General features: G+C 70.6%; 43 protein-coding genes (1 of these 43 running past the window's edge). 29 read left to right on the top strand and 14 right to left on the bottom strand.

The window, feature by feature from the left end; genetic code table 11:
- The 4 genes from ACFWGJ_RS05360 to ACFWGJ_RS05345 form a co-directional block, all read right to left on the bottom strand.
- On the bottom strand, window positions 1–142 hold the beginning of the coding sequence (locus tag ACFWGJ_RS05360) for a hypothetical protein (RefSeq protein WP_387321210.1). It extends 1,193 nt beyond the left edge of the window; only the first 142 of its 1,335 coding nucleotides appear in the window; the start codon lies at window positions 140–142; its stop codon lies off the left edge, out of view.
- The gene (locus ACFWGJ_RS05355; RefSeq protein WP_387321208.1) at window positions 124–900 is read right to left on the bottom strand and encodes an ABC transporter ATP-binding protein; all 777 of its coding nucleotides are present in this window, start codon (window positions 898–900) and stop codon (window positions 124–126) included. Before ACFWGJ_RS05355 ends, ACFWGJ_RS05360 begins: the two co-directional genes overlap by 19 nt.
- A 221-nt stretch (window positions 901–1,121) precedes the next feature.
- The gene (locus tag ACFWGJ_RS05350; protein ID WP_387321206.1) at window positions 1,122–2,519 is read right to left on the bottom strand and encodes an aspartate aminotransferase family protein; all 1,398 of its coding nucleotides are present in this window, start codon (window positions 2,517–2,519) and stop codon (window positions 1,122–1,124) included.
- Window positions 2,504–3,028, bottom strand: a complete 525-nt coding sequence (locus tag ACFWGJ_RS05345; protein WP_248777189.1) for an Lrp/AsnC family transcriptional regulator — start codon at window positions 3,026–3,028, stop codon at window positions 2,504–2,506. The genes ACFWGJ_RS05350 and ACFWGJ_RS05345 overlap by 16 nt, the downstream gene beginning before the upstream one ends.
- A 223-nt stretch (window positions 3,029–3,251) precedes the next feature.
- Between ACFWGJ_RS05345 and ACFWGJ_RS05340 the strand changes: the two genes are divergently transcribed.
- Complete coding sequence (locus ACFWGJ_RS05340; RefSeq protein WP_387321204.1) at window positions 3,252–4,688, top strand: gamma-aminobutyraldehyde dehydrogenase; 1,437 nt, start codon at window positions 3,252–3,254, stop codon at window positions 4,686–4,688.
- 87 nt (window positions 4,689–4,775) lie between these two features.
- On the opposite strand, the gene ACFWGJ_RS05335 is transcribed toward ACFWGJ_RS05340, so the two are convergent.
- Window positions 4,776–5,375 carry a hypothetical protein gene (locus ACFWGJ_RS05335; protein ID WP_387321202.1) on the bottom strand — a complete coding sequence of 200 codons (600 nt, stop codon included), beginning with the start codon at window positions 5,373–5,375 and terminating at the stop codon, window positions 4,776–4,778.
- Between the two features lie 182 nt (window positions 5,376–5,557).
- Between ACFWGJ_RS05335 and ACFWGJ_RS05330 the strand changes: the two genes are divergently transcribed.
- From ACFWGJ_RS05330 to ACFWGJ_RS05310, 5 genes are all read left to right on the top strand, one after another.
- Entirely contained in the window at window positions 5,558–6,211 is a 654-nt protein-coding gene (locus tag ACFWGJ_RS05330) for a response regulator transcription factor (RefSeq protein WP_387321200.1), read from the top strand.
- A gap of 14 nt (window positions 6,212–6,225) precedes the next feature.
- Window positions 6,226–7,515, top strand: a complete 1,290-nt coding sequence (locus ACFWGJ_RS05325; protein ID WP_387321198.1) for a sensor histidine kinase — start codon at window positions 6,226–6,228, stop codon at window positions 7,513–7,515.
- A 303-nt stretch (window positions 7,516–7,818) separates the two neighbouring features.
- Window positions 7,819–9,036, top strand: a complete 1,218-nt coding sequence (locus ACFWGJ_RS05320) for a spermidine/putrescine ABC transporter substrate-binding protein (protein WP_387321195.1) — start codon at window positions 7,819–7,821, stop codon at window positions 9,034–9,036.
- A gap of 115 nt (window positions 9,037–9,151) precedes the next feature.
- Entirely contained in the window at window positions 9,152–9,958 is an 807-nt protein-coding gene (locus ACFWGJ_RS05315) for an SGNH/GDSL hydrolase family protein (protein WP_387321193.1), read from the top strand.
- A gap of 35 nt (window positions 9,959–9,993) precedes the next feature.
- Complete coding sequence (locus ACFWGJ_RS05310) at window positions 9,994–10,608, top strand: PadR family transcriptional regulator (protein ID WP_387321191.1); 615 nt, start codon at window positions 9,994–9,996, stop codon at window positions 10,606–10,608.
- A 6-nt stretch (window positions 10,609–10,614) separates the two neighbouring features.
- Here the strand turns inward: ACFWGJ_RS05310 and ACFWGJ_RS05305 are convergent, their stop codons facing one another.
- The 3 genes from ACFWGJ_RS05305 to ACFWGJ_RS05295 form a co-directional block, all read right to left on the bottom strand.
- Entirely contained in the window at window positions 10,615–11,781 is a 1,167-nt protein-coding gene (locus tag ACFWGJ_RS05305) for a serine hydrolase domain-containing protein (protein ID WP_387321189.1), read from the bottom strand.
- A gap of 175 nt (window positions 11,782–11,956) precedes the next feature.
- Entirely contained in the window at window positions 11,957–12,640 is a 684-nt protein-coding gene (locus ACFWGJ_RS05300) for a glycerophosphodiester phosphodiesterase (RefSeq protein ID WP_381833858.1), read from the bottom strand.
- A gap of 25 nt (window positions 12,641–12,665) precedes the next feature.
- The gene (locus ACFWGJ_RS05295) at window positions 12,666–13,814 is read right to left on the bottom strand and encodes an adenosine deaminase (RefSeq protein ID WP_387321187.1); all 1,149 of its coding nucleotides are present in this window, start codon (window positions 13,812–13,814) and stop codon (window positions 12,666–12,668) included.
- Between the two features lie 449 nt (window positions 13,815–14,263).
- On the opposite strand from ACFWGJ_RS05295, the gene ACFWGJ_RS05290 reads away from it, so the two are divergent.
- Complete coding sequence (locus tag ACFWGJ_RS05290; RefSeq protein ID WP_387321185.1) at window positions 14,264–14,578, top strand: DUF4190 domain-containing protein; 315 nt, start codon at window positions 14,264–14,266, stop codon at window positions 14,576–14,578.
- Window positions 14,579–15,012: 434 nt separating this feature from the next.
- On the opposite strand, the gene ACFWGJ_RS05285 is transcribed toward ACFWGJ_RS05290, so the two are convergent.
- Window positions 15,013–15,624: an NADAR family protein gene (locus ACFWGJ_RS05285; protein WP_387321183.1), complete on the bottom strand. Its 612-nt coding sequence runs from the start codon at window positions 15,622–15,624 to the stop codon at window positions 15,013–15,015.
- A gap of 176 nt (window positions 15,625–15,800) precedes the next feature.
- Here ACFWGJ_RS05285 and ACFWGJ_RS05280 point away from each other — a divergent pair, with 176 nt between their 5' ends.
- From ACFWGJ_RS05280 to ACFWGJ_RS05245, 8 genes are all read left to right on the top strand, one after another.
- Complete coding sequence (locus ACFWGJ_RS05280) at window positions 15,801–17,321, top strand: gamma-aminobutyraldehyde dehydrogenase (protein ID WP_387321181.1); 1,521 nt, start codon at window positions 15,801–15,803, stop codon at window positions 17,319–17,321.
- Window positions 17,322–17,371: 50 nt separating this feature from the next.
- Window positions 17,372–18,616 carry a spermidine/putrescine ABC transporter substrate-binding protein gene (locus tag ACFWGJ_RS05275; RefSeq protein ID WP_387321179.1) on the top strand — a complete coding sequence of 415 codons (1,245 nt, stop codon included), beginning with the start codon at window positions 17,372–17,374 and terminating at the stop codon, window positions 18,614–18,616.
- 5 nt (window positions 18,617–18,621) lie between these two features.
- A complete protein-coding gene (locus ACFWGJ_RS05270; RefSeq protein ID WP_387321220.1) occupies window positions 18,622–19,821 on the top strand; it encodes an ABC transporter ATP-binding protein in 1,200 nt (399 codons plus the stop codon).
- The gene (locus ACFWGJ_RS05265; protein ID WP_387321177.1) at window positions 19,821–20,750 is read left to right on the top strand and encodes an ABC transporter permease; all 930 of its coding nucleotides are present in this window, start codon (window positions 19,821–19,823) and stop codon (window positions 20,748–20,750) included. The genes ACFWGJ_RS05270 and ACFWGJ_RS05265 overlap by 1 nt, the downstream gene beginning before the upstream one ends.
- The gene (locus ACFWGJ_RS05260; protein ID WP_107021769.1) at window positions 20,751–21,551 is read left to right on the top strand and encodes an ABC transporter permease; all 801 of its coding nucleotides are present in this window, start codon (window positions 20,751–20,753) and stop codon (window positions 21,549–21,551) included.
- Window positions 21,552–21,580: 29 nt separating this feature from the next.
- Window positions 21,581–23,023 carry an NAD(P)/FAD-dependent oxidoreductase gene (locus tag ACFWGJ_RS05255; protein WP_387321175.1) on the top strand — a complete coding sequence of 481 codons (1,443 nt, stop codon included), beginning with the start codon at window positions 21,581–21,583 and terminating at the stop codon, window positions 23,021–23,023.
- Between the two features lie 112 nt (window positions 23,024–23,135).
- Complete coding sequence (locus ACFWGJ_RS05250; RefSeq protein WP_387321173.1) at window positions 23,136–23,621, top strand: hypothetical protein; 486 nt, start codon at window positions 23,136–23,138, stop codon at window positions 23,619–23,621.
- A 125-nt stretch (window positions 23,622–23,746) separates the two neighbouring features.
- Window positions 23,747–25,582 (top strand): chitinase, encoded by a 1,836-nt coding sequence (locus tag ACFWGJ_RS05245; protein WP_387321171.1) that lies wholly within the window; start codon window positions 23,747–23,749, stop codon window positions 25,580–25,582.
- Here ACFWGJ_RS05245 and ACFWGJ_RS05240 read toward each other — a convergent pair.
- Together ACFWGJ_RS05240 and gabT are read right to left on the bottom strand one after the other, a co-directional pair.
- Window positions 25,570–26,268, bottom strand: a complete 699-nt coding sequence (locus ACFWGJ_RS05240) for a phosphatase PAP2 family protein (RefSeq protein ID WP_387321170.1) — start codon at window positions 26,266–26,268, stop codon at window positions 25,570–25,572. The two genes, ACFWGJ_RS05245 and ACFWGJ_RS05240, sit on opposite strands and share 13 nt — an antisense overlap.
- A gap of 594 nt (window positions 26,269–26,862) precedes the next feature.
- Entirely contained in the window at window positions 26,863–28,197 is a 1,335-nt protein-coding gene (gene gabT / locus ACFWGJ_RS05235; protein WP_387321168.1) for a 4-aminobutyrate--2-oxoglutarate transaminase, read from the bottom strand.
- Window positions 28,198–28,462: 265 nt separating this feature from the next.
- Between gabT and ACFWGJ_RS05230 the strand changes: the two genes are divergently transcribed.
- The 4 genes from ACFWGJ_RS05230 to rpmF all read left to right on the top strand — a co-directional run bounded on the left by ACFWGJ_RS05230 (window position 28,463) and on the right by rpmF (window position 34,753).
- Complete coding sequence (locus ACFWGJ_RS05230) at window positions 28,463–30,592, top strand: ATP-binding protein (RefSeq protein WP_387321218.1); 2,130 nt, start codon at window positions 28,463–28,465, stop codon at window positions 30,590–30,592.
- Between the two features lie 209 nt (window positions 30,593–30,801).
- Window positions 30,802–32,517, top strand: a complete 1,716-nt coding sequence (locus ACFWGJ_RS05225) for a PucR family transcriptional regulator (RefSeq protein WP_387321166.1) — start codon at window positions 30,802–30,804, stop codon at window positions 32,515–32,517.
- 562 nt (window positions 32,518–33,079) lie between these two features.
- Window positions 33,080–34,525 (top strand): aldehyde dehydrogenase family protein, encoded by a 1,446-nt coding sequence (locus tag ACFWGJ_RS05220; RefSeq protein ID WP_387321164.1) that lies wholly within the window; start codon window positions 33,080–33,082, stop codon window positions 34,523–34,525.
- A 57-nt stretch (window positions 34,526–34,582) separates the two neighbouring features.
- The gene (gene rpmF / locus ACFWGJ_RS05215) at window positions 34,583–34,753 is read left to right on the top strand and encodes a 50S ribosomal protein L32 (protein ID WP_387321162.1); all 171 of its coding nucleotides are present in this window, start codon (window positions 34,583–34,585) and stop codon (window positions 34,751–34,753) included.
- Window positions 34,754–34,873: 120 nt separating this feature from the next.
- On the opposite strand, the gene ACFWGJ_RS05210 is transcribed toward rpmF, so the two are convergent.
- Complete coding sequence (locus ACFWGJ_RS05210; protein WP_387321160.1) at window positions 34,874–37,813, bottom strand: glycoside hydrolase family 3 C-terminal domain-containing protein; 2,940 nt, start codon at window positions 37,811–37,813, stop codon at window positions 34,874–34,876.
- 403 nt (window positions 37,814–38,216) lie between these two features.
- Here ACFWGJ_RS05210 and ACFWGJ_RS05205 point away from each other — a divergent pair, with 403 nt between their 5' ends.
- The 5 genes from ACFWGJ_RS05205 to ACFWGJ_RS05185 all read left to right on the top strand — a co-directional run bounded on the left by ACFWGJ_RS05205 (window position 38,217) and on the right by ACFWGJ_RS05185 (window position 44,976).
- On the top strand, window positions 38,217–39,899 hold the full coding sequence (locus ACFWGJ_RS05205; protein WP_387321158.1) for a Tat pathway signal sequence domain protein: 1,683 nt from the start codon (window positions 38,217–38,219) through the stop codon (window positions 39,897–39,899).
- A gap of 4 nt (window positions 39,900–39,903) precedes the next feature.
- Window positions 39,904–41,004, top strand: coding sequence for an ABC transporter permease (locus ACFWGJ_RS05200; RefSeq protein ID WP_387321156.1), 1,101 nt, complete (start codon window positions 39,904–39,906; stop codon window positions 41,002–41,004).
- Window positions 41,001–41,981 (top strand): carbohydrate ABC transporter permease, encoded by a 981-nt coding sequence (locus tag ACFWGJ_RS05195; protein WP_387321154.1) that lies wholly within the window; start codon window positions 41,001–41,003, stop codon window positions 41,979–41,981. Before ACFWGJ_RS05200 ends, ACFWGJ_RS05195 begins: the two co-directional genes overlap by 4 nt.
- 125 nt (window positions 41,982–42,106) lie before the next feature.
- Entirely contained in the window at window positions 42,107–44,110 is a 2,004-nt protein-coding gene (locus ACFWGJ_RS05190) for a beta-galactosidase (RefSeq protein WP_387321152.1), read from the top strand.
- Window positions 44,111–44,232: 122 nt separating this feature from the next.
- Window positions 44,233–44,976, top strand: coding sequence for a hypothetical protein (locus ACFWGJ_RS05185; protein WP_387321150.1), 744 nt, complete (start codon window positions 44,233–44,235; stop codon window positions 44,974–44,976).
- A gap of 20 nt (window positions 44,977–44,996) precedes the next feature.
- On the opposite strand, the gene ACFWGJ_RS05180 is transcribed toward ACFWGJ_RS05185, so the two are convergent.
- The gene (locus tag ACFWGJ_RS05180; RefSeq protein WP_387321149.1) at window positions 44,997–47,093 is read right to left on the bottom strand and encodes a TIM-barrel domain-containing protein; all 2,097 of its coding nucleotides are present in this window, start codon (window positions 47,091–47,093) and stop codon (window positions 44,997–44,999) included.
- Between the two features lie 109 nt (window positions 47,094–47,202).
- Window positions 47,203–48,216, bottom strand: coding sequence for a LacI family DNA-binding transcriptional regulator (locus tag ACFWGJ_RS05175; RefSeq protein WP_387321148.1), 1,014 nt, complete (start codon window positions 48,214–48,216; stop codon window positions 47,203–47,205).
- 355 nt (window positions 48,217–48,571) lie between these two features.
- Here ACFWGJ_RS05175 and ACFWGJ_RS05170 point away from each other — a divergent pair, with 355 nt between their 5' ends.
- The 5 genes from ACFWGJ_RS05170 (at window position 48,572) to ispG (ending at window position 57,556) form a co-directional block, all read left to right on the top strand.
- Entirely contained in the window at window positions 48,572–50,518 is a 1,947-nt protein-coding gene (locus ACFWGJ_RS05170; RefSeq protein ID WP_387321146.1) for an acyl-CoA dehydrogenase family protein, read from the top strand.
- Between the two features lie 270 nt (window positions 50,519–50,788).
- Window positions 50,789–53,536, top strand: a complete 2,748-nt coding sequence (secA, locus tag ACFWGJ_RS05165; protein WP_387321144.1) for a preprotein translocase subunit SecA — start codon at window positions 50,789–50,791, stop codon at window positions 53,534–53,536.
- Between the two features lie 116 nt (window positions 53,537–53,652).
- On the top strand, window positions 53,653–54,930 hold the full coding sequence (gene dxr / locus ACFWGJ_RS05160; RefSeq protein WP_387321142.1) for a 1-deoxy-D-xylulose-5-phosphate reductoisomerase: 1,278 nt from the start codon (window positions 53,653–53,655) through the stop codon (window positions 54,928–54,930).
- A complete protein-coding gene (locus ACFWGJ_RS05155; protein ID WP_387321141.1) occupies window positions 54,927–56,231 on the top strand; it encodes a M50 family metallopeptidase in 1,305 nt (434 codons plus the stop codon). The genes dxr and ACFWGJ_RS05155 overlap by 4 nt, the downstream gene beginning before the upstream one ends.
- A gap of 167 nt (window positions 56,232–56,398) precedes the next feature.
- Window positions 56,399–57,556 (top strand): flavodoxin-dependent (E)-4-hydroxy-3-methylbut-2-enyl-diphosphate synthase, encoded by a 1,158-nt coding sequence (gene ispG / locus ACFWGJ_RS05150; RefSeq protein WP_387321140.1) that lies wholly within the window; start codon window positions 56,399–56,401, stop codon window positions 57,554–57,556.
- Window positions 57,557–57,671: the final 115 nt, after the last annotated feature.

Raw genomic sequence — 57,671 nt, 5'->3', positions numbered from 1 at the left:
CCGTGGAGGCGTCCGGATGCCCCATCGCGTATCCCAGGGTGCACAGGAGCAGGAAGCCGGTGCCCCCGGACGCCGCGGCGACGAGGAGCCGGCGGAACTGGACGGCGGGGTGGGCCCCGCGGACTAGGCGGAGAGCGAGCACGCGGCCCGGCCTTCCGTCTCGGCGGGCCCGGCCGGCGCGGCGGGCCCGGGTGGTGGTTCCGCGACCGGCGGCAGGTGCACCGTGTGCACGCGCCGTCCGTCGAGCAGCGACACCGTGCGGTCGGCGAGCGCCGCGGTGTCCGTGTCGTGCGTGGCCAGGACGACGGTGATCCCGTGCGAACGGGCCGCCGCGGTGAGCGTCCGCAGCACCTGCGCGCGGTCGGCGCGGTGCAGGGGCGCGGTGGGCTCGTCGGCGAAGATCACGCTCGGTGCGGGCGCCAGGGCGCGGGCGATGGCCACTCGCTGGGCCTCCGAGCGGCGCAGGGCGTACGGGCGTTTGCGGGCGCAGCCGCCGACGTCGAGGCGGTCCAGCCACTCCAGCGCGGCGGTCTTGGCCCGGCGGCGGCTCACGCCGCGCAGCATCAGGAGCAGGGCGGCGTTCTCCCAGGCGGTCAGCTCGGGGACCAGGACCGGCACGGGGTCGATCCAGCCGAAGCGGTCGCGGCGCAGCCGCTCACGCTTGGCCGGGCTCATGGTGTGCACGGGTGCGCTGTTGAACCAGACCTCGCCCTGCTCCGCCAGGAGCTGTCCCGACAGGCACTGCAGGAGCGTCGTCTTGCCGCTGCCGCGCGGGCCGCCGACGGCCAGGATCTCGCCCTCGCGGACCCCGAGTGAGACGCCGGTGAGTGCGGGTGAGCCGTTGTGCTTGACGTGCAGGGCACGTGCCCAGAGCACGTCGTTGTCCGGCGGAGCCGCCATCGCGTACACCTCTTCAGATCTGATTTGCGCTGCCCGGGCGTCCTCGGAAGGTCACCGGTTCCCCCGGTCGGGGGAACGAAGGCAGGGCCGATCGGTCACTGGGCACGCTAGGGAGTCGGGGCCCGGAGGCCGGACAGCACACGGCCCCGGGTCGCTCATTCTCACTCGAACGGGCGCCACCGGGGCCGGTGTTGATCACTTGTTCAGCTCAAAGGTTCAGCTCACAGCTTCGCCCAGGCCTCCGTCAGCACCTGACGGACGATGCCCTCGATCTCGTCGAACGTCGACTGGTCGGAGATCAGCGGCGGCGACAGCTGGATGACCGGGTCGCCGCGGTCGTCGGCGCGGCAGTAGAGGCCGTACTCGAAGAGCTTCTTGGAGACGAAGCCGTAGAGCACGCGCTCCGACTCCTCGTCCGTGAAGGTCTCCTTGGTGGCCTTGTCCTTCACCAGCTCGATGCCGTAGAAGAAGCCGTTGCCGCGGACGTCGCCGACGATCGGCAGGTCGTGCAGCTTCTGCAGGGTGGACAGGAACGCGCCCTCATTGGCCAGGACGTGCTCGTTGAGCTTCTCGCGCTCGAAGATGTCGAGGTTCGCGAGGCCGACGGCCGCCGACACCGGGTGGCCGCCGAAGGTGTAGCCGTGCAGGAAGGTGTTGTCGCCCTGGTAGAACGGCTCGGCGAGGCGGTCCGAGATGATGCAGGCGCCGATCGGGGAGTAGCCCGAGGTCATGCCCTTGGCGCAGGTGATCATGTCCGGTACGTAGTCGAACTTGTCGCAGGCGAACATCGTGCCGAGGCGGCCGAAGGCGCAGATGACCTCGTCCGAGACGAGCAGCACGTCGTACTGGTCGCAGATCTCGCGCACCCGCTGGAAGTAGCCGGGCGGCGGCGGGAAGCAGCCGCCGGCGTTCTGCACGGGCTCCAGGAAGACGGCGGCGACCGTCTCCGGGCCCTCGAAGAGGATCTGCTCCTCGATCTGGTCGGCGGCCCAGCGGCCGAAGGCCTCGGGGGAGACGCCGGAGCCGTTGTCGAGGAACGCGGGCGCGCGGTAGATGTTGGTGTTCGGGACCTTGTGGGCGCCGGGGACCAGCGGCTCGAACGGGGCCTTCAAGGCGGGCAGGCCCGTGATGGACAGGGCGCCCTGCGGGGTGCCGTGGTAGGCGACCGCACGCGAGATGACCTTGTACTTGGTCGGCTTGCCCCGCAGCTTGAAGTACTGCTTTGCGAGCTTCCACGCGGTCTCGACGGCCTCGCCGCCGCCGGTGGTGAAGAAGACCTTGTTCAGGTCGCCGGGAGCGTGGTGCGCGAGGCGCTCGGCCAGCTCGACGGCCTTCGGGTGGGCGTACGACCAGATCGGGAAGAAGGCCAGTTCCTGGGCCTGCCGGGCGGCCGTCTCGGCCAGCTCGGCGCGGCCGTGGCCCGCCTGGACCACGAACAGACCGGCCAGACCGTCGAGGTAGCGCTTGCCCTTGTCGTCGTAGATGTACGTCCCCTCGCCACGGACGATCGTGGGGACGGGCGCGTTCTCGTACGAGGACATGCGGGTGAAGTGCATCCACAGGTGGTCGTACGCGGTGCGGCTGAGGTCCTTGGCAGTCACGGCTATCGGGTTCCCCACATGTAGGTCTGCTTCTTGAGCTTGAGGTAGACGAAGCTCTCGGTGGAGCGCACGCCGGGCAGGATCCGGATGCGTTTGTTGATGACGTCCAGCAGGTGGTCGTCGTCCTCGCAGACGATCTCGGCGAGGATGTCGAAGGAGCCCGCGGTCATCACCACGTACTCGACCTCCGGCATGGCGGTCAGCGCGTCCGCGACCGGTTCCAGGTCGCCGTCGGCGTTGATGCCGACCATCGCCTGCCTGCGGAAGCCCACGGTGAGCGGGTCCGTGACGGCGACGATCTGCATCACGCCCTGGTCGAGCAGCTTCTGGACGCGCTGGCGCACGGCCGCCTCGGAAAGGCCCACGGCCTTGCCTATCGCGGCGTACGGCCGGCGGCCGTCCTCCTGGAGCTGCTCGATGATGCCGAGGGAGACGGCATCCAGCTGAGGGGTGCCGCTCCTGGACTCACGGGAGTCCCGGGGATCCCTGGGGTCTGCGCTTCGACTGGCCACGCGCTCACTCTGCACGAGGGCTCGACAGTTCCGCAAGGTGTGATCGATGAAATCCGTTGTTTACGTGTTTCAACTCTGCGGATTTCGCAGCTCTGAGGCCAGCGGGGGTGTTGAAAACGTCGGGGCGAGGATTAGGGTGGGAGGCCTGGCGTCTCAGGTGGTGGACACCTGGGGCGAAGGACCGTAGAAGAACAGTCGTAGGACATCCGTTGTGGACATCCGACAGGAGGGCCGGGCAGTGAGCACCGAGCTGCGTCGTCTGCGTAATTACATCGCCGGAGAGTTCCGCGATGCCGCCGATGGACGGACCACGGACGTGGTCAACCCCGCGACGGGCGAGGCGTACGCCACCGCGCCGCTGTCCGGTCAGGCCGACGTCGACGCCGCGATGGAGGCCGCCGCCGCGGCGTTCCCCGCCTGGCGCGACCAGACCCCCGCCGAGCGCCAGAAGGCCCTCCTGAAGATCGCGGACGCCTTCGAGGAGCGCGCCGAGGAACTCATCGCCGCGGAGGTCGAGAACACGGGCAAGCCCATCGGACTGACCCGGTCCGAGGAGATCCCGCCCATGGTCGACCAGATCCGCTTCTTCGCGGGCGCCGCGCGCATGCTGGAGGGCAGGTCGGCCGGCGAGTACATGGAGGGCCTGACCTCGATCGTGCGCCGCGAGCCGGTCGGTGTCTGCGCGCAGGTCGCGCCGTGGAACTACCCGATGATGATGGCCGTGTGGAAGTTCGCCCCGGCGCTCGCCGCGGGCAACACGGTCGTGCTCAAGCCGTCCGACACCACCCCGGCCTCCACGGTCCTGATCGCCGAGATCATCGGCTCGGTCGTCCCCGAGGGAGTCTTCAACGTCATCTGCGGCGACCGCGACACCGGCCGCGCGATGGTCGAGCACAGGATCCCGGCCATGGCGTCCATCACCGGATCCGTGCGGGCGGGCATCTCCGTCGCCGAGTCCGCCGCCAAGGACGTCAAGCGGGTCCATCTGGAGCTGGGCGGCAAGGCGCCCGTCGTGGTCTTCGAGGACACCGACATCGCCAAGGCCGTCGAGGACATCTCGGTGGCGGGCTTCTTCAACGCGGGCCAGGACTGTACGGCCGCCACCCGCGTCCTCGTACAGGAGTCCATCCACGACGAGTTCACGGCCGCGCTCGCCAAGGCCGCCGCCGACACGAAGACCGGGCAGCCGGACGACGAGGACGTGCTGTACGGGCCGCTCAACAACCCGAGCCAGCTCAAGCAGGTTTCCGGCTTCATCGAGCGGCTGCCCGCGCACGCCAAGGTCGAGGCGGGCGGCCACCGCGTCGGCGAGAAGGGCTACTTCTACGCCCCGACCGTCGTCTCCGGCCTGAAGCAGGACGACGAGATCATCCAGAACGAGGTCTTCGGCCCGGTCATCACCGTCCAGTCCTTCACGGACGAGGCCCAGGCCGTCGAGTACGCGAACGGCGTCGAGTACGCGCTCGCCTCCTCCGTCTGGACGAAGGACCACGCGCGCGCGATGCGCATGTCCAAGGTCCTCGACTTCGGCTGCGTGTGGATCAACACGCACATCCCGCTGGTCGCGGAGATGCCGCACGGCGGCTTCAAGCACTCCGGCTACGGCAAGGACCTGTCGGGGTACGGCTTCGACGACTACACGCGCATCAAGCACGTCATGACGTCGCTGGGCTGAGCGCTCGGCAGGCGGTACGGGACACGCGGTACGTGGTACGAGGCCCCGGGCGGGAGGTGGTCCGCCTGGGGCCTCCGCGGTCGCGGGTCAGCCGCTGAGGACGAGGCCCTCGACGCTCGACTCCGTGTCGCCGCCCTCGCCGTCCTCGCGCCGGTCGCCGCTCCCCTTGCCGTCGTTCCCCTTCTCGTGCTGCCGGATCTCACCGCAGCCGCCGGGGGCCGGGAAGGGGCCGCCGCCCTTCCCGGGCAGGTCACCCGGCGGGACCGGCAGCTTGACGCCGATGTCGTCGAGGATGTCCTGACAGGCCTTGGCGGCCTTGCGGAACTCCTTCGAGGCCGGGTCCGGGCGCTTCGCGTCGTCCCCCTCGCCCCTGTCGATGCGTACCTTCACCCCGCGCCCCCCGTCCGCCGTCCAGATGACGACGTCGGGGAAGTCCTCCAGACCGTTGTCGCGCATGCACTCGGTGTACGCGCGGGACGCCTTGTCCTGGCGCTTCCAGTCGGTCGAGTCGTCGTCCTTCGGCGGCTTCGGGGACGACGACCCGCCGCCGGACGACGAGTCACCGTCCGACGACGAGGGTGATCCGGCGGCCACGGACTGACCGGCGTACACCCCGCCGAGGGTGAGCGCGCTGATCAGGGCGCAGGCCGCGGCCAGTCGGCGATGGCGTTTCGTCGCACTTCGCATGAGGTCCTCCCTGGTGTTTCCTGCTGCGTCGGCTGTCGCGGGGACGTCGGCCCCCGGTCGGGAACACCTCAGCGCGCGGGCGGTTACGGCACGGGAACGAGCGCTCTTACCACCCTGTTACCGCCCGGCGGGCACGCTGGCCGCAGGGTTCGCAACAGCCGGAGACGCAGCCGGAGATGCCGATGCGCGTATTGGTGGTCGAGGACCACGAAGAGCTCGCCGAGACCGTCGCGGCGGGACTGCGCAGGGAGGGGATGGCCGTCGATCTCGCCCTGGACGGCCATGCGGCGCTGGAGCGGGCCACGGTCAACGGATACGACGTCGTCGTGCTCGACCGTGACCTGCCCGGACTGCACGGTGACCGGGTCTGCCGGGCCCTGGCCGAGGGGGGCAGCCGGGCGCGGGTACTGATGCTGACCGCGTCCGGCACGGTCGCCGACCGGGTCGCGGGGCTCGGGATGGGCGCCGACGACTACCTGCCGAAACCCTTCGCCTTCACCGAACTCGTCGCGCGGATACGGGCCCTGGGGCGGCGCGCGCAGCCCGCGTTGCCACCCGTTCTGGTCCACGGCGACCTGCGGCTCGACCCCGCCCGCCGGGTGGCGTCCCGCGAAGGGCGGCAGCTGCCGCTCAGCCCGAAGGAGTTCGCGGTCCTGGAGCTGCTGATGGCGGCCGGCGGGGCGGTGGTCTCCGCGGAGGAACTGCTGGAGCGCGGCTGGGACGAGGCGGCCGATCCCTTCACCCAGACCGTGAAGGTGACGGTCAGCAGGCTGCGGCGCAAGCTCGGCGATCCACCGCTGATCGAGACGGTGGCGCAGGCCGGGTACCGGGTGTGAGCGGTGTGGGTGGCGTGAGTGGGGTGAATGCCAGGGGTGCGGTGCGCGGGCGGTTCGCGTTCCCGGGGGCGCGCAAGGGGCGGCGGCCGCACAGCGTCCGGTGGCGGCTGACCCTGCTCTACGGCGGACTGTTCGTGGTGACGGGGGCGGTGCTGCTGGCGCTCACGTACGCGCTCGTGGCCGAGGACCAGTCGCTGGCCGTGTCCGGGGCGGGGTCGGGCCCGCGGCCGGCACCGGGCAGCGTGGATGCGGGCGACGCGGGCTCCGGGCCCGCCGCGAAGCCCGGGGCGGCCGCGGTCGAGAGCTATGTGCGCCAGCGGCTGGCCGTCCAGCGCGACGACCAGCTCCACCAACTGCTCATCGAGTCCGGGATCGCGCTCGGCGTCATGGTGATCGCCTCGCTGATCCTCGGATGGCTGGTCGCCGGGCGGGTTCTCGCGCCGCTGCGGGACATGGCGGTCGCGGCCCGGCGGATCTCCGCGGACGATCTGCACCGGCGCCTCGCCGTGTCCGGCCCCGACGACGAACTCAAGGACCTCGCCGACACCTTCGACGACCTGCTCGCCCGGCTGGAGGGCGCCTTCGAGGCACAACGGCGGTTCGTGGCCAACGCGTCGCACGAATTGCGCACTCCGCTCACCCTGCAGCAGGCCGTCGTCGACGTGGCGCTGGCCGACCCGCGCGCCGACGCCGCGTCCCTGCGGGCGGCCTGCCTGCGGGTGCGGGCCGCGGGGCAGGAGCAGGAGCGGCTGATCGAGGCGCTGCTCACGCTGGCGCGGGGGCAGCGGGCCGAGCCCGAGCGGGAGCCGGTGGATCTCGCGGTCCTGACGGGTGAGTTGCTGCCCCAGGGCAGGGCCGGGGCCCGGGTGGAGGCCGAGCTGACCTCCGCGCCGCTCGTCGGGGACCCGCAGCTGATCGGACGGCTGGTGAGCAATCTGCTGGAGAACGCCGTCCGCCACAACGTGCCCGCGGAGGAGGGGGGTTGGGTCACCGTCTGGACCGGGGTCGTGGACGGGCGGGCGTCCTTGCGGATCGCCAACAGTGGGCCGTTGGTGCCGGTGGATCAGGTGGGGGTGCTGTTCGAGCCGTTCCGGCGGCTGGGGGTGGAGCGGGTGCGGGGCCGTGCGCGGGGGGAGGGGGCGGGGCTGGGGTTGTCGATCGTGGCGGCGATCGTGGGGGCGCATGGGGGTGTGGTGGAGGCGCGGGCGCGGGGGGAGGGCGGGTTGTGGGTGGAGGTGCTGTTTCCGCCCCCGCCGCCCCTACCCTTCCCGTCACTGCATGGGGCTGCGCCCCTCGCCCCCTGATCGCGCTGCGCGCTCGTCCTCAAACGCCGGACGGGCTGAGAGTTGCGGCTGCGCCGGCATCTCTCCGCCCGCCCGCGAGGTTCTCAGCCCGCCCGCGATGTATCCAGCCTGTCCGGCGTTTGAGGACAATGGGGGCGAGGGGGCGCAGCCCCCATGCGTGGACGATGGGGGTCCCCCCGGTCGAGCGAAGCCGAGACTGGGGGAGGGTAGGGGCGGCGGGGGCGACACCCTGTCGTCCGGGAGGCGGACCGCTGGACGCAACGTCCATTGCCCGTCCGCCGGAGGGCCCGGCATGCTGCGGACGTGCCAGCGAACCGGAGCCACCCGACCCCGAGAACCCCCCTGTCCCGAACCCCACTGTCCCGCCGCACCCTGCTGCGCACCCTCGGCACGGGCGCGGCCGCAACGCTCGCCGCGGGCTGCGGCGTACCGGCCGCGTACGTCGCCCCGAAAGACCGGGGAAGAAGCGACCTCTCAGCCACGGAGAAGCGGCTGACCTGGGCGAACTGGCCGCTGTACATCGACACGGACGACGCGGACGAGTCGCGCCGCCCGACCCTGGACGCCTTCGAGAAACGCACCGGGATCGCGGTCACGTACACCGAGGAGATCAACGACAACGACGAGTTCTTCGGCAAGGTCAGCCCGTCCCTGATGAACCACCAGGAGACGGGCCGGGACCTGATCGTCATCAGTGACTGGATGTGCGCGCGGTTCGTCCGCCTCGGCTGGGTCCAGGAGATGGACCGCTCCCGGCAGCCGAACATCACCAGATACCTCGATCCCCAACTGCGTTCCCCTGCCTTCGACCCGGGGCGCCGCTCCACCGTGCCGTGGCAGTCGGGCATCACCGGTGTCGCGTACAACCGCCGCAGGCTGGGCCGGGAGATCCGGCACGTGTCCGACCTGTGGGCCGGCGACCTCAAGGGCCGGGTCACGCTGCTGTCGGGGCTCGACGAGGCGTTCGCGCTGCTCATGCAGGGTGACGGCGTCGACATCACCCGGTGGACCGCGGACGACTTCCACACGATGTGCGACCGGGTCGACGAACTGGTCCGCGCGCACCACATCCGCCGGTTCACCGGCAACGACTACATCAAGGACCTGTCGAGCGGCGACGTACTGGCCTGCCAGGCGTACAGCGGTGACGTGATCCAGTTGCAGGCCGACGATCCCGACATCGAGTTCGTCGTGCCGGAGGAGGGCGCCGAGCTCTGGTCCGAGTCCCTGATGATCCCGAACCTCGCCCGCCACAAGGCGAACGCGGAGGAACTGGTCGACTACTACTACGAGCCCGCCGTGGCCGCGGAACTCGCCGCCTGGGTCAACTACGTCTGCCCCGTCCCGGCCGCCCAGGACGTCCTGGCCTCCGCCAAGGACGAGGAGACCGCGGCCCTCGCCGAGGATCCGCTGATCTTCCCCGACAGCGCTATGCGCAAGCGGCTCGCGATCGCCCGCGACATCACGGCGAAGGAACGTACGGAGTTCGCGAAGCGCTGGAACGCCATCGCCGGCCTGTAGCCCGCGCCGACGGCCGTGGCGTGGCCGCCCCTTGTCATAGCCAACAAAGTGAATAGGGTATTAGTGGGGTAGTGAGTGAGTGAGTGAGCGAGTGGCGGCGAGAAGGGGGCACCCCGTGTCCGACGGTGGAAGCGGATATCTGCGGTACGTCGCCCTGGGCGACAGCCAGACCGAGGGGCTGGGCGACGGCGACGACGTGACCGGGCTGCGCGGGTGCGCCGACCGGTTCGCGGAGGAGCTGGCCAAGGGGTCGCCGGACGTCCTCTACGCCAACCTCGCCGTCCGCGGACGCCTCGCCGGGCAGGTGCGTGCCGAACAGCTCCCGGCGGCCCTCGCGCTGCGCCCCGATGTGGCCACCGTGGTCGCCGGGATGAACGACCTGCTGCGGCCCCGCTTCGACGCGGACGAGGTGGGCGCCCACCTGGAGGCGATGTTCGCCGCGCTGACCGGACAGGGCGCCCGCGTCGCGACGGTCACCTTTCCCGATGTCGGCCGCATCAGCCCGCTGGCCCGGCCGCTCGGCCGCCGGGTCCTCGCCCTCAACTCCCGTATCCGGGAGGCGGCCGGACGCCATGGAGTGGTCATCGCGGACATGTCCGCCCACGAGGTGGTGACGGACCCCCGGCTGTGGAGTCCGGACCGGCTGCACGCGAGCCCGCTCGGCCATGCGCGGATCGCCGCCGCGGTCGCGCATGCCTTCGGCCTGCCGGACAGCGACGAGGCCTGGACGCTGCCCCTGCCGCCGGGTGCGCCGGTACCCACGCGGCTGCGGGCCGTCGGGACGGAACTGCGCTGGGTCGGCGGCTTCCTGGGGCCCTGGCTGCTGCGCCGGGTCCGGGGCCGGTCGTCGGGCGACGGGCGGCGGGCCAAGCGGCCGGACCTGCTCCCGCCCGGCCGCCTCGACAGCCGCGTCCTTGACTGATCAACGGCTGATCAACCCGGTGCTAGCTTGAACTCATGGCGTTGCGCAATGCGGTGATGGCCGCGCTTCTGGAGGGCGAGGCGTCCGGGTACGACCTCGCGAAGGGCTTCGAGGCCTCGGTCGCCAACTTCTGGATGGCCACCCCCCAGCAGCTCTACCGCGAGCTGGAGCGCATGGAGAGTGAGGGGCTGGTCTCCGCCCGCGTCGTCCAGCAGGAGCGCCGGCCCAACAAACGGCTCTTCTCGCTCACCGAGGCCGGGCGCCGGGTGTTGCGCGCGTTCGTCACTGAGGGCCCCGCGAAGCCGCTGGCCATCAGGGACGAGCTGATGGTCAAGGTGCAGTGCGTCGACATCGGGGACACCGACGACATCGAGGCCGTACGGACCGCGGTCGCCGAACGCGTCGAACGGTCCGCCGCCAAACTCGCCCGCTATCTGCGCATGCGGGAACGCATGCTGGCGGGCCGCACCGAGGACGAACACCTCGCGTCCGCCGAGCGCATCGGCCCCTACCTCACCCTCCAGGGCGGCATCGCCCTGGAGCGGGGGAACCTCCAGTGGGGCGAGACCGTCCTGAAGCGCCTCGCTCAGCGCGTGGCGGTACTCGACGGCCCGGCCGCCCCCGCGCCCACGGGCGAACCCACCCCCTAGCCGCCCTCACCCCCCGAAGGCCGCCCGTACGATCCGCTCGGCCACCGGGTTCATGTCCTCCGACTTGGCGTCCGTCGCGTTGACCGAGTACACGAGCGTGCGGGACAGATCGCGGGTGGCCGCGACGAGCGTGCTGTATCCGGGACGCGCCCCCGACTTCAGCCAGAGGATCCTGCCGTTGCCCAGATCGAACCGCTGGAGACCGGCGCTCATGGTCGCGCCCGGCACGTCGGGGAGGGTGAACATCTCCTTGTCCAGGAGGGGTTGGGGCACCAGCCGACCCCGGAACAGCGCGTGCAGGAGCCGCTCCAGGTCCGCAGTCGTGGAGATCATGTCGCCCGCGGCCCACCGGTCCGACATGTTCCACTCGGTGGCGTCCACGAGCCTGCCGTCCGCCAGTCTCTGATAGCCGCGGTTGTGCGGTCCGTGGATACGCGGGTCGGGGCCGCCGGGGAAGGACGTGTGCCGCATCCCGGCCGGCCGCAGGACCCGTACCGCCGCCTGGTGCTCGTACGAGTCGCCGGTGACCTTCTCTATGAGGAGGCCGAGCACGGTGTAGTCGATGTTGCTGTAGTTCTGCCGCTCGCCGGGGCGGAAGGCGGGGCCCTGGGCGACCGAGGCGGCCACCACCTCCTCGGGCGTCAGTGTCTCGTACCGCCTCTCGTACCCCTCGCCGTTCACGTCCCCGAGCGACGAGCCCGGCTTCAGGCCGCTGGTGAAGGTGAGCAACTGCCGTACGGTGACGGGCTCGAAGGCCTGCGGGAGGAGGCCGGGGAGGTAGGTCTGGACGTGCCCGTCCAGGTCCACCCGGCCCTCGGCGGCGAGCTGGAGCACGACGGCCGCGGTGACGACCTTGGTCGTGGAGCCGGCCCGGAAACGCCCGTCCGCCAGCGCCTCGCGTCCACTCGGCAGATCGTGCACCCCGGCGCTGCCCCGCCAGGCACCGTCCGTGCCCGACACCCGGACGAGCGCGGCCGTCGCGTCGTCGTCCGGGAGCCCCGCGAGCGCGGCACGCAGAGCCCGGCCGGTGGCCGGATCCACGGCCTGACGTACGGCGGACGATGTGGGCGGGGAAGCGGCGAGGGCGCTGCCGGCCACGGGGCCCGCGGTCAGGCCCAGCACCAGCAGGGCGGCACAGGCGGTGCGGACACGGGCACGGGCGCGGACAGGCATCGGCTGACTCCCGGGTGATCGGTGACCTTCATCCTCCGGGCGTACGGCGCCTCGCGGATCATCCTCCGGGAGGGCGGCGACCCTGGCCGGCCCCCGAGCAACTTCCCTACACGGCACGGGTGTTGTCAGGGATGTCCCTGAGGGTCCCGCACCGGGTCATCCCGGAGAGGCGCGCTCAGGACGGGCTCAGGGAACGGAGTGTGTCGACGCGGTTCGTCGTGATCGAGTCGACGCCTGCGGCGATGAGCCGCCGCATGGACCGCCGTGTGTCGGGCGTCCAGACCGAGACCAGGTATCCGTCCCGGTGGATCCTCTCGACGAGGTCGCGGTCCACCAGCCCGAAGCGGTAGTTGAGCCAACGGGGCCGTACGGCGTCCAGCAGCGCGGGCCGCGGCGGGGCGAGGCTCGTCCAGGTGAGGGCGATCTCGGCGGCGGGGTCGGCCGCGCGGACGGCGAGCATGGCGGCGGCCCCCGCGCAGTAGTACACGCGCTCCTCGGCGCCGAGGTCCCGGACGGCCTCGACGATCCGGCGGACGGTACGGACGTCCGGCTGGCCGGGCAGGTCGATCATGAACCGGCCCTCGTCCGTCGCCTTGAGTGCCTCCTCCAGCGTGGGGATCCCGCCCGCGGTCAGACCCCGTACCTCGTCCGCGGAGAGCGAGCGCAGCGGCCGGTCCCGCTCCCACAGCCGCTTCAGCGTGTCGTCGTGGAGCAGGACGGGCACGCCGTCGCGGGTCGGCCGGACGTCGATCTCCACGGCGTCCGCGCCCCGGCGCAGCGCGGAACGCAGGGAGTCGAGCGTGTTCTCACGGACGCGGTAGGGGTCGCCGCGATGGGCCACGGCAGTCACGGTACGCATCGGCCCATTGTGCTGGTGGGCAACCTCAGGGCGCGAGCCACCCGGCGGTGTACGTGTCGATCTCCGCCGCCAGCGCCGCCTTGCCGGGGGCGTCCAGGAAGGAGACGGCGACGGCGTTCTTGGCGAGCTCCGCCAGACCCCGCTCGTCGAGATCGAGGAGGCGGGCGGCGACCGCGTACTCGTTGTTGAGGTCGGTGCCGAACATCGGCGGGTCGTCGGAGTTGACGGTGACGACGACGCCGGCCTCCACGAACTTCTTCATGGGGTGCTCGTCGAGCGTGCGGACCGCGCGCGTGGCGATGTTCGAGGTCGGGCACACCTCCAGCGGGATCCGGTGCTCGGCGAGGTGCGCGAGGAGCTTCGGGTCCTGGGCGGAACTGGTGCCGTGGCCGATGCGCTCGGCCCGCAGGTCCGTCAGCGCGTCCCAGACCGTCCCGGGGCCGGTCGTCTCGCCCGCGTGCGGTACGGAGTGCAGGCCGGCCGCGATCGCACGGTCGAAGTACGGCTTGAACTGCGGCCGGGGCACGCCGATCTCGGGCCCGCCCAGCCCGAAGGAGACCAGGCCCTCCGGGCGGAGCTTGTCGGTGGTGGCGAGACGGACCGTCTCCTCGGCGGATTCGAGCCCCGCCTCACCGGGGATGTCGAAGCACCACCGCAGGATCGTGCCGAAGTCGGCCTCGGCGGCGATACGGGCGTCCTCGATGGCGTCCATGAAGGCGCCCTCGTCGATACCGCGGCGGGTCGACGAGAACGGCGTGATCGTCAGCTCGGCGTAGCGGATCTGCTGCCGGGCCATGTCGCGGGCGACCTCGTACGTGAGGAGGCGTACGTCCTCGGGGGTGCGGATGAGGTCGACGACGGACAGGTACACGTCGATGAAGTGGGCGAAGTCCGTGAACGTGAAGTAGTCGACCAGGGCCTCGGGGTCCGAGGGCACCTTGGAGTCGCGGTGGCGGGCGGCCAGCTCGGAGACGATCCGGGGGGAGGCGGAGCCTACGTGGTGGACGTGCAGTTCTGCCTTGGGCAGTCCGGCGATGAAGGCGTGCAGGTCGGTCAAGGTTCCTCCCCAGGAACGGCGCCGGGCCGGTGTGCGGCGGGTGGGCGCGGGTGATCGGCTGATCGGTGGTGCGGTGCGGTGGTTCGGTGGTGCGGTGTGATGCGTCTTCGGGATCATCGTAGGCCGCGGTCCGGGTGGGGGAAGGCTTGGGCCGTAGCATGACGCCACGTTCGACAGAGGGGACTCCGCGCATGGCCGAGGACGCGCAGGCATCGGGTGGGCCGGCCGACGAGCCGCGGAAGGTGTCGCTGGGCAAGCCGTCCGCCGAGCCGAATCCCTGGGCTCCGCCCGTGGACGCGAGGGGTACGCGGGAGGCCGGGCCGGCCTCGGTGCACGACCGGCAGACCGTGACCTCGTTCCCCGTGGCGCCGGATCCGTACGCGGCGCCGGGGGGTTCCGCGGTTCCGCCGCCGCCGGTTGCGCCGGGAGGGCCGGGGCAGGTGCCGTACGGGTACGGGCCGCCCGTGCATGGGCATGGGCATGGACATACGCATGGGTACGGCTATCCGGCTTACCCCGTGCAGGGTGGGCCCGGTTACGGGTGGCCGGGGATGCCCGGGATGCCCATGGGGCCGAGCAACGGGCTGGGGACCGCGTCGCTCGTGCTCGGGATCGTCGCGGCGGTCGGGTTCTGCCTGTGGCCGGTGGCGCTCGCGTGCGGGATTCTCGCGGTGATCTTCGGGGTGATCGGGCGGGGGAGGGCTCGGCGGGGGCAGGCGACGAATGCGGGGCAGGCGTTGGCGGGGATCATCTGTGGGGCGGTCGGTGTTGCGCTCGGGATCGCGTTCCTGGTGGTGTTCCTGGTGCTGCCCGAGACGGAGATCGATGACTCGGGGAGCGGGGACGACGGCTTCAGCACGTCGCTGACTGCGGTCCGCTGAGCGGGGGTTTTGGCTGGCGCCCTGGGTGTGGGTGCGGGTGCGGGTGAGCGGGGGCTGAGGCTTTTGCGCAGTTCCCCGCGCCCCTTGGGGTGGTGCGGGGCGTGGGCATGTGCGGGTCGGTGGGGGCTGGCCGCGCAGTTCCCCGCGCCCCTTGGGGGGTGGGTCCGTCCCTCGGGTGAGTGGGTGCCGGTCGGTGGGGGTTGGTCGCGCCGTTTCTCGCGCGCCTACGTTGCTCTGGTGCGGGCTGTTTGTCAGCCGGGGGTGCCCCTTTAGGGGCGCGGGGAACTGCGCGGTCAGCCCCCACCGGGCCGCAGGGGACCACGCGCCCAATCCGTCGGGCCCGCGCAGGGAAGAACCCGTTCAGGCCTGCCCGGCCCCGCAGGGGCCACTTGGGTGCCGTCGTGCCGCGGCTGCAGCCCGTCCCGCCGGGCCGTTCACGCGGAGCGTTGCGCGGAGCGCAAGCGCTCCCTCGCTGCCATCAGGGCGAAGCCCAGCAGGTTCAGGCCCTGCCAGCGCGCGGGGTCGGACGCCCGGTCGTCGTCCGCGGCCAGCCCGATGCCCCAGACCCGGTCCAAGGGACTGGCCTCCACCAGCACACGCTCACCCGTGCCCAGCAGGAACCCGCGAAGTTCGTCGTCCGACGCGAACTTCGCCACGCTTCCCGCCACCACGATCCCGAACCGCTCCCGCTCCCACACGGACTCGTCGAAGCCACGGACCAACCGCCCCGCCTTCTTCGCGAGCGCCGGATTCGGCGCGTCGAGCGCCCGCCGCTCCGCCTCCGCGTCACCGAAGAGCCGCGCCTTGCGCGCCATCATCCAGTGCTCCGCCGTGCGGTACTCCACCCCGTCCACCGTGAACGGCGACGGCCACCACTGGCTCAGGCAACTCGATCCGATCCGCCCGTCCGCCCGCGGCCGGTGCCCCCAGAAGTACAGGTACTTGACCTTCGCCCCCGCCCGGACCGCGCTGACCAGCGACTCCCGCGACACGATCCCCGATTCGATCTCCCCCATGCACGCGAGTCTGGCACGCACCACTGACAATCCGTCCCGCCTTTTCCTCAGCGACTCGACACCTGGTCGACAGATTCCGTCGCGTAACCAAATGGCAACAACGGAATCACTTGTTGGAGCACCATTGCTCTGTCAGGATCGGCACTCAAATCGAGCTGGAGCTACGCCGACCCCCCGGGTTCGGGGATGCGGCGGAGGAGAGCGAAATGCACAATCCGGGCCATCGCTTCCAGGCGCAGGACCGCTTCGCGGACGGCGCGCAGTACATCGCGGGCCGGCCGGCGAAGGGCACGTCCGGCCGGAACCACACCGTCGTCGACCCCGCCACCGGCGACGGCCTCCACACGTACGAACTCGCGGGCACGGACGACGTGGACGCGGCGGTGGAGGCCGCGCGGGAGGCGTTCCCCGGCTGGTCCGGCGCCACCCCGGGCGAGCGCTCCGACGCCATGCACCGCTTCGCCGCCGTGCTCGCCGAGCGCGCCGAGGAGTTCGCGCAGGCGGAGTCCCTGCAGTGCGGCAAGCCGATCAAGCTGACCCGGGAGTTCGACGTCCCGGGCACGATCGACAACACCGCCTTCTTCGCGGGTGCGGCCCGGCATCTCCAGGGGCAGTCCGCCGGTGAGTACTCCGGCGACCACACCTCGTACGTACGGCGTGAGGCGATCGGGGTCGTCGGTTCCATCGCTCCCTGGAACTACCCCCTCCAGATGGCCGCCTGGAAGGTCCTCCCGGCGATCGCCGCAGGCAACACGATCGTCCTCAAGCCCGCCGAGCTGACCCCGTTCACCTCCCTGCTGTTCGCCGAGGCGGCGACCGTCGCGGGCATCCCGGACGGGGTCGTCAATGTCATCAGCGGGGCGGGCCGGGACGCCGGTGAGCATCTGGTCGGGCACCCGGACGTCGTCATGACCTCCTTCACCGGGTCCACCGCCGTCGGCAGACGCGTCGCCGAGATCGCCACCTCCACCATCAAGCGCCTCCACCTGGAGCTCGGCGGCAAAGCGCCCTTCGTGGTCTTCGACGACGCGGACCTGGAGGCCGCCGTGCACGGCGCGGTCGCGGGCGCGCTCATCAACACGGGCCAGGACTGCACGGCCGCCACGCGCGCGTACGTGCAAAGGCCCCTCTACGAAGAGTTCGTTTCGAGGACCGCGGAGCTGATGGAGAGCGTCCGGCTCGGCGATCCGTTCGCCCCGGACACCGATCTCGGACCGCTGATCTCCGTCGCCCAGCGCGACCGGGTCGCGGGCTTCGTCGACCGGGCGCGCTCCTACGCGCGCGTGGTCACCGGCGGCGAGATCCCGAAGGGGCTTGAGCACGGCGCGTACTACCGGCCGACGCTGATCGCCGACGCCGCGCAGGACAGCGAGGTCGTGCAGGCGGAGATCTTCGGCCCGGTCCTGGTGGTCGTGCCCTTCGACGGCGACGACGAGGGCATCCGCCTCGCCAACGACACGCCGTACGGTCTCGCCGCCTCCGCGTGGAGCCGTGACCTGTACCGGGCGAACCGGGCCACCCGCGAGATCAAGGCGGGCTGCGTGTGGGTCAACGACCACATCCCGATCATCAGCGAGATGCCCCACGGCGGTTACAAGGCGTCCGGATTCGGCAAGGACATGTCCTCGTACTCGTTCGAGGAGTACACACAGATCAAGCACGTCATGTTCGACAACACCGCGGTGGCCAGGAAGGACTGGCACCGCACGATCTTCGGGGACCGTTAGTCGCCATTGGCCCGGACCAGGCCGAAATCACCCGAAAGGGCACCACGAGCATGGAGCAGTACGAGCCCGATCAACTGTCCCCGGCCCGACTGGCCGCCGTGCGGCGCAGCCTCCGCAACGGCAGGGCCTCCCTCAGCCGCCGTTCGCTGCTGCGCGCCTCGACGGGCGGCGCGCTCGCCCTCGGCGGCCTCGGGACGCTGAGCGCCTGCGGGATCCCGGCGGCGAAGAACACCGCGGGCGTCTCGTCCGAGGACCACTCGGCCAAGGAGAAGCAGATCAACTTCTCCAACTGGACCGAGTACATGGACGTCGACGACAGCGAGAAGCGGCACCCGACGCTCGACGCGTTCGCCGAACGCACCGGCATCAAGGTCAAGTACACCGAGGACATCAACGACAACGTCGAGTTCTTCGGCAAGCTCAAGCCGCAGCTCGCGGCGGGCCAGGACACCGGGCGCGACCTCATCTGCGTCACCGACTGGCTGGCCGCCCGGCTGATCCGTTTCGGCTGGGTGCAGAAGCTGGACGCCTCCCACCTGCCGCACGCGTACGCGAACCTCTCCCAGCAGTTCCGCACCCCCGACTGGGACCCGGGACGCGCCTACTCGTATCCCTGGACCGGTATCTCCACCGTCATCGCCTACAACAAGAAGGCGCTGGACGGGGTGGAGGTGAAGTCCCTCTCCGACCTGCTCGACAACCCGAAACTCAAAGGGCGCGTCGGCTTCCTGTCCGAGATGCGCGACAGCGTCGGGATGACGCTGCTCGACCTGGGCAAGGACCCGGCGAAGTTCACGGACGACGACTTCGACGCGGCCATCGCCCGGATGCAGAAGGCCGTCGACAAGGGCCAGATCCGCCGCTTCACGGGCAACGACTACACCTCCGACCTCACCAAGGGCGACCTCGCGGCCTGTCTCGCCTGGGCGGGCGACGTCGTCCAGCTCAAGGCGGACAGCCCGGACGTCGACTTCCTCATCCCGGACAGCGGCTATCTGACGTCCACGGACAACCTGCTCGTCCCGAACAAGGCGCGGCACAAGGCGAACGCCGAACGGCTCATCGACTACTACTACGAGCCGGGTCCGGCGGCGCAGCTGGCCGCGTACATCAACTACGTCTGTCCCGTCGACGGTGTGAAGGCCGAACTGGCGAAGATCGACAAGTCGGCGGCCGACAACCCGCTGATCATTCCCGACGCCGCCATGGCGGCCAAGTCGCACTCCTTCCGCTCCCTGAGCACCAAGGAAGAGACGGCGTACGAAGAGAAGTTCGCAAAGCTGACGGGGGCGTGATCACCGTGACCACCAACAACAGTGCGAAGAGCACCGCGAAGAACGGCACGACGAGCGGTACGGAGGCCGGCGGCGACGTCCGCCTCTCCGGCATCAGCAAGACCTACGGCTCCTTCACCGCCGTCCGGCCGCTCGATCTGACCGTGCCCCAGGGCTCGTTCTTCGCCCTCCTCGGAGCGTCGGGCTGCGGCAAGACCACCACGCTGCGCATGATCGCCGGTCTGGAGGAACCTTCCTCCGGAACGGTCTTCCTCGGCGAGCAGAACGTGACGAACCTGCCCCCGTACAAGCGGCCCGTGAACACCGTCTTCCAGTCGTACGCCCTCTTCCCGCACCTCGACATCTTCGAGAACGTCGCCTTCGGTCTGCGCCGGCGCGGCATCAAGTCGGTGAAGAAGCAGGTCGGCGAGATGCTCGACCTGGTCCAGCTCGGCGAGCAGGCCCGCAAGAAGCCGCACCAGCTCTCCGGCGGCCAGCAGCAGCGCGTCGCCGTGGCCCGCGCGCTGATCAACACCCCGAAGGTGCTCCTCCTCGACGAGCCCCTCGGCGCCCTCGACCTCAAGCTGCGCCGCCAGATGCAGCTGGAGCTCAAGCGCATCCAGACCGAGGTCGGCATCACGTTCATCCACGTCACGCACGACCAGGAGGAGGCCATGACCATGGCCGACACGGTCGCCGTGATGAACGCGGGCCGTGTCGAGCAGCTCGGCTCGCCCGCCGACCTCTACGAGAACCCGCAGACCACGTTTGTCGCCAACTTCCTCGGCACCTCCAACCTCATCGAGGCCGAGGTCGACGCCAGGAGCGGCGACGACATCGTCCTCAGGGCGGGCGACTGCAAACTCGTCCTGCCCGGCGCGCGATGTTCGGCGCCCGCGACGGCCGGCGGCAAGGTCCTGGTCGGCGTCCGCCCCGAGAAGATCTCCCTCACGCACGCCGACGAGGCGGGCGAGATCCCGGCGGGCCGCAACCGCATCACCGGCACGATCGCCGACTCCAGTTTCATCGGCGTCTCCACGCAGTACGTCATCGACAGCCCGGTCTGCCCGGAGTTCGAGGTCTACGCCCAGAACATCGACCGCGACCCTCGGCTCGTCCCCGGCGCCGAGGTGGTCCTGCACTGGAACCCGGCGCACACCTTCGGCCTGGACGCCGACCAGGACATCGACGCGGGCATCGAAACGGTCGAGGAAGAGGCGGCCTGATGACGACCGTCACCGACGCGCCACCCCTGGCGCCCACCCCCGCGCCGAAGGAGCGCCCTCCTCGCCGGAGAGGCCGCCTCACCCCGTACTGGCTGCTGCTCCCCGGCATCCTGTGGCTGGTCGTCTTCTTCGCGCTGCCGATGGTCTACCAGGCCTCCACGTCCGTGCAGACGGGCTCCCTTGAGGACGGGTACCAGGTCACCTGGCACTTCGCGACCTACTGGGACGCGGTCGCCGACTACTGGCCGCAGTTCCTGCGCTCCATCGTGTACGCGGGCACCGCCACGCTCCTGTGTCTGCTGCTCGGCTACCCGCTCGCGTACCTCATCGCGTTCCGTGCGGGCCGCTGGCGCAACTTGATCCTGATCCTGGTCATCGCGCCCTTCTTCACCAGCTTCCTGATCCGTACGCTCGCCTGGAAGACGATCCTCGCGGACAGCGGCCCGGTCGTCGGCGCCCTCAACACGCTGCACGTCCTGGACGTCACGAGCTGGCTGGGCATCACCGCGGGCGACCGCGTCCTGGCCACCCCGCTCGCGGTGGTCTGCGGTCTCACGTACAACTTCCTGCCGTTCATGATCCTGCCGCTCTACACCTCCCTCGAACGCATCGACGGGCGGCTGCACGAGGCGGCCGGCGATCTGTACGCGCGGCCCTTCACCACCTTCCGCAAGGTGACCTTCCCGCTGTCGATGCCCGGGGTCGTCTCCGGGACGCTGCTCACGTTCATCCCGGCGAGCGGCGACTACGTGAACGCCGATCTGCTCGGCTCCACCGACACCCGCATGGTCGGAAACGTCATCCAGACGCAGTTCCTGCGCATTCTCGACTATCCGACGGCCGCGGCCCTCTCCTTCCTTCTCATGGCGGGAATCCTGGCCATCGTCACGCTCTACATCCGCAAGTCCGGGACGGAGGATCTGGTTTAGATGGGCCTCTTGCGCTGGTTCAGAAGCCGTCTCGTCGTCATCGCGGGTCTGCTGACCCTCGGATATCTGCTGCTGCCCAACATCGTCGTCACCGTCTTCTCCTTCAACAATCCGAAGGGCCGCTTCAATTACGAGTGGCAGCAGTTCTCCACGGACGCCTGGACCGATCCCTGCGGGGTCGCCGACCTCTGCGGCTCGCTCTCGCTGAGCCTGCAGATCGCCGGCTGGGCGACCCTGGGAGCCACCGTCCTCGGCACGATGATCGCCTTCGCGCTCGTCCGCTACCGCTTCCGCGCTCGCGGCGCCGTGAACTCGCTGATCTTCCTGCCGATGGCGATGCCCGAGGTCGTCATGGCGGCCTCGCTGCTCACGCTCTTCCTCAACCTGGGCGCCCAGCTGGGCTTCTGGACGATCCTCATCGCCCACATCATGTTCTGCCTGAGCTTCGTCGTCACCGCCGTGAAGGCCCGCGTGATGTCGATGGACCCGCGCCTGGAACAGGCCGCGCAGGACCTGTACGCGGGACCCCTGCAGACCTTCCTGCGCGTGACGCTGCCCATCGCCGCGCCCGGGATCGCCGCGGGAGCGCTGCTCGCCTTCGCGCTCTCCTTCGACGATTTCATCATCACCAATTTCAACGCCGGTTCGACCGTCACGTTCCCGATGTTCGTCTGGGGTTCCGCACAGCGCGGAACACCCGTTCAGATCAATGTCATCGGTACGGCCATGTTCCTGATCGCCGTACTGTTCGTGCTGGCCGGAATGGTCATCGGAAACCGCCGCAACCGCCAGAAGGCATAACCGCATTACATTCGTTGGGAGTTGAAATCATGGCCCCGAGCGCCATGAGCCGTAACAACGATCGGACCGACAAGAACTGGGCGAAGTCGCTCTCCGACGTCCAGCCGCTCTCGTACTGGCTGGACGACCCCGGCAAGCCCCGCCCCGAGCCCGCGCTCACCGCCGCCGAGACCTGCGACCTGCTCGTCGTCGGCGGTGGCTACAGCGGACTGTGGACCGCGCTCCTCGCCAAGGAGCGCGACCCCGGGCGCGAGGTGGTCCTGCTGGAGGGCCGCGAGGTGGGCTGGGCCGCCTCGGGCCGCAACGGCGGATTCTGCGCCGCCTCCCTCACCCACGGCCTGTCCAACGGTCTGACCCGCTGGCCCGACGAGATCCACAAATTGGAGGAGCTGGGCGCCCGCAACCTCGACGGCATCGAGGCGACCGTCGCCCGCTACTCCCTCGACTGCGACTTCGAGCGCACCGGCGAGATCGACGTGGCGACGGAGCCGTACCAGGCGGCCGAACTGCGCGACTGGCACGAGGAGCTGAAGGAGCGCGGCCTCGCCGACGGCGTCGAGCACCTGGACGCCGACGCCGTACGGGAGCAGGTCAACTCACCGACCTTCCTCGGCGGCCTGCACGACCGCCGGGGCGTCGCCATGCTGCACCCCGCCAAACTCGCCTGGGGCCTCAAGCGCGCCTGCGTCGGACTGGGGGTGCGCGTGTACGAGAACACGCCCGCGCTCACCCTGAAGGCGTACGGCGCGGGCATGGCCGTACGCACGCCGTACGGGAGCGTGCGCGCCCGCCGGGTCGCCCTCGGCACGAACATCTTCCCGAACCTGGTCAAGCGCGTGCGCCCGTACACCGTGCCGGTCTACGACTACGCGCTGATGACCGAGCCGCTGACCGCCGGGCAGCTCGACTCGATCGGCTGGAAGGGCCGGCAGGGGCTCGGGGACTCGGCGAACCAGTTCCACTACTTCCGGCTGTCCGCCGACAACCGGATCCTGTGGGGCGGCTACGACGCCGTGTACCCGTACGGCGGCCGGGTGCGCGCCGAGTACGACGACCGGCCGGACACGTACGCGAAGCTCGCCGGGCACTTCTTCACCTGCTTCCCGCAGCTGGAGGGCGTGCGCTTCACCCACGCCTGGGGCGGCGCGATCGACACGTGCTCCCGTTTCTCGGCCTTCTTCGGCACCGCGCACGGGGGCCGGGTCGCCTACGCGGCCGGCTACACGGGCCTCGGGGTCGGCGCGACCCGGTTCGGCGCGGACGTGATGCTCGACCTGCTGGCGGGGGAGCGCACGGAGCGTACGGCGCTGGAGATGGTCCGCAGGAAGCCGCTGCCCTTCCCGCCCGAGCCGTTCGCGTGGACGGGCATCGCGCTCACCAAGTGGTCCCTCGCCCGCGCGGACGCGCACGGCGGCCGGCGCAATCTGTGGCTGCGCACGATGGACCGGGTGGGTCTGGGCTTCGACAGCTGACCCGTACGGGCGACTTTCCCGAGTGATTGCCGAAAGCCGCGTAATGCCGGGCCCGGGCCTCCCTCTCTCCTGTGACGCGACCAGCGTCGACACGAGAGAGGGAGGTTCCGCCATGACAGGGGCGAAGACGGCGGTCGAGTGGCTGGCATCCGTGGCACCGGATCCCGATGCCTGCCGCTTCGAATGGGAGCGCAACCCGATGGGGGTCGCGCTGCTGCCGGCGGGCAAGGTCTGGGACGTGCTCATCCTGCCGGGGCAGCTCGGCTATCCGACGCTCGACGTGCTGTCCCGGGTGCTCGACCAGCCAGGTCCCGTACTCGTCGACTTCGGTGACGCGCGCATGGGTTTCTTCGTCCCGCCGGGGACGGCCGCGCGCTGGCTGGGCACGGGGGTGCGCACGGCGGGCCGCGGCACGTGGATCGTCGTCCCGTATCCCGGGCGCTCCACCGGCGGGGTCCGCTGGCTGATCCCCCCGGACGGCTCCGGCACCCTCACCGACCCGGCGCTGCTGGAACTGGCCATGCACGAGGCGGCGGCGGGGCTGGCGACCGAGGAGCGCGGCGGATCCATTGACCGCGACGGGTTCGGTGAGGGGTGAGTGCGACGACTTCGGCCACGGGTGACCGTGACGGCGGATAGCTGCCGGAGGTCTTGACAACCGTATTGGTCTGGACCAAATTGAGCGCGCTCCACCCTCCATCTCCCCCACGCCAGGAGGCAGTCGTGGATCGCGCCAGACCTCTTCCCGGACCTGTTCGCAGATCCGCTCGCAGATCCGTCCTCGCCGTCTGTACGGCCACCGTCCTGGCCGTACCCGGTATGACCGCGCTCTCGTCGGCCGCCCGTGCGGCCGACGCGGACCTGGCCCGCAACGGCGGGTTCGAAGCGGGTCTCGACGGCTGGTCCTGCACGGCGGGTTCCGTCGTCGGCTCACCCGTCCGCAGCGGCGCCTCGGCGCTGCAGGCGACCCCGGCCGGCAGCGACAACGCGCAGTGCGCGCAGACCGTCACGGTCAAGCCGGACTCCCAGTACACGCTCGCCGGACACGTCCGCGGCTCCTACGTCTACCTCGGCGCGAGCGGCACCGGCACCACCGACGTCTCCGCGTGGACCCAGTCCGCGCCGGACTGGCAGCGGCTCGCCACGACCTTCCGCACCGGCCCCACCACCACCCGCGTCACGATCTACACGCACGGCTGGTACGGCACCGGCGCCTACCACGCCGACGACATCTCCCTGGTCGGCCCCGGCGGCGACGCGGTGCAGCCGCCGGCCGCGCCCACCGCCCCCACGGTCGGCACGGTCACGTCCACCGCCGTCGGCCTGTCCTGGCCCGCGGTACAGGGCGCGACGGGCTACGCGGTCTACCGCAACGGGACGAAGATCCAGACGCCCACCGGGACGTCGGCCAACGTCACCGGCCTCAGCCCCTCGACCGCGTACTCCTTCCAGGTCACCGCCGTGAACGCCGCCGGGGAGTCCGCGAAGTCCCCGGTCGTCACAGCGACCACCGCGGCGGGCCCGGGCGGCGGCGGCCCCGCCGACCTGCCCGCCCACGCCCTGGTCGGCTACCTCCACGCGAGCTTCGCCAACGGCTCCGGCTACACGCGGATGGCCGACGTCCCCGACAGCTGGGACGTCATCGACCTGGCCTTCGGCGAACCGACCTCGGTGACCTCGGGCGACATCCGCTTCGACCGCTGCCCGGCGGCCGAGTGCCCCGGGGTCGAGTCCGACGCCGAGTTCAAGGCGGCGATCAAGGCGAAGCAGGCCGCCGGCAAGAAGGTCCTCATCTCGATCGGCGGCCAGAACGGCCAGGTGCAGCTGACGACCACGGCGGCCCGCGACACGTTCGTCTCCTCGGTCTCGAAGATCATCGACGCGTACGGGCTCGACGGCCTGGACATCGACTTCGAGGGCCACTCGCTCTCCCTGAACGCCGACGACACCGACTTCAAGAACCCGAAGACCCCGGTGATCGTGAACCTCATATCGGCGCTCAAGACCCTCAAGGCCAAGTACGGCGACGACTTCGTCCTGACGATGGCCCCGGAGACGTTCTTCGTGCAGCTCGGCTACCAGTACTACGGAACGGGCAAGTGGGGCGGCCAGGACCCGCGCGCCGGCGCCTACCTCCCGGTCATCCACGCCCTGCGCGACGACCTGACGCTGCTGCACGTCCAGGACTACAACTCCGGCCCGATCATGGGCCTCGACAACCAGTACCACTCCATGGGCGGCGCCGACTTCCACATCGCCATGACCGACATGCTCCTCACCGGCTTCCCGGTGGCGGGCGACGCGGCCAACGTCTTCCCGCCGCTGCGCCCCGACCAGGTGGCCATCGGCATGCCGGCCACGACGAACGCGGGCAACGGCCACGTACCGTCGTCCGAGACCGACAAGGCCCTGGACTGCCTGACGAAGAAGACCAACTGCGGCTCGTACGCGACCCACGGCACCTGGCCCGCCCTGCGCGGCCTGATGACGTGGTCGATCAACTGGGACCGCTTCGGCGGCTGGGAGTTCTCGAAGAACTTCGACGGCTACTTCGGCTGAGTGACTGTGCTGCTGCTGGTGGTTCTGGTTCTGGTCAGGAACCTCGTGAGCCCCAGCAGCAGCACGGCGCTCAGGCACCAGCTCCCCACCACGTCCAGCGGCCAGTGGTAGCCGCGGCGGACCAGGCCGAAGCTCACGGCTGCCACCAGGACCAGACAGGCGATGGTGAGTTCACGGCGCAGGTAGCGGTTGCGGAGCCAGGGGAGCAGGAGGAGGACGGCGGCTCCGTACGCGACGGCGGCGGTCGCGGTGTGGCCCGAGGGGTAGTAGCCGTCGCCCGCCATGCCGGGCGGGCCGGTGCGGCCGACGGCCTCCTTCAGGGGGACGACCAGGAGGGGTACGACGGCCAGGGTGACCAGGGCCGCGAGCGGCGGCAGCCACCAGCGGGGGAGGGCCGCGCGCCGGGCCCGCCAGGCGACGTACGCGGCGACCGCGGCCAGGACCGGGACGGCGACCGCGATGTTGCCGAGATCCGCGAGGAACTCGGCGGCACCCGTCGGCAGGCGGCTCCCCTCGACCACCCGCGCAAGCCGCTCGTCCCCGCGCCGCACGGCCCCGTCGACGGACACCTGCCAGGTGAGCAGACCGAAGAGGAGAAGAAGACCGAACGAAGCAAGGACCCGGGCACGACCTCCCGCATCGGGTGAGGTTTCACCACGGCGGCCGCTTTCGGGGTCACTGATCATGCGATACAGCGTGCCAGCACATCAGCACCGGGCCCCGTCAGGGGCGCGAGGAACTGCGCGGCTGGCCACGACGAGAGCCGCGCTCGGCAAGACAGCGACCCCACCCCGGACCGACCCCCGCAAGGGGCGCGGGGAACTGCGCGGCCAGCCACGACGGACCCGCAGTCGAAATCACATCCCCCCGGCGGAAGCCGTCCCGTGGCGCGGGCCCGGGGAACTGACCCCGGACACGCCGAAAGGCTTGCACCAGGGGGGGTAGGTGCAAGCCCTTCGGTGGTTCTGACCGGGTTGTCGCGCGCCCCGGGGGGTTTGGGGCGAGCGACTGTCCGATCGGTGAGGAGACCCGGAGCTCAAGGCTCCGGTTGTGTGCGCGAAGGCACGACCAGGGCGAAGCTGGGGAGGCCCCGTCCTGATGCCGCCCACAGTCCCCTGTGGGCGGGGTGCATCTCTCATCTGCGTAGAACCTACGACAGCGAAAGCGCGTCCGACAGAAGGATTCCCTTCCCGCCATGCACCTCGCACACCTTCTTCACACGCCCCGCTCCTGCGACAGAACGGACGGCCCCGGCGGCAATCCGATGAGGCCGGCCCCGCTCAGATGCGGGCGAAAGCCTGCTCGATGATGTCCAGTCCCTCGGTCAGCAGGTCCTCGCCGATGACCAGCGGCGGCAGGAACCGCAGCACGTTCCCATAGGTGCCACAGGTAAGGACCAGCAGGCCCTCCTGGTGGCAGGCCTTGGCCAGCGCGGCGGTCGCCTCCGCGTTCGGCTCCTTCGTCGTACGGTCCTTGACCAGTTCGATCGCGATCATCGCGCCGCGCCCGCGGACGTCGCCGATGATGTCGAACTTCTCGGCCATCGCGCCCAGCCGGGCCTTCATGACGGCCTCGATGTTCTTCGCCTTCGCGTTGAGGTCCAGCTCCTTCATCGTCTCGATGGAGCCGAGCGCACCGGCGCAGGCGACCGGGTTGCCGCCGTAGGTGCCGCCCAGGCCGCCCGCGTGCGCGGCGTCCATGATCTCGGCGCGGCCCGTCACGGCGGCGAGCGGCAGACCGCCCGCGATGCCCTTGGCGGTGGTGATCAGGTCCGGGACGATGCCCTCGTCCTCGCACGCGAACCACTGGCCCGTACGGCAGAACCCGGACTGGATCTCGTCGGCGACGAAGACGATGCCGTTGTCGGCCGCGAACTTGCTCAGGGCCGGCAGGAAGCCCTTGGCGGGCTCGATGAAGCCGCCCTCGCCGAGCACCGGCTCGATGATGATCGCGGCCACGTTGTCCGGACCGACCTGCTTGGTGATCTCGTCGATGGCCTGCGCGGCGGCCTCGGCGCCCGCGTTGTCCGGACCGGTCGGCCAGCGGTAGCCGTACGCCACCGGGACGCGGTAGACCTCGGGCGCGAACGGCCCGAAGCCGTGCTTGTACGGCATGTTCTTCGCGGTCAGCGCCATCGTGAGGTTCGTGCGCCCGTGGTAGCCGTGGTCGAAGACGACGACCGCCTGCCGCTTGGTGTAGGCACGCGCGATCTTGACGGCGTTCTCGACGGCCTCGGCGCCGCTGTTGAACAGGGCGCTCTTCTTGGCGTGGTCCCCGGGCGTCAGCTCGGCGAGCGCCTCGGCGACCGCCACGTACCCCTCGTACGGCGTGACCATGAAACAGGTGTGGGTGAAGTCCTGGAGCTGGGCGGCGGCCCGGCGTACGACGGCCTCGGCGGAGGCACCGACGGACGTCACGGCGATACCGGAACCGAAGTCGATGAGCCGGTTCCCGTCGACGTCCTCCAGGATGCCGCCGCCGGCGCGCGCGGTGAAGACGGGCAGCACGGACCCCACACCGGCCGCGACCGCGGCGCTGCGGCGCGCCTGCAGCTCCTGCGACTTCGGGCCGGGAATGGCGGTGACGATGCGGCGCTCCTGCGGAACTGCGCTCATGAGGGGCTCCCTGGGGTCGTGCGACGGGCTGACGGGTTTCCTTCCTCGCAGGCTAGGGCCGGGTGCGGGGGGTGGGCATGCTCCATCTGGGCGGTGTCGGAGAAGCCGCTTGTCCGTGTTGGACATGGCGTGGCCGGGGAACGTCCAAGGGGGCGGGGTCCGTCTCGTCGCGCACCCGGCCGGGTAAGCGGTGAACTCCCCTTGTGAGGGCGTTAGATTGACTCGCAACCACGTACGGAGCGGCTGGTCAGGGGTGGCAGAGGCGATGGACAGCGACGGCACGCACGACGCACGGGGCACACACGCCGATCGTGTGCCGCGGCCGGCCGGACCGCCCCGGGTGCCGCCGCGGCCCACACAGGCCCCCGGCGGACCGCCGCGGCCGGACGGATCCGCCTTCCTCAGCTGGCTGCGCACGCCCCGGCCCGAGGCCGCACCGGGCGTGTGGCGGTTCGGCCACCGGCCGCGGCCGGAGGTGGAGCCGGAGCAGATCCCCGCCCGGCAGCTGCTCAGCGGCGCGTTCATCGCGTTCCTCGTCGGCTACCTGATCTGGTCGCTGCTGTGGAACGGCTACCTCGGCGGCTGGTGGCTGCTGCCGCTGTACGCGATGATCCCGGACTCCTGGGCCCAGCCGCACAGCTTCGCCTCCGTCGTGGTCGTCTACGCCTACTACGTGGCCGTGGCGCTCGGCATCATGATCGGCGTCGGACGGCTCGGCCGGTGGGGCGAGGTCTGGCGCCGGTACGGGCCCCCCGCCTGGCGCCGGGCCGCACCCGTCGACGACCGGCCCCCCGTGCCCGAGGAGGACCCCGCGCAGTGGAACGCCCTGCGCGCCGCCGGAGCCGCCGACGCCGCCGACCGGCTCGGCTCCGACGCGCGGGCCGGGCTGATGAGCGACGTCGACCACGCCCGCATCACCCGCGCCTGGCAGGGCGTGCGCAGCGGACGCCACAGCCTCGCCACCTTCACCGGCGCCGTGCTGCGCGAGGGCGCCGCCGCCTGTCTGCACCCTTCCGGCGAGCGGGACCTGCCGGGCCGGCTGGCCCGGCACGACCTCGTCACGGGGCAGGTGCGCCTCGGCACGACCGCCGACGACGCGCGCAACCCGTACGCCTACCGCGGCACCGGGATGGCGCTCGGGCCCGAGCTGCTCGGGACCTCGCTGCTCGCCGTCGGGCCCGCCGGCTCCGGCAAGACCGGCGGGGTCGTCTGGCCGCTGGTGGAGTCGCTGTGCCTGCACGCGCTCGCCGGACGGGCGGCCGTGGTCGTCGTCGGAGCCGCGGGCGCAGGCCTCGGCCCGGTGGACGCGTACGACGTCGTGGTGCGGGTCGGCAACCCCGAGTCCGTGTACGACCTCGACCTGTACGGCGGCACCAGCGACCCGGACGAGGCCGCGGCCGTGCTCGCCGAGGCGCTGGTCGGAGATCTCGCCGACCCGCACCCCAGCGGGGACAGCCGGCGGTCCACCACCGTGCTCGCCCAGCTGCTCGGACCGTACCGGGCCGTCCACGGACGCTTTCCCTCCGTGCCCGAACTGCGGCAGCTCCTCGACGGGGCGCCCGGCCCCCTCGGCGCGCTCCGCAAGGCGCTCACCGACGGCGGCCAGGAGTCGCTGCTGCGGGAACTCGACGCACGGGAGCGGCAGATGGGGCAGCCCGGCGACCTGGGCGGGGTGCTCGCCGACCGGGTGGCGCTGCTCGACCGGCCCGCCTTCGCCGGCTTCTTCGACACCTCAGGACAGACCCGGCCCTTCTCGCTGCGCGCGCTGGACCATCCCGTACGCGTACGGATCGACCTGCCCCAGCGCGGGCACGCGGATGCCTCACGGATCCTGTCGCGGCTCGTGCTCGCCCAGTTCGCGGCCAGTGTCGCGGTCCGCGAGGACCGGTCCCTGTTCGCCTGCCTCGTGCTCGACGACGCCACCGGCGTCGTCACCCCCGATGCCGTACGAGGGATCCAGCGGCTGCGCTCCGCCAACGCCGGGGTCGTGATGACCCTGCGCACGCTCGACGACGCGCCCCGCCCGCTGCGCTCGCCCCTGCTCGGCGCGATCGGCTGCCGGGTGGCGCTGTCCGGACTCACCCCGTGGGACGGGCAGGACTTCGCGGAGGTCTGGGGCAAGGAGTGGATCGAGGCCCGGGACGTCACCGACCGGCAGATCATCGCGGAGACACCGGCCGGGAAGGCCGTCCACATGCTGCGCCGGGTGATCACCGGGAACGCGCCGACCGCCCGGGCCGTGACCGTGCGCCAGGTCGAACGGGAACGGTGGTCGGCGTCCGAACTGGCGCACGCGGTGCCACCGGGGCACGCGGTGCTCTCACTCACCAGCGTGCGCGGGGAGCACGCGCCCCCGCTCCTGGTGGATCTGCGGAACCCGGGAGCGGAAGCCTGAGTGGCGACAGCCGCGGTGCGTAGAGGGCCGGTGGGGCTCCTGGGGGGTGTGCGCGGGCGCATCCGGCAGGACGTCTGGACATATGGTCACGGGTCGACCGTACGGTGAGGCAGAATCGGTAGAGGTCGTTCATACATCGCGGCCAAAAGATCACCTCGTCATCACTTCGTCCATGACTGTCGAAGAACCCGTGAAGACCTGAAGGTCCCATGCCACCCACGCTCGCCTCGCTCGTCCACCACTCGGCGCTCAAGCTCACCGTGCGCGCGGGCAGGGAACGGCTGGACACGCCCGTGCGCTGGGTGCACGCCAGCGAGCTCACCGACCCCGTGCCCTACATGGAGGGCGGGGAACTCCTCCTCATCACGGCGCTCAAGCTGGACGCCGAGGACGCCGACGCCATGCGCCGCTATGTGCAGCGGCTGGTCGGAGCGGGAGTGGCCGGGCTCGGCTTCGCCGTCGGCGTGCACTACGAGAAGATCCCCGACGCCCTGGCCGACGCCGCGGCGGAAGAGGGCCTGCCGCTCCTGGAGGTCCCCCGGCGCACCCCCTTCCTCGCCATCAGCAAGGCCGTCTCCGCGGCCATCGCCGCCGACCAGTACCGGGCGGTGACCGCGGGGTTCGCCGCTCAGCGCGAACTGACCAGACAGGCGCTGAGCGACGGACCCGAAGGGCTGCTGTCCGCGCTCGCCTCCCAGGTCGACGGCTGGGCCGCGCTGTACGACGCCTCCGGTGCCGTCGTCGCCACCGCGCCGGAGTGGGCCGGCCGCAGGGCCGCCCGGATCATCGAGGACGTGGAGCGGCTGCGCGACCGGCCCGCGCCGGCCAGCTCCGTCGTCGGCGGGGGGCCCGCGGACGGCACGGACGGCACGGACGGCGAGGACCGGATCGAACTGCACTCGCTGGGGACCGGGCGCCGCTCCCGTGGCGCGCTCGCTGTCGGCACCGCGTCCGCGCTGGGCACGGCCGAGCGCTACGCCGTGCACTCCGCGATTGCCCTGCTGACCCTCGTCACGGAACGGTCCCGTTCGCTGTACGCCGCCGAACAGCGGATCGGCGCCGCCGTGCTGCGCATGCTGCTCGCCGGGCAGCCCGACCACGCCCGCGGGGTGGCCGGGGACCTGTACGGCGGGCTGCTCGACGCGCCCTACCGGATGATGCTCGCCGAGGCCGCCTCCGCGTCCGCCGGGCGGGCGCGGGCCAGGGGCGGTGCCGACGCCGACTCCGACGGGGCCGACCCGGACGGGGTCGAGGCGGCCTCGGTCGTGCTCGCCGAGGCCGGGGGCGATCTGGTGGGCGGGTTCGTCGAGGTCGCGGAAGCCGCGGCGGCCCGGTCCGGGGAGGCCGTGCTGATCGTGCCCGACGGGGAACGGCGGCTCGTGGTGCTCGCCGCGGACGGGGGCGCGGTCGTCACCGCCTGCACGCGGTACGCGCACACCGTCGGTATCGCGCGGAGCGGTTCCGAGCAGGGGACCGACGAGGACGAGCTGGTCGTGGGCGTGTCCGCGCCCGCCGGGCCGGTCGCCGCCGGGGCCGCCTACAAGCAGGCCGAGCAGGCGCTGTCCGTCGCGCGGCGGCGGGGGCGGGTGCTGGTCGAGCACGAAGAGGTGGCCACGGGGTCCGTGGTGCCGTTGCTCGCGGACGACGCGGTGCGGGCGTTCGCGGACGGGCTGCTGCGGGCGCTGCGCGAGCACGACGCGACCGGGCGGGGGGATCTGGTCGCCTCGCTGCGGGCGTGGTTGTCGCGGCACGGGCAGTGGGATGCGGCCGCGGCGGATCTGGGGGTGCATCGGCATACGCTGCGGTACCGGATGCGGCGGGTCGAGGAGATCCTCGGGCGGTCGCTGGACGACCCGGACGTACGGATGGAGCTGTGGCTGGCCCTGAAGGCGACGGCTGCCGTGACGGCGTCTGCGGGGGAGTAGGCCGGCTTCGGCCGCGGCTGTTGATGGGTGCGGGTGAGTGGGGGCTGGGGTCTTTGCGCAGTTCCCCGCGCCCCTAAAAGACTGCGCAGTTCCCCGCGCCCCTGAAGGCCCCCTAGGGGCGCGAGGAACGGCGCGCGCAACCCCCACAGACCCGCGGCCGACGACGGCCCGAGCGGCACGCTCGCCCCCCACCGGCCTCCGGCCAACGAACGGCCCGAGCGGCGCGCTCAACCCCCACCGGCCTCCGGCCAACGACCTGCCCGAGCCCCCGACCCCTTAGGGGCGCGGGGAACTGCGCGCTCAACCCCCACCGGCCCGCGGCCGACGATCCCCCCGAGCCACCGACCTCATAGGGGCGCGGGGAACTGCGCAATCTTTTCGGCTGCAGGCCGGTGGGGGCCGGTCGCGCCGTTCCCCGCGCCCCTGAAGGCAGGCCCCCTTGACGAAGTGGAGCCATGTTCATGAACAGTGCTCCTTCGTGGACAAGTGGCCCCCGGCAGCCACGGGCCTACCGTGGAGGCGTCCAGCAGTTGACCTACTTCATGGAAGGGGCGGGGACCTCATGACTTCCACCCATGCCTTCTGGCTTGCCGGGCGTCAGGCCACCGGTGAGGCCACCTTCGACGTCACCTCGCCCTGGGACGGGCACCTCGTCGGCAAGGTCGGTGTGCCGAGCGACGCGCAGGTCGAGGAGGCCGTCGCCGCCGCCCACGCCGTGCGCGACGAGTTCGCCGCCACCCCCGCCCACGTACGGGCCGCCGCCCTGGACCACGTGAGCAAGCGGCTCGTGGAGCGCACCGAGGAGATCGCCCGGCTCATCTCCGCCGAGAACGGCAAGCCGCTCAAGTGGGCCCGCGGCGAGGTCGGCCGGGCCGTGTCCGTGTTCCGGTTCGCGGCTGAGGAGGCCCGCCGGTTCAACGGCGGCGAGGCCCAGCGGCTGGACACCGACGCGGGCGGCCAGGGCCGGCTCGCGCTCACCCGGCGCTTCCCGAAGGGCGTCGTGCTCGGCATCGCCCCCTTCAACTTCCCGCTCAACCTGTGCGCTCACAAGATCGCCCCGGCCATCGCGGCGGGCGCGCCCATCATCCTCAAGCCCGCCCCCGCGACCCCGCTCAGCGGCCTGGTCCTCGGCGAGCTGCTGGCCGAGACGGACCTGCCGGCCGGCTCCTGGTCCGTGCTGCCCGTGGCCAACGACAAGATGCCCGCGCTGGTGCAGGACGAGCGGCTGCCCGTGATCTCCTTCACCGGGTCCGACAAGGTCGGTTACGCGATCATGGACTCCGTACCGCGCAAGCACCTCACGCTGGAGCTGGGCGGCAACGGCGCGGCCGTCGTGCTCGGCGACTGGGCGAGCGACCAGGACCTCGACTGGGCCGCCACCCGCATCGCGACCTTCAGCAACTACCAGGGCGGCCAGTCCTGCATTTCCGTGCAGCGGGTCATCGCGGACGCGTCGGTGTACGACCGGCTGCTGCCCCGGATCGTCGCGGCGGTCGAGGCCCAGGTGACCGGGGACCCGTCCGACGACACGACCGATGTCGGCCCGCTGGTCAGCGAGGACGCCGCCAAGCGGGTCGAGTCGTGGGTCGACGAGGCCGTCGCGGCCGGGGCCGAGCTGCTCGCCGGCGGCAAGCGCGACGGCGCCTCGTACGCGCCGACCGTGCTGGCGGGCGTACCGGCCGACGTGACGATCGCCTGCGAAGAGGTCTTCGGGCCCGTCCTCACCGTGCAGAAGGTCGACGGGGAGGCCGCCGCCTTCGCCGCCGTCAACTCGTCGAAGTACGGGCTCCAGGCCGGGGTGTTCACCCACGACGTGCAGACCGCCTTCCGGGCCCACCGGGCGCTGGAGGTGGGCGGTGTGGTGATCGGCGACGTGCCCTCCTACCGCGCCGACCAGATGCCGTACGGCGGGGTCAAGGAGTCCGGTGTCGGGCGCGAGGGCGTGCGGTTCGCCATGGACGACTACACCTACGAGCGCGTCCTGGTCCTCACGGGGCTCGCTCTCTGAGACCGGACCTCGGGACCCTATGGCTACTGACAATCGTTTTCATGTAGTGTGCCGGGCATGGCCGTTCCGAAGCGCAAGATGTCCCGATCCAACACCCGGCACCGCAGGTCCCAGTGGAAGGCGGCGACGCCCGATCTCGTCCCCTTCCACCTCGACGGGCGCGAGTACGCCGTGCCCCGCCGCCTGATCCGCGCCTACGAGCGCGGGCTCATCCGGCCCGAGGGGTGATCGAACCGCAAGGGTGAACCAGCCCGAGGGGTGACCCCCGCACCCGCGGGCGAAGGGGCCCGGCACCGCTGCCTTCCGGTGCCGGGCCCCTCCTTTGTGCCGTCGGCGATCCCCGGGCCCTCAGCCGGAGAAGCCGACGTGCGCGAACCGCAGCGGGCCGCGCAGCTCGATGCGCAGGTCGTGGACCCCGGACGCGGCGAACGGGCTGGTCACGGAGGTGTAGGCGTACGGGCCCGTCGTGGGCGCGATGTCCAGGTGGGCGATCGCCGGGGCGTCGTCCAGGGCCAGTTCGAGGGTTCCCTCGCCCGACACCTCGACCGTGACGGACCGGGCGCCCGGCCCGAAGTCGCAGGCGCGGTAGACCAGTTCGGCCGAAGGGGGGCCGGCCGAGTCCGGATCGGCAGGGGTCACCGCGTCGCCCGAGCGTTTCGTACGGTCGACGATCTCCACGCCGCGCTGTTCGTCGAAGTCGGCCGAGCGCAGGCCGCGTTCGAGGACCGGGCGCGGGGCGGGGGGCGTACCGGCCGGGTCGATCGTCGCGCTCAGGCGGATGTCCTCGGCGGACGCGCCCGCGAGGAGTTCGTACCCGCCGGGTTCCAGCCGTCGGCCGCCGTGTGCCACGTCCCAGAACTCGAAGGCGGAGAGCGGGAGTTCGAAGGACAGTTCCGTGGTGGCGCCCGCGGGAAGATGGACCCGGCGGTGTGCCAGCAGCTCACGGCGGGGGCGCGGCACGGACGGTGACACGGGGCGGCCGTAGAGCTGGGCCACCTCGTCGGCCGCCGTGTCACCGGTGTTGGTGACCGTGAAGGTGACCCGCGCGGACTCCTCCCCGACCCGCGCCACCAGGTCCGCGTACGCGAAGGACGCGTAGGAGAGGCCGTGGCCGAACGGGAAGAGCGGGGTGCCCTCGAAGTACAGATACGTCTGACGGCCGCCGATCACGTCGTAGTCGAGGAGGCCGGGCAGGTCCGCGTCCGAGGCGTACCAGGTCTGGGGCAGCCGGCCCGCCGGGGAGACGTCGCCCGCCAGCACGCGGGCCAGCGCGGCGCCGGCCGCCTGGCCGCCGTGGGCCGTCCACAGGACGGCGGGCAGGTCCGTGGGGTCGATCGCGTACGGGTACGAGGACGTGACGGCCAGGACCGTGCGCGGGTTCGCGGCCCGTGCCGCGTCGAGCAGCCGTTGCTGGTGGGCGGGGAGCGCGAGGGTGGTGCGGTCCTCCGTCTCACGCCCGTTGATGTGCGGATCGTTGCCGACGACCACGACGACGACGTCGGCGGAGGCCGCCGCGTGCGCCACCGCGTCCTCGCCGCGTTCGGTGGTCTCCGGTTCCAGGACCACCGGATTCTCGTCGGCAACCTTTACGCCGTCGGCGGTCACAGAGACGTAGCGACCCGTGCCGATGTGCCGCAGGAGGTGCCCGTTCCCGTGCCCACCCTCTCGGGAGCTCCGGGGTTCCAGCCGGAACGTCTCCTGCACGACCCAACCGCCCGGCTGGTCCGCCGAGGCGCGGACGAAACCGTCCTCGGCGACGGAGAGGTACCGGCCGTCGGGAGCGCGGAAGGTGAGGACGCCCCCGCCCCAGTCGATCAGCGCCAGTTCGGTGCCCACGTCGTCGGTGGTGAGCGGCGGGAGATCGGTGCAGCCCGCGAGCAGGGCCGGGTCCAGCGCGCCCGCGGCCCCGCGGACCTCCTCACGCGCGTCGTCCGCCCTCGGCACGCTCAGATACGTGCCCTCGGCGGTCCTCAGCCGTACGCGGTCCACGCCCTCGGCGAAGTCCACGCGGTCGGCGCCGAAGCGGTCGTACAGGCCCTCCAATGGTGTGGACCGGTGGATGAGGGTGCCGCTGTACCAGTCGAGCTTGCACTCGTCGGCGAGAAGCCCGACCACCGCGATGCGCGGGCCCTCCCCGCCCGGGGTGCCCTCCCCGGTCGGGGTGTTCGCCACGCTCGGGATGTCCTCCCCGGTCGAGGTGCCCTCCCGGATGAGGGGGAGCAGGCCGCCGTCGTTCTTCAGCAGGACGATCGCCTGTTCCGCCGCCTCCCGGGCGAGCGCCCGGTGCGCGGGGGTGTCGAAGTCCTTGGCGTCCGCGTACGGGTCCAGCAGCGGGTCGAACTCGCCGAGCCGGAAGCGGACCGACAACTGGCGGCGGACCGCCGCGTCGATATCGGCCTCGGTCAACAGGCCTTGGCGCAGGGCCTCCTGGACCCGTTCCACGATCTGCGCGCTGTCCGTGCCGTGGTCCGTGAAGCTGTCGACGCCGGCGAGCAGCGCCGCGGCCGTCGCCTGTTCGTGCGTGTCGAAGTAGTGCTCGGAGTCGACCAGGTTCGAGGGCGCGCCCGCGTCCGAGCAGACCAGCAGGTCCTGGTCCGTCCAGGTGCGCAACTGCTCGGCCAGATAGGGCGACACATGGTTGGGGCGGCCGTTGACCAGGTTGTACGCGGGCATCACCCCGGCCACCGCGCCCGCCTCGACCGTCTCGCGGAAGGCCCGCAGGTCGTACTCGTGCAGCACACGGGGGCGTACCGAACTCGACGCGGTGGCCCGGTCCGTCTCGTTGTTGTGCGCGAGCCAGTGCTTGAGGACCGGAGCCGTGCGCCAGTAGGCGGGGTGGTCGCCGCGCAGACCGCGTGTGTACGCGGTGGCGATCGCCGAGGTCAGCCTCGGGTCCTCCGAGTAGCCCTCCTCGTTGCGGCCCCACAGCGGGTGGCGCAGCAGATTCACCGTGGGCGCCCAGACGTTGAGGCCGACGCGGTCGTCGCGCGAGCGCATCGCGCGGACCTCGGTGGAGACCGCCTCGCCGACCCGGCGCACCAACTCCTCGTTCCAGGTCGCGCCCAGGCCGACCGCCTGCGGGAACACGGTCGCGGGGCCCATCCAGGCGACCCCGTGCAGGGCCTCCTGACCGGTGCGGAACGCGGCGATGCCGAGGCGTTCGACCGCGGGCCCGAACTGGTGCAGCATCGCGACCCGTTCGTCGAGGGTGAGCCGCGACAGAAGATCGTCGATGCGCTTCGCGAACGGCAGCTGCGAGTCGCGGAATGGCGGCGTTTGTGCAGTCACGCGAGGATCCCTTTACGGAAGACGGGAAGGCCGAGGCGGAGCATTCGAAGCGCTTCGATGCTGATTCGACGAGCCCCGGGTGTCAAGACACCCAGACGCAACAGCCCCGCGTTCTCTCCGCACATCCGCTCCGACCCCAAGGGGCGGGAGCGGCCGGTACAGACCTCTCCCGCCCCGCCACACCTCCGAGGAATGTTTGAATCGGCTCTTGTGCACCCCCAGGTGTTCACTTAACCTCGCAGCAACATCGAAGCGCTTCGACTGATCGACGGTACTGCTCCCGAGTGCGCAGACCTCCGAGGTTCGCTTCCGCTCAGCTCAGCTCAGCCAGTTCCGCTCAAGACACCGCAGCCGACGGCCACTTGGCCAGGTGTCCTGCTGTGCGCCACGAAGGGTTGACGCAATGACGCCGAACACCTCCGCCCCCGGCACCGGCCGGAGAAGCTTCCTCGCCTCCACGGCGGTCGCCACCGTCGCGGTGGCCGGCGGGATGCCGCTGCTGGCCGCGTGCGGCGGCTCCGACGGCGGCAAGAAGGAGGGCACGACCTCGGGCAAGGACGCGAAGAAGATCCTTCCCACCTTCGTGGCGCAGAACGTGGTGACGCCGGACATCGCGTCGAAGAACGGATCCTCGCTCGGCTTCACCGGCAAGCTCGTCACGGCCGACCTGAAGACCTCGGTGTCCGGCAAGCTCGGCAAGGGCAGCACCATCAAGATCATGTCGCCGTTCTGGGGCTCGCCGCCGAAGGGCGACAACCCCTACTACAGGGCGATGAACGAGAAGATCGGCGCCAACGTCGTCTGGCAGAACCAGGACGGCAACACGTACGACGAGAAGCTGGGCGCAGTCCTCGCCTCCAGCGACATGCCGGACGTCGTGGTGATCCCCGGCTGGAACATGGGCGGCAAGATACCCAGTGCCATCATCAGCAAGATGGCCGACCTCGGCCCCTACCTCTCCGGTGACAAGGTCAAGGACTATCCGAACCTCGCCGCCGTCCCGACCGACGCCTGGCAGCGCTCCATCTTCGGCGGCAAGCTGCGCGGTCTGCCGATGCCCAGCTCGTACGTCGCCAACATCGTGCCGTACTACCGCAAGGACATCTTCGACGCCAAGGGATACGAACTGCCCACCTCGGCGGCCGAGTTCCTCGCCCTGGCCAAGGAGATCACCAGCGCCAGGGCGAAGGTGTGGGCCTGCGACGACATGAAGTGGACGGCGTTCAACAGCTTCGGCGTGCTGTCCGGGAGCGAGAAGCCGCTCGGCTGGAACCTCGTCGACGGCAAGCTGGTCTACCGCGTGGAGACCGACGCATACCTCGAAGCGCTGGAGTGGACGCGCAAGCTGTACTCCGCGGGAGTCGTCCACCCGGACGCCAAGGCGCAGAACCAGGGCGACTCCAGTCTGCGCTTCACCGCCGGCGAAGTCCTCGTCTACAACAACGACATCTCGCACTGGTGGGCCAAGACCACCGAACAGGCCGCGCAGAACAAGAAGTTCCGTATCGACGGCATGGACATCTTCGGCCATGACGGCGGGGATCCCACGCTGTGGGCCGGGGCGCCCGCGAGCATCTTCGCCTTCGTCAACAAGAAGGCGTCCAAGGCGGTCGTCCAGGACGTGCTGGCCGCCGCGAACGTCACCGCCGCCCCGTACGGCACCGAGGAGTACATGCTCACCAACTACGGGGTCGAGGGCACGCACTACACGGTCAAGGACGGCACGCCCACCAAGAACGACAAGGGCAACCAGGAGGTCCTGAACGCCTTCGTGATGCTGGCGAGCCCCGCTTCCACGATCGCGCACCCCGACCTCCCGGAGATCGCGAAGGCACAGGTCGAATGGCAGCAGCGGATGGGCGCCTTCACGAAGAAGTCCCCCTTCTACGGACTCCAGATCATCGAACCGGCCCGGTACACGAACCTCTCCAACGACTTCGAGCAGCTGGAGGACGACGTCGTCCGGGGCCGCAAGAAGATCAGCGACATGCAGCAGGCCGTGTCGGACTGGAAGAGCCAGGGCGGCGACAAGCTGCGGGACTGGTACGGGAAGCTGCTGGACGACAGCGGATCCGCGCAGGGGTGACCCGGTGGCCCACAGCACCGCTCCACGTGACGCCACTCCGGCCGACGCCGCTCCCGGTGACGCCACCCCACGCGACACCACTCGGCGCGGCGGCACTCCGGTGGCCGCCGCGTCGTCCGACCCGGGGGTCACCAGGGCCGAGAAGAGAGCCCTGCGCAAGGCCCTGAACGGCGGCGGTGGCGGCACCTTCAAGGTCCGCTTCGGACGGGACCGCACGCTGGTCCTGATGACCCTGCCGGCCGTCCTGCTCGTCCTGGTCTTCAACTACATACCGATCCTGGGCAACGTCGTCGCCTTCCAGGAGTACGACCCCTACATCAGCGACAACGGCTTCATCGCCCTCTTCCACAGCCCCTGGGTCGGCTTCGAGCAGTTCTCCCGGCTCTTCGAGGACTCGGCGTTCTGGGACGCCGTCCAGAACACCCTCGTCCTGTTCGGGCTGCAACTGGTGCTCTTCTTCCCCGTCCCGATCCTGCTCGCGCTGCTCATCAACAGCGTGATCAGGCCGCATGTGCGGGCGGTGTCCCAGGCGATCCTCTACCTGCCGCACTTCTTCTCCTGGGTGCTGGTCATCACCGTCTTCCAGCAGATCTTCGGCGGCGCGGGCATCATCGCGCAGACCCTGCGACGGCACGGCCACGAGGGCTTCGACCTCATGACCGACCCGGGGATCTTCAAGTTCCTGGTGACGGCGGAGGGCGTGTGGAAGGACGCGGGCTGGGGCGTCATCGTCTTCCTCGCCGCGCTGGCCTCCGTCAGCCCCGATCTGTACGAGGCCTCGGCGATGGACGGGGCCGGCCGGTGGCGGCGTATGTGGCACGTCACGCTGCCCGCGCTCCGTCCGGTGATCGCCCTGCTCCTCGTGCTGCGCGTCGGTGACGCGCTCACGGTCGGCTTCGAGCAGATCCTGCTGCAGCGGGACGCGGTGGGACCGGGCGCGGCGGAGGTCCTCGACACCTACGTGTGGTGGAACGGCGTCCGCAACCAGGACTTCAGTTACGCGGCGGCGGCCGGCCTGATCAAGGGCGTCGTCAGTCTCGGACTCGTCCTCGCCGCGAACAAGGTCGCCCATCTCATGGGCGAGCAGGGGGTGTACAAGAAATGAGCGCCGTGACCGAGGGTGCCGTGACCGAGGACCGGCCGGGGGCCGGGGGACCGAGGACCGGGGGACCGAAGGCGCCCGGCCGCTGGGCGGCCCCGCCGAGGCCCGTCTGGGAGGAGGAACCGCGCCGCGCCGGACTCGCCGGCAAGGCCATCGCCCTGGGCCTCGCCTGCCTGGCCGTCCTGTTCCCGCTGTGGATCGTCGTCGTCACCAGCCTGTCCACGAAACAGACCATCAGCGAGGCGGGCGGTCTGGTGCTGGTCCCGAGGGACCTCACCCTCATCGCCTACCAGGAACTGCTGAGCGGCGGCCAGGTCACCCGCGCCACCGTCGTCAGCCTGGGCGTCACCGTCGTCGGCACGCTGTTCTCGATGACGGTGTCGATCCTCTGCGCGTACGGGCTCTCGCGCGTCGGGTCGCTCGGGCACCGCTGGTTCCTGATGACCCTGCTCGCGACGATGTTCTTCGGCGCCGGGCTCATCCCCACGTATCTGCTGGTGCAGTCGCTGGGGCTGACGGACACGTATCTCGCGCTGATCCTGCCGAGCGCGATCAGCGTCTTCAACATCCTGGTGCTGCGCGCGTTCTTCATGGGCATCTCGCCGGAACTCACCGACAGCGCGCGGATCGACGGGGCGGGGGACTGGCGGATCCTCTGGCAGATCGTGCTCCCGCTGTCCCGGGCCGTCATCGCGGTGATCACGCTCTTCTACGCCGTCGGGTACTGGAGCGCGTGGTTCAACGCGTCGATCTATCTGAGCGATCAGGACATGATGCCGCTGCAGAACGTGATGATCCAGCTCGTGCAGAAGCAGGAACCTCCGGTGGGGTTGGGGCAGGCGATTCGGGCTGGACAGTTGTCCGCGCTCGCTGTGCAGATGGCTGTGATGGTGTTGGCGTTGTTGCCTGTTGCGTTTTTGTCGCCGTTCGTCCAGAAGCACTTCAAGAAGGGGATGTTGACCGGCGCGGTCAAAGGCTGATGGGTTGCCCCGCTGGGGGTGGTTGTCGGGTGCCGGTTCGTCGTGGCTGGTCGCGCAGTTCCCCGCGCCCCTGAAGGGGCGCCTCCCCGGGCGCCCTCCCGGGGCTCTATCGAGCGAGGTGTGTCATGAGCGCGACCAGTCCCCGTAAGTCAGTCGGGCTCGCCGGTGTCGCCCGCGGGCGCGTTCTCTTCGGTGGGGACTGGAACCCCGAGCAGTGGCCCGAGGAGGTCTGGCATGAGGACGTGCGTCTCATGCGGGAGGCGGGGGTCAACTCCGTCACGCTCGGTGTGTTCTCCTGGGCGAGGATCGAACCACGCCCGGGCGTACGGGAGTTCGGCTGGCTGGACCGGCTCATGGACCTCGTGCACGGACACGGCATCGGGGTCGTCCTCGCCACCCCGACCTCCTCGCCCCCGCCCTGGCTGGGCCGGCTCCACCCGGACACCCTGCCCCGTGACGCGGACGGCCGCACCGAGTGGTGGGGCGGCCGTCAGCACTTCTCGCACTCCAGCGCCACCTACCGCCGTCACGCTGCCGCGATCACCGAGGACCTGGCCGCCCGCTACGGCAGCCACCCCGCCCTCATGATGTGGCACATCAACAACGAGTACTGCACCTACGACTGGGGCGACGAGGCGGCCGGCACGTTCCGCCGCTGGCTCCGGGACAGGTACGGCACGCTCGACGCGCTCAACACGGCCTGGGGAACCGCCTTCTGGAGCCAGGGGTACGGCGACTGGGAGGAGATCCTGCCGCCGCGCCGCGCCCACTACCTGAACAACCCCACCCAGGTGCTCGACTTCAAGCGCTACACGTCCGACATGCTCCTGGAGTGTTACGTGGCCGAGCGGGACATCGTCCGCCGGCACTCCCCGGACCTCCCGGTGACCACCAACTTCATGCCGCTGTGGGCGGGGCAGGACGCCTGGCGATGGGCCCGGGAGGAGGACGTCGTCTCCGTCGACCTCTATCCGGATCCGCGCGACCCCTTCGGCGCGCAGGAGGGCGCGCTCGTCCAGGACATGACGCGTTCCCAGGCCCGCGGGCCGTGGATGCTGATGGAGCAGGCGGCGGGTTCGGTGAACTGGCGGGGCGTGAACCACCCCAAGCCGCGCGGCCTCAACCGGCTCTGGTCCCTCCAGGCGGTCGCCCGGGGCGCCGACGCCGTCTGCTACTTCCAGTGGCGGCAGTCCCGCCAGGGCGCGGAGAAGTTCCACTCGGGCATGCTCGGCCACGCGGGGGAGCGGGGCCGCACCTACCAGGAGGTCAAGCGGCTCGGCGCCGAGCTGCGGCGGATCGGCGCGCAGGTGACGGGCCGCCACTCGGCCTCCCAGGTCGCGATCCTCCACGAGTGGAACGCCTGGTGGGCGGGCGAGCAGGACGGCCGGCTCTCCCGCGAGGTCGGGTATCCGCAGGTCGTGCGGGCCTGGCATCGCGCCCTGTGGGAGGCCCACATCAGCACGGACTTCGCGCACCCCGAGCACGACCTGTCCGCGTACCGCCTCGTCGTCGTGCCGCAGCTCTACCTCCTCACCGACACGGCGATCGACAACCTCGTCGCGTACGTACGAGGAGGGGGCACCCTCGTCTGCGGCTTCCTGACCGGGATCGCTGACGAGGACGACCGGGTGCGGACCGGCGGGATGGACGGGCGGCTGCGGGAACTGTTCGGCATCCGCACCCTGCACGAGTGGTGGCCGCTCGATCCGGGCGAGTACGCCGAGTGCGAGGGTTTCCGGGGCACGCTGTGGTCCGAGGAGATCGAGGCCGGGACCGAGGAGGCCGGGGACGTCGTCGCGCACTCCCGCTACAAGGGCGGCGAACTCGACGGACTGCCCGCCGTGCTGCGCAGGGGCCGCGCCTGGTACGTCTCCACGCTGCCCGAACCCGACGCCCTGCGTGAGCTGTTGGAGGGCGTGGCGGCGGAGGCGGGGGTCCGCCCGGTGCTCGAAGGACTGCCCGCACAGGTCGAGGCCGTACGCCGGGGAGACCTCCTCTTCGTCCTCAACCACGGGCGCGAACCGGTCACGGTGGCGGTGCCGGGGAAGCACCGGGACCTGCTCGGCGAACGACCGGTCACGGACACCCTCGAACTGGGGCGGTACGGAGTGGCGGTGCTGTCCCCATGACCACGGGTCGGCACACCGTGCCGCCTCCCGCGCCGCACGGGTCCTGGGAGCCGACTCCCGGGGCCGCGGCAGACGTACAGCGCAGCCATCCCCCACATCCCCCCACCCATGGAAGGGACACCATGGCATCACGCACGCCGAACACGAGGACGAGGACGAGCAGGAACGCGCACCGGATCGCCAAGGCGCTGCTGGCGCCCGCGCTCGCTCTCGGAGTGACCGTCGGGCTCGCCTCCGCCCCCGCCTCCGCCGCGGTCTGGAACTCCTGCGACCAGTGGGGCAACACCAGCCTGGGCGGCTACACGCTCTACAACAACATCTGGGGCTCCGGCGCGGGCAGCCAGTGCATCTGGGCCAACTCCGGCACCAACTGGGGAGTCTGGGCCAACCACCCCAACACCGGCGGCATCAAGTCGTACCCCAACTCCAAGAAGGTGATCAACAAGACGATCACCTCGCTCGGTTCGCTCTCCAGCAGCTACAACGTCACGGTCCCGTCGGCCGGCGCGTACAACACCTCGTACGACATCTGGGACACCGACTACGACTACGAGATCATGCTCTGGGTCAATTACAACGGGGCCGTCGGTCCGCTCGGCACCGCGCAGGGCAATGTCACCCTCGGCGGTCACACCTGGTCCGTCTACAAGGGCAACAACGGCGCCAACGAGGTGTTCTCGTTCCTGCGCACCTCGGACTCGAACTCGGGCAGCGTCAGCATCCTGCCGATCCTCAAGTGGATCAAGGACACCAAGGGCTGGATGGGCAACGAGACCATCGGTGATGTCCAGTTCGGCTTCGAGGTCACGTCCTCGTCCGGCGGCCTGGACTTCGTCACCAACAACCTGACGGTCAGCAGCAGCTGACCGTCAGGTGCGGCGCGCGGCTACTCGGTGACGGGCAGCCGCGCGCCGTCGCGCAGGAACAGCGGGATACGGTCCAGCGGGGCGTCGACGGTCACGGCCGCGCCGCCCGGGTACTCCTGCCCTGTCCACGCGTCCGTCCAGCGCGCGCCCGCCGGAAGATACGCCGTACGGACCGTCGCGCCCGCCGTGAGCACCGGCGCGACCAGCAGATCCCGGCCGAAGAGATACGCGTCGTCCACCGACCAGGCCGCCTGGTCCTCGGGGAACTCCAGGAACAGCGGCCGCATCACCGGCAGCCCCTCCTCGTGGGCCTCCCGCATGACCTCCAGCACGTACGGCTTCAGGCGTTCGCGCAGATGGAGGTACTTCTCCAGGATGGGCCGGGCCACTTCGCCGTACGACCACACCTCGTTCGGGCCGCCGGTCATCTCCGGGCCGAGCGGCAGGCCGGGGTCGCGGAAGCCGTGCAGGCGCATCAGCGGGGACAGCGCGCCGAACTGGAACCAGCGGATCATCACCTCGCGGTACGCCGGGTCGTCCGGGTCGCCGCCGTGGAAGCCGCCGATGTCGGTGTTCCACCAGGGGATGCCCGACAGCGAGGTGTTGAGGCCCGCGGCTATCTGGCGCCGCAGCGTCGCGAAGTCCGTGCCGATGTCCCCGGACCACAGGGCCGCCCCGTAGCGCTGACTGCCCGCCCACGCAGAGCGGTTGAGGGTGACGATCTCGCTCTCGCCGGCCGCCAGCATGCCCTCGTGGAAGGCGCGGGAGTTCTCGCGCGGATACATGTTGCCCACTTCGAGGCCGGGGCCCGCCCAGTAGCGCAGGTTCTCCTGGAAGCCCGGCTTCAGCTCGGGCTCGCAGGCGTCCAGCCAGAAGGACGTGATCCCGTACGGCTCCAGGTAGTTGTCCCTGATCTTCGACCAGAGGAATTCCCGGGCCTCGGGGTTCGTCGCGTCGTAGAAGGCGACCTGGACCGTGGAGGCGACCTCCTTGTCCGGCCAGTCGGCGTGTGCCATCGGCCCGTACTGCGTGCCGACGAACCAGCCGCGCTGCTCCATCAGCTGGTGGTTCTCGGAGAGCGGGGAGACGGACGGCCAGACGGACACGACGAGCTTGATGCCCAGCTCCGCCAGCTCCCGCTGCATGGCGGCCGGGTCGGGCCACTCGGCCGGGTCGAACTTCCAGTCGCCCAGGTGCGTCCAGTGGAAGAAGTCGCAGACGATGACGTCGATGGGCAGCCCGCGGCGCTTGTACTCCCGCGCCACTTCCAGGAGTTCGTCCTGGGTGCGGTAGCGCAGCTTGCACTGCCAGAAGCCCGCCGCCCACGCGGGCAGCATCGGCGTCCGCCCGGTCACCGCGCTGTAGCGGCGCTGCGCGTCGGCCGGATCGCCCGCCGTGATCCAGTAGTCGATCTGCCGGGCCGAGTCCGCCACCCAGCGCGTGCCGTTGCCCGCCAGCTCGACCCGGCCGACCGCCGGACTGTTCCACAGCAGGGTGTAGCCGCGGCTGGACGTGAGGACCGGGATGGTCACCTCGGCGTTGCGCTGCACCAGGTCGAGGACGGCACCCTTCTGGTCGAGCAGCCCGTGCTGGTGCTGCCCCAGGCCGTACAGCTTCTCGCCCTCGTAGGCGGCGAAGCGCTGCTCCAGGCGGTGGTATCCGTTGCCCACGGGTGTGTAGAGCCGCGGCCCGGGCCACCAGAAGTGGGCGCGCTCCTCGGTGAGGAGTTCGCTCCCGTCGCCGGTCCGCACGAAGCGGATCAGCCCCTCGGCGTCGACCTCGACCGTCAGCGCGCCGACGGTCAGCAGCCCCCGGCCGCCCTCGGTCTTGACGGTGGCCCCGGCGGCGGGCGGCTCGTCGAGGACGGCGGCGGGCAGGCCCTCAAGGATCGGGCCGCCGAGCCTGGCCCGGACCCGTACGGCGTCGGGGCCCCACGGCTCGATGCGTACGGTCTCCTGCCGGCCGCTCCACTCCAGCGCGCCGCCGCGTTCCCGGAACGTGCCGACGGTTGGGGAGGACTGGGTGAGACTCGCGGACCCCGAACCGGACGGTCCCGGCTGCCCGGCCCGTCCCGGTTGCCCGGCGCGTTCCGGCCGGTTCTCGACATGCTGGTTCATGCGGAGTGCTCCTGAAGGGAGGAGGGGCGACAAGACCCGGTTACGTGGCTCAGGAGGACCAGGTCGGGGAAGTTGAGCGGGAGTGGACGTGGGGCGGAGGCGGGTCGGGTCAGGAGGTGGCAGGGGCCGGGCCCGTGCTCGCCCGGACCGTCAGCTCGGGCGAGATGAGCACGACTTCGTCCTTGCCGCGCCCCTCCAGCTTGGCGATCAGATGCTCCACCGCGTTACGGCCCATCTCCTGGGCGGGGATGGCGACCGAGGTCAGCCGCACCGAGGCCTGGACGGCTACCTGGTCCGGGCAGATCGCGATCACCGAGACGTCCTCGGGTACGGCCCGGCCCTGCCGGCGCAGCAGCGCGAGCAGCGGCTCGACAGCGGACTCGTTCTGTACGACGAACCCCGTGGTGCCGGGGCGTTCGTCGAAGACCCGGGCCAGGGTCAGGGACATCGCGTCGAAGCCGCCCTCGCACGGGCGGTGCAGGACGCGCAGGCCCAGCTCGCGCGAGCGGGTCCTGAGCCCGTCGAGCGTGCGCTCGGCGAACCCCGTGTGCCGTTCGTACACCGCGGGCGCCTCACCGATGACAGCGATGTCACGGTGTCCGAGCATCGCGAGATGTTCGGCGCACAGCGCGCCCGTCGCACCGAAGTCGAGGTCCACGCAGGTCAGACCACTGGTGTCGGCGGGCAGCCCGATGAGGACGGACGGCTGCTCGGTGCCGCGCAGCAGCGGCAGCCGCTCGTCGTCCAGCTCGACGTCCATCAGGATCATCGCGTCGGCGAGCCCGCTGCCGGTGACCCGGCGCACGGCGTCGGGGCCCTCCTCGCCGGTGAGCAGCAGCACGTCGTACCCGTGGGAGCGCGCCGAGGTCGTCACCGCGATGGCGATCTCCATCATCACGGGTACGTACATGTCCGTGCGGAGCGGGATCATCAGCGCGATGATGTTGGACCGGCTGCTTGCCAGCGCCCGGGCTCCCGCGTTGGGGTGGTAGCCGAGCACCTGGATGCTCTCCTCGACCCGCTGCCGGGTGCCCGCGGAGATGGACCGCTTGCCGCTGAGGACATAGCTCACCGTGCTCGCCGAGACTCCGGCGTGCTGGGCGACCTCGGCGAGGGTGACCATCCGGGTCTCCGGTTCTGTGTGAAGCGCTTCGACGGGGCGCTGCGCTGACAGGGGCGAGTGAAGGTGGCTTGACAGTAGCTTGATGGCGGGTGGGTGTCCATAGGTTGTCGAAGCGCTTCGACTCCGACGGGGGCGCGGGATGCCCACCGGGGGTGGGGGCTCGGGTTTGGTGGCGGGTGCCGGCCGGTGGGGGTTGAGCGCGCAGTTCCCCGCGCCCCTGGCGGGGCGGCCCTGCGGGCCTGCCCCGCCTCGTCATGGTGCGCGAGGGCTGGTGGGTGGGGGCGTTATCGGGTACATACGATCCAGTAGCACCGGTGAGTAACGTAACCGGACCAAGATCCCTATACGCGGCGAGGTGAGCCTCTTGTCCGCAACACCCCACCAGCCCGCTGTCTCCGAACGTGAGGCCCGTCAGGTCGCCGAGGCCGCGCGGGAGCAGGACTGGCGCAAACCCAGCTTCGCCAAGGAGCTGTTCCTCGGCCGCTTCCGGCTCGATCTGATCCACCCCCACCCGATGCCTCCCGGTGAGGACGCCCAGCGCGGCGAGGAGTTCCTCGCCAAGCTGCACGACTTCTGCGAGACGAAGGTCGACTCCGCGCTCATCGAGCGGGAGGCCCGCATCCCCGACGAGGTGATCAACGGGCTCAAGGAGCTCGGCGCCCTCGGGATGAAGATCGACACGAAGTACGGCGGCCTCGGCCTGACGCAGGTCTACTACAACAAGGCGCTCGCCCTGATCGGCTCGGCGAACCCGGCGCTCGGCGCCCTGTTCTCCGCGCACCAGTCGATCGGCGTACCGCAGCCGCTGAAGCTCTTCGGCACCCAGGAGCAGAAGGACGCCTTCCTGCCGCGCCTGGCCCGTACCGACATCTCCGCCTTCCTGCTCACCGAGCCGGACGTGGGTTCCGACCCGGCGCGGCTCGCGACCAGCGCGGTGCCGGACGGGGAGGACTACGTCCTCGACGGCGTGAAGCTCTGGACGACCAACGGCGTGGTCGCCGACCTGCTCGTCGTGATGGCGCGCGTACCGAAGTCCGAGGGGCACAAGGGGGGCATCACCGCATTCGTCGTGGAGGCGGCCTCGGAGGGCGTCACCGTCGAGAACCGCAACGCGTTCATGGGGCTGCGCGGCCTGGAGAACGGCGTCACACGCTTCCACCGGGTCCGGGTGCCCGCCGCGAACCGCATCGGCGCGGAAGGGGCCGGCCTCAAGATCGCCCTGACCACCCTCAACACTGGACGGCTCTCGCTGCCCGCGATGTGCGTCGGCGCCGGCAAGTGGTGTCTGAAGATCGCCCGCGAGTGGTCGTCCGTACGGGAGCAGTGGGGCAAGCCGGTCGCCCACCACGAGGCCGTGGGCGCCAAGATCTCCTTCATCGCGGCCACCACGTTCGCCCTGGAGGCCGTGCTCGACCTGTCGTCCCAGATGGCCGACGAGGACCGCAACGACATCCGCATCGAGGCCGCCCTCGCCAAGCTGTTCGGCTCCGAGATGGCCTGGCTGATGGCCGACGAGCTGGTCCAGATCCGCGGCGGCCGGGGCTTCGAGACCGCCGACTCGCTCGCCGCGCGCGGCGAACGGGCCGTCCCCGCCGAGCAGGTGTTGCGCGATCTGCGCATCAACCGTATCTTCGAGGGCTCGACGGAGATCATGCACCTCCTGATCGCCCGCGAGGCCGTCGACGCCCACCTCTCCGTCGCCGGAGACCTCATCGACCCCGACAAGTCCCTGGCCGACAAGGCGAAGGCGGGCGCGAACGCCGGGGTCTTCTACGCCAAGTGGTTCCCGAAGCTGGTCGCGGGCGCAGGTCAACTCCCGCGCGCGTACGGGGACTTCCACCCGGCCGGGCACGTCGACCTCTCCGGCCATCTGCGGTACGTGGAACGCTCGGCCCGCAAGCTCGCCCGCTCCACCTTCTACGCCATGTCCCGCTGGCAGGGCCGGATGGAGACCAAGCAGGGCTTCCTCGCCCGGATCGTCGACATCGGCGCCGAACTGTTCGCGATGAGCGCCGTCTGCGTGCGCGCCGAACTCCTGCGCACCACGGAGGCGCACGGCCGCGAGGCTTACCAGCTCGCGGACGCCTTCTGCAGTCAGTCCCGCATTCGCGTCGAAGAACTCTTCGGCCGGCTGTGGTCCAACACCGACGATCTCGACCGCAAGGTCGTCAAGGGCGTTCTCGGCGGTGCCTACACCTGGCTGGAGAACGGAATCGTCGACCTGTCCGGCGACGGCCCCTGGATCGCCGACGCGACCCCCGGAACATCGGAAAGGGAAAACGTCCACCGCCCCATCCGCTGACCTTTCTCCCAGGAATGCACTCCTGTCCCCGCCGTCGTTCCGCTGCTTGCCGCACGGAAATTCAGCGTCAACAATGAGCGGACCGGCGAGCGGGGGCAGCGCCCCGTGAGGGGCGCGGGGAACGGCGCAATCTTTCAGCTTTTCAGGGGCGCGGGGAACTGCGCGACCAGCCCCCACCGGCCGGCACCCGAAGAACGGGATCAGGTACATCCGCGTCAGGGGGTAATTCCAGTGCCGGTACTGGGTCTGGACAACATCACCGGCAGGATAATGCGCGCAGGCGAAGGCAGAATCCTCCGCAAACTCCAGCGCACAGCCGAACAGGTCGCCTCCCTCGAAGCGGAATTCGAGCAGCTCACCGATGAAGAGCTCCAGGCTCTCACGCCCGAGTTCAAAGAACGCCACGAGGCGGGCGAAAGCCTCGACGACCTCCTGCCGGAGGCATTCGCCGCGATGCGCGAGGCCGCCCGCCGCACCCTCGGCATGCGCCACTTCGACGTACAGATCATGGGCGGCGCGGCCCTCCACCTCGGCAACATCGCCGAGATGCAGACCGGCGAGGGCAAGACCCTGGTCGCCACCCTGCCCGTCTATCTCAACGCCCTGACCGGCAAGGGCGTCCACCTCGTCACCGTCAACGACTACCTCGCCCAGCGCGACGCCGACTGGATGGGCCGCGCCTACCGCTTCCTCGGGCTGACCGTCGGCGTCATCAGGACCCAGTCGACCCCGGCCGAACGCCGCGAGCAGTACGCCTGCGACATCACCTACGGCACCAACACCGAGTTCGGCTTCGACTACCTGCGCGACAACATGGCCTGGTCGAAGGACGAACTCGTCCAGCGCGGCCACCACTTCGCCATCGTCGACGAGGCCGACTCCATCCTCATCGACGAGGCCAGGACCCCGCTGATCATCTCCGGCCCGGCCGACCAGCCCACGCACTGGTACGAGGCGTTCGCCAGGATGGTCACGCGGATGCGCGGAGTCGCCGTCCAGGACGAGAACTTCACGACCCCGGCCGACAAGGACCGCCTCGCCGGACTGCGCGCCACCCACGACTACGAGTACGACCCCAAGAAACGCACCGTGGCGATCCTCGACCGCGGAGTGGAGTTCCTCCAGGACCAGCTCGGCATAGACAGCCTCTACGAGTCCGACCACACCTCCCTCATCGGCCATCTGAACAACGCGCTCAAGGCGAAGGAACACTTCAAACGCGACAAGGACTACGTCGTCACGAACGGCGAGGTCCTCATCGTCGACGAGCACACCGGCCGCATCCTCGCCGGACGGCGCTACAACGAGGGCCTGCACCAGGCCATCGAGGCGAAAGAGGCGGTGACGGTCAAGGACGAGAACCAGACCCTCGCCACGATCACCCTGCAGAACTTCTTCCGGCTCTACGACAAGCTCGGCGGAATGACCGGCACGGCCATGACCGAGGCCGCGGAGTTCCACCAGATCTACAAACTCCACGTGGTGCCGATCCCCACCAACCGGCCGATGGCCCGCGCCGACGACCCCGACCAGATCTACCGGACCGTCGACGCCAAGTACACGGCGATCCTCGACGACATCGCCGACAAGCACGACAAGGGCCAGCCGGTCCTCGTCGGCACCACCTCCGTCGAGAAGTCCGAGATCCTCGCCGCCCGGCTCAAACAGCGCGGCATCCGGCACGAGGTGCTCAACGCGAAGAACCACCAGCGCGAGGCACAGATCGTCGCCCAGGCGGGCCGCAGGGGCGCGGTCACCGTGGCCACCAACATGGCCGGGCGCGGCACCGACATCATGCTCGGCGGCAACCCGGAGGCCATGGCGCTCGCGGAACTGGACCGGCGCGGCCTCACCGCCGAGGAGAGCCCGGAGGAGTACCGGGACGAACATCGCCGGACCCTGGAGCGGATCAAGGAGTCGGTCGCCGCCGAGCACGACGAGGTCAAGGACCTCGGCGGGCTGTACGTGCTGGGCACCGAGCGTCACGAGTCGCGCCGCATCGACAACCAGCTGCGCGGGCGCTCCGGTCGCCAGGGCGACCCCGGCGCCTCCCGTTTCTACCTCTCCCTGGAGGACGACCTGATGCGGCTGTTCCGCGCCCAGATCGTCGACCGGGTGATGTCCATGGCGAACGTCCCCGACGACGTCCCCATCGAGAACAAGATGGTCACCCGCGCCATCGCCTCCGCCCAGTCCCAGCTGGAGCAGCAGCACTTCGAGTCCCGCAAGGACGTCCTCAAGTTCGACGAGGTCCTCAACCGCCAGCGCACCCTCATCTACGCCGAGCGCCGGCGCGTACTGGCCGGGGAGGACCTGCGGGAACAGATCCTCCACTTCATGGACGACACCATCCGCGCGTACGTCGCCGTGGAGACCGCCGACGGCTTCCCCGAGGAGTGGGACCTGGACCGGCTCTGGGTCGCCTTCGAACAGCTGTACCCGGTCGGGGTCACCGTCGACGACCTGGAGGAGGCCGCGGGCGACCGCTCCGACCTCACCGCGGACTCGATCGCCGACGCCGTCATCGAGGACGTCCACGCCCGCTACGAGGAGCGCGAGGCCGAGCTGGGCGCGGGCGCCCTGCGCGATCTGGAACGCCTCGTGGTGCTGTCGGTCCTGGACCGCAAATGGCGCGAACACCTGTACGAGATGGACTACCTGCGGGACGGCATCGGACTGCGGTGGACGCTCGGGCGGGAGCCGATCATCGAGTACGAGCGTGAGGGCTACGACATGTTCGTCGCGATGAACGACGCGATCAAGGAGGAGTCCGTCGGGTACGTCTTCAATCTGGACGCGTCCGGCAAGTCCGCCGGTCAGGAGGGGCTGGAGGCCGGTCGCCGTACGGACGGGCTGCACTTCAGCGCGCCCACGCTGGACACGGCGGAAGGGGTCGTCGAAGGGGACTTCGAGCCTTCCGACGCCGTGCCCGCGCCTCCGGCGGAGGGGGTGGCCGACGGGAAATCGCGTCCCCGGCGGGCTGCGAAGTCGCGGCCGCGGCGGAAGCGCAAGAGGTAGGGGATCCGCGGGATCGTTCGTCGGTGCGGCCCGGTGGGGGCTGGTCGCGCAGTTCCCCGCGCCCCTAACGGGGCTCCGCTGTCCCCGGGTCCTCGTGTTGCGGCAACAATGGGGGGATGAGCGACAGTCCAGCCCCCCTCGCCGATCCGCATCTCGTCTTCGATCCTGTGGACGGGAGCCGGGACGTCGTGATCCTCGGCTCCACCGGATCGATCGGTACGCAGGCCATCGACCTCGTGCTGCGCAACCCCGACCGGTTCCGGGTGACCGGGCTCTCCGCGGCGGGCGGGAGGGTGGAGCTCTTGGCGGAGCAGGCGCACCGGCTCCGCGTCAAGACCGTCGCCGTGGCCCGCGAGGACGCCGTACCGGCCCTGCGCGAGGCCCTTTCCGCACGGTACGGGCCCGGGGAGCCCCTGCCGGAGCTGCTCGCCGGAGCGGACGCGGCCACCGAGCTGGCCGCCTCCCCGGCACACACCGTCCTGAACGGCATCACCGGCTCGATCGGCCTCGCCCCCACCCTCGCCGCCCTGGAGGCGGGCCGCACCCTCGCGCTCGCCAACAAGGAGTCGCTCATCGTCGGCGGCCCCCTGGTGAAGGCGCTGGCCGCACCGGGCCAGATCATCCCCGTCGACTCCGAGCACGCGGCCCTGTTCCAGGCGCTCGCCTCGGGCACCAGGGCCGACGTACGCAAGCTCGTCGTCACCGCCTCGGGCGGCCCCTTCAGAGGACGTACGAAGGCCGAGCTGGCCGACGTCGGACCCGAGGACGCCCTCGCGCACCCCACCTGGGCCATGGGCCCGGTCATCACCGTCAACTCCGCGACCCTCGTCAACAAGGGTCTCGAAGTGATCGAGGCGCACCTCCTCTACGACATTCCCTTCGATCGCATTGAGGTGGTCGTGCACCCGCAGTCGTATGTCCACTCGATGGTCGAGTTCACGGACGGCTCCACGATGGCCCAGGCGACGCCCCCCGACATGCGCGGGCCGATCGCCATCGGTCTGGGCTGGCCGCAGCGCGTCCCCGACGCCGCGCCCGCCTTCGACTGGTCGAAGGCGTCGAGCTGGGAGTTCTTCCCGCTCGACAACGACGCGTTTCCGTCGGTGGGGCTCGCCCGGCACGTCGGGGAGCTCGCGGGCACGGCCCCCGCGGTGTTCAATGCGGCCAACGAAGAATGCGTGGACGCGTTCCTGAACGGCACGCTGCCGTTCAACGGGATCATGGAGACCGTCACCGAGGTCGTCGCCGAGCACGGCACACCCCGTACGGGAACCTCGCTCACCGTCGCGGACGTCCTCGAAGCGGAGACCTGGGCCCGCGCCCGGGCCCGCGAACTGACAGCACAGACAGCATCTCGGACGACAGCCAAGACAACGGCGGAGGCTCGTGCATGACGACCCTGATGATGATCCTCGGCATAGTCGTCTTCGCGGTCGGCCTGCTCTTCTCGATCGCCTGGCACGAGCTGGGGCATCTCTCCACGGCCAAGCTCTTCGGCATCCGCGTGCCGCAGTACATGGTCGGCTTCGGCCCGACGATCTTCTCGCGCAGGAAGGGCGACACGGAGTACGGGGTCAAGGCGATTCCGCTCGGCGGCTACATCCGCATGATCGGGATGTTCCCGCCCGGCCCCGACGGCCGTATCGAGGCCCGCTCGACCTCCCCGTGGCGCGGCATGATCGAGGACGCCAGGGCGCAGTCCTTCGAGGAACTGCAGCCGGGCGACGAGAACCGGCTCTTCTACACGCGCAAGCCGTGGAAGCGCGTGATCGTGATGTTCGCCGGCCCGTTCATGAACCTGATCCTGGCCGTCGCGATCTTCCTCGGCGTGATGATGACCTTCGGCGTCCAGACCCAGACCACCACGGTCGGCAAGGTCTCCGACTGCGTCATCGAGCAGAGCGAGGCCCGCTCCGAGTGCCGGAAGAGCGACACGGCGGCGCCCGCCAAGGCCGCCGGGCTCAAGGGCGGTGACAAGATCCTCGCGTTCAACGGCGAGAAGGTCACCGACTGGTCCGCCCTCCAGGCCGACATCCGCGCCAACCCCGGCAAGGACGTCACCCTGACCGTCGAGCGCGACGGCAAGCAGCTCGACCTCTCCGCCCACCTCATCCGCAACCAGGTCAGCAAGACCGACGGCCAGGGCGGCTACGTCGAGGGCAAGTACGTGTACGCCGGGTTCCTCGGCTTCACGCCCGCCTCCGGCATCGTCCAGCAGTCCTTCGGACAGTCCGTGGACCGCATGGGCGACATGATGCAGAACGGCGTCGAGTCGCTGCTCAACCTGCCGTCCAAGGTGCCCGCCCTGTGGGATGCGGCCTTCGGCGACGGCCCGCGCGAGCCCGACTCCCCGATGGGAGTGGTCGGCGCGGCACGCGTCGGCGGCGAGGTCTTCACACTGGACATCCCGCCGGAGAACCAGATCGCGATGATGCTGTTCCTCGTCGCGGGCTTCAACCTCTCCCTGTTCCTGTTCAACATGCTCCCGCTGCTGCCGCTCGACGGCGGGCACATCGCGGGTGCCCTGTGGGAGTCGCTGCGGCGCAACGGCGCGAAGGTGCTGCGCCGCCCGGACCCCGGCCCCTTCGACGTGGCGAAGCTGATGCCGGTCGCGTACGTGGTGGCCGGAATCTTCATCTGCTTCACGATCCTGGTCCTGATCGCGGACGTGGTTAACCCGGTCAGAATCTCGTAGCCATACGGAGTTTGCGGCGGCCGGACACCATGCGTGTCCGGCCGTCCTCCATCGGGTGGTCCTGTTCGGGGAATGTGCTTCTGGCTTCGAGGGTGCCGTAATCTCGATGACTGGAGCCCGTCAGCTTTCGGGACCGACCGAATCCTTACCTTGGGGTTGCACAGCAGATGACCGCGATTTCACTCGGCATGCCGGACGTTCCGACCAGGCTCGCCGAGCGCCGCAAGAGCCGGAAGATCCAGGTCGGAACCGTGGCGGTGGGCGGCGACGCACCCGTCTCGGTCCAGTCGATGACGACCACGCGCACGTCGGACATCGGCGCCACGCTTCAGCAGATCGCCGAGCTGACCGCGTCCGGCTGCCAGATCGTGCGGGTGGCGTGCCCCACGCAGGACGACGCCGACGCGCTCGCCACCATCGCCAAGAAGTCGCAGATCCCGGTCATCGCCGACATCCACTTCCAGCCGAAGTACGTCTTCGCGGCGATCGACGCCGGCTGCGCGGCGGTCCGCGTGAACCCCGGGAACATCAAGCAGTTCGACGACCAGGTCAAGGAGATCGCGCGGGCCGCGAAGGACCACGGCACCCCGATCCGCATCGGCGTCAACGCCGGCTCCCTCGACCGGCGGCTGCTCCAGAAGTACGGCAAGGCGACGCCCGAGGCGCTCGTCGAGTCCGCGCTCTGGGAGGCGTCCCTCTTCGAGGAGCACGACTTCCGGGACATCAAGATCTCGGTCAAGCACAACGACCCGGTGGTCATGGTCAACGCCTACCGCCAGCTCGCCGCCGCCTGCGACTACCCCCTCCACCTCGGTGTGACCGAGGCCGGCCCCGCCTTCCAGGGCACGATCAAGTCGGCGGTCGCCTTCGGGGCGCTGCTCAGCGAGGGCATCGGCGACACCATCCGGGTCTCCCTCTCGGCCCCGCCGGTCGAGGAGATCAAGGTCGGCATGCAGATCCTGGAGTCGCTGAACCTCAAGCAGCGCCGCCTGGAGATCGTCTCCTGCCCGTCCTGCGGGCGCGCCCAGGTCGACGTCTACAAGCTCGCCGAGGAGGTCACGGCCGGTCTCGAAGGCATGGAGGTGCCGCTGCGCGTCGCCGTCATGGGCTGCGTCGTGAACGGGCCCGGCGAGGCCCGCGAGGCGGACCTCGGTGTCGCCTCCGGCAACGGCAAGGGCCAGATCTTCGTCAAGGGCGAGGTCATCAAGACGGTCCCGGAGTCGAAGATCGTGGAGACGCTGATCGAAGAGGCGATGAAGATCGCCGAACAGATGGAGAAGGACGGCGTGGCCTCCGGCGAGCCGACAGTGGCCATCGCGGGCTGACACCGCCCCGGCCCGCTCCTGCCCCCCTTCCGCTGCGTGCGGCATCCCATCGGGTAGTCCTCCAGGCGCGGGCCTCGTCGTGGCTGGCCGCGCAGTTCCCCGCGCCCCTAAAAGC

Origin of the sequence: Streptomyces sp. NPDC060205, assembly GCF_042728395.1 — a bacterium.
Taxonomy (GTDB): Bacteria; Actinomycetota; Actinomycetes; order Streptomycetales; family Streptomycetaceae; genus Streptomyces.
This window is presented reverse-complemented; position numbering and strand designations above follow the sequence as displayed.

Excerpts from the sequence above, each read along its gene's own strand:
- ACFWGJ_RS05195 (WP_387321154.1), top strand. The coding sequence starts at position 41,001 with ATGAGCGCCGTGACCGAGGGTGCCGTGACCGAGGACCGGCCGGGGGCC.
- ACFWGJ_RS05155 (WP_387321141.1), top strand. The coding sequence starts at position 54,927 with ATGACGACCCTGATGATGATCCTCGGCATAGTCGTCTTCGCGGTCGGC.
- ACFWGJ_RS05230 (WP_387321218.1), top strand. The coding sequence starts at position 28,463 with ATGGACAGCGACGGCACGCACGACGCACGGGGCACACACGCCGATCGT.
- ACFWGJ_RS05295 (WP_387321187.1), bottom strand. The coding sequence starts at position 13,814 with ATGATCCCGAAGACGCATCACACCGCACCACCGAACCACCGCACCGCA.
- secA (WP_387321144.1), top strand. The coding sequence starts at position 50,789 with ATGCGCGCAGGCGAAGGCAGAATCCTCCGCAAACTCCAGCGCACAGCC.
- ACFWGJ_RS05265 (WP_387321177.1), top strand. The coding sequence starts at position 19,821 with ATGACGACCGTCACCGACGCGCCACCCCTGGCGCCCACCCCCGCGCCG.
- ACFWGJ_RS05355 (WP_387321208.1), bottom strand. The coding sequence starts at position 900 with ATGGCGGCTCCGCCGGACAACGACGTGCTCTGGGCACGTGCCCTGCAC.
- ACFWGJ_RS05220 (WP_387321164.1), top strand. The coding sequence starts at position 33,080 with ATGACTTCCACCCATGCCTTCTGGCTTGCCGGGCGTCAGGCCACCGGT.
- ACFWGJ_RS05300 (WP_381833858.1), bottom strand. The coding sequence starts at position 12,640 with ATGCGTACCGTGACTGCCGTGGCCCATCGCGGCGACCCCTACCGCGTC.
- ACFWGJ_RS05275 (WP_387321179.1), top strand. The coding sequence starts at position 17,372 with ATGGAGCAGTACGAGCCCGATCAACTGTCCCCGGCCCGACTGGCCGCC.
- ACFWGJ_RS05280 (WP_387321181.1), top strand. The coding sequence starts at position 15,801 with ATGCACAATCCGGGCCATCGCTTCCAGGCGCAGGACCGCTTCGCGGAC.
- ACFWGJ_RS05190 (WP_387321152.1), top strand. The coding sequence starts at position 42,107 with ATGAGCGCGACCAGTCCCCGTAAGTCAGTCGGGCTCGCCGGTGTCGCC.
- ACFWGJ_RS05305 (WP_387321189.1), bottom strand. The coding sequence starts at position 11,781 with ATGCCTGTCCGCGCCCGTGCCCGTGTCCGCACCGCCTGTGCCGCCCTG.
- ACFWGJ_RS05255 (WP_387321175.1), top strand. The coding sequence starts at position 21,581 with ATGGCCCCGAGCGCCATGAGCCGTAACAACGATCGGACCGACAAGAAC.
- ispG (WP_387321140.1), top strand. The coding sequence starts at position 56,399 with ATGACCGCGATTTCACTCGGCATGCCGGACGTTCCGACCAGGCTCGCC.
- ACFWGJ_RS05240 (WP_387321170.1), bottom strand. The coding sequence starts at position 26,268 with ATGATCAGTGACCCCGAAAGCGGCCGCCGTGGTGAAACCTCACCCGAT.
- ACFWGJ_RS05185 (WP_387321150.1), top strand. The coding sequence starts at position 44,233 with ATGGCATCACGCACGCCGAACACGAGGACGAGGACGAGCAGGAACGCG.
- ACFWGJ_RS05310 (WP_387321191.1), top strand. The coding sequence starts at position 9,994 with ATGGCGTTGCGCAATGCGGTGATGGCCGCGCTTCTGGAGGGCGAGGCG.
- ACFWGJ_RS05180 (WP_387321149.1), bottom strand. The coding sequence starts at position 47,093 with ATGAACCAGCATGTCGAGAACCGGCCGGAACGCGCCGGGCAACCGGGA.
- ACFWGJ_RS05250 (WP_387321173.1), top strand. The coding sequence starts at position 23,136 with ATGACAGGGGCGAAGACGGCGGTCGAGTGGCTGGCATCCGTGGCACCG.
- ACFWGJ_RS05335 (WP_387321202.1), bottom strand. The coding sequence starts at position 5,375 with ATGCGAAGTGCGACGAAACGCCATCGCCGACTGGCCGCGGCCTGCGCC.
- ACFWGJ_RS05330 (WP_387321200.1), top strand. The coding sequence starts at position 5,558 with ATGCGCGTATTGGTGGTCGAGGACCACGAAGAGCTCGCCGAGACCGTC.
- gabT (WP_387321168.1), bottom strand. The coding sequence starts at position 28,197 with ATGAGCGCAGTTCCGCAGGAGCGCCGCATCGTCACCGCCATTCCCGGC.
- ACFWGJ_RS05205 (WP_387321158.1), top strand. The coding sequence starts at position 38,217 with ATGACGCCGAACACCTCCGCCCCCGGCACCGGCCGGAGAAGCTTCCTC.
- ACFWGJ_RS05175 (WP_387321148.1), bottom strand. The coding sequence starts at position 48,216 with ATGGTCACCCTCGCCGAGGTCGCCCAGCACGCCGGAGTCTCGGCGAGC.
- ACFWGJ_RS05260 (WP_107021769.1), top strand. The coding sequence starts at position 20,751 with ATGGGCCTCTTGCGCTGGTTCAGAAGCCGTCTCGTCGTCATCGCGGGT.
- ACFWGJ_RS05225 (WP_387321166.1), top strand. The coding sequence starts at position 30,802 with ATGCCACCCACGCTCGCCTCGCTCGTCCACCACTCGGCGCTCAAGCTC.
- dxr (WP_387321142.1), top strand. The coding sequence starts at position 53,653 with ATGAGCGACAGTCCAGCCCCCCTCGCCGATCCGCATCTCGTCTTCGAT.
- rpmF (WP_387321162.1), top strand. The coding sequence starts at position 34,583 with ATGGCCGTTCCGAAGCGCAAGATGTCCCGATCCAACACCCGGCACCGC.
- ACFWGJ_RS05290 (WP_387321185.1), top strand. The coding sequence starts at position 14,264 with ATGGGGCCGAGCAACGGGCTGGGGACCGCGTCGCTCGTGCTCGGGATC.